Genomic DNA, 43,146 nt, shown 5'->3' on the forward strand with positions numbered 1-43,146 from the left:
CTCAATGAACTCAATGAACTCAATGAACTCAATGAACTCAATGAACTCAATGAACTCAATGAACTCAATGAACTCAAGATCATGACAGGGAACTATCGTTATGTTTTTCCGGGACGGAATAACCCAAATAAACCGATGGGCGAAGCAAGTATCAATCAGGTAATTAAGCGCATTGGATTTGGCGGGGAAGTTACAGGGCACGGGTTTAGACATATGTTATCAACGATTTTACATGAAGAAGGTTTTGATTCATCATTTATAGAAATTCAATTGGCTCATGTTGATAGAAATAGTATACGTGGGACCTACAATCATGCCCAATAATTAGAGAAAAGGCGACATATGATGCAATATTATAGCGACTATGTTATAGGTAAGGACTTTTAATGATTTTTGAAAAAGAAATTAATGCAAAGTATTTTCTGGGAAGGGTTAAACAAGCTCATTATAACACTTCCGTTGTAATTCTTGGTCAAAATGGAGAAGGAAAAAGTAGGTTACTCGTTGACATAATAGGATATGCAAAAGATAACAATTATACCAATGTTATAGCTGTATCTACGAGCCCTTTTGATAAATTTCCTATAAGGAAAAAGTTTAATGGTATAGATTACAGTTACGTCGGTGTGAAAGGAGGCACGACAGGTAACTCTATATTGTCTTTGATCGGTTCAGCATCATTGGGATTATTGAATCAAAATAAATTCAATAGTGCTTATGTAGAACGAATTCTGTCGTTTTTAGGCGCTTCATCTGAAGTTGAATATGTATTCAAAGTTAATCAGAAAATATTTCAAAAGCAAAATTACTCAGATGATAAAAATGGTCAAGATATTCATGATTATCATCAGAATGTATTTTTCGGAAAGGATTTTCACTTTTCCGACGATGAACTTTATAATATTAACAAAGCTATAGATTTATTAATGTATTTAGTTGATAGCAACAAAAACTTCAAGGTTCGATTGAAGATTGGTAGTGAAGGCTACATAAAAACTAAAGATTTTTACATTGATAATCTTAATAGTAAGCTTTTAACATTACTGGATAATGATCTCATAAGGTTAATTGACTTTAGAATAGAAAAAAAAGAGTTTGGTTGGATGTCGTTGAGGCTTGCGAGTTCGGGGGAGCAATGTATTCTATTGTCGATGCTAGGTATTGCCACAAACATCACTGACAACTCTTTAATACTTATAGATGAGCCTGAGATCAGTCTCCATCCTGAGTGGCAAGAGAGGTATATATCACTCCTGATTAGGGTTTTTGAGAGATATAACTCATGTCTTTTTATCATTGCTACTCATTCTCCACAAATAGTTTCGAAGCTTGATGCCTATAGATCATATATTTACACTATTAAAAATGATGAACTAGTAAGTGCTTCTGAGTATGTTAAAAGATCGTCAGACTTCCAATTAGCCAATCTATTTCTAGCCCCAGGTTATAAGAACGAATATTTAACAAGGGAGCTAATAACATTTCTCACGTCCCCACAAGAATACTATGCCGATAAAGGTGACGCAGAAATAATGAAAATCATCTCTTTGAGAGATAATCTTGATAAAGATGACCCCGTATTTAAGTTGATTGAATTGGCTCGTAAAGTAATTACGGAGATACAATAATGCCTCTGAATTGCATTGTGTATGAAGGAGAGGATCTTGAAACATATCAATATTATAATGCACTACCTGACGATAATAAAAATGGAAGTATATGGGATTCGGAAGAACGTAGCATCTGTAGAATTAAAAAATCAATTAAAGACTATTATATTATTGCTCAGGACTATACATGTCCTTATTGTAAGCAAAGGATTGAGGTTGATCATAATGGAGCTTGGGATGCCGAACATATAATCCCTAAAAGCAGCCATCCAGGTTTTGTTTTTGAACCTTTAAATTTATGTGTCTCATGCAAGGATTGTAATAATGAAAAAAGAAATAAACCTGTATTAGAGAATAACAACAGGAGAAGACTGCCTATTAGAAGTGAAGACTACATTATTGTCCACCCACATATTGACGATTATGAAGAGCATATTAAAGTAATTGAGATTGCGGGTTATTATATACCACGAACAGATAAGGGTAGAAAAACAATAGAAAAATGCGGTTTATTAAGATTTGCATATAAATATGCAAACTATGGGGGCACTTCTCAGGAAAACAAAGAGACAATTCTTACTTTAGCTAATGGTCTGTTAGATGCTAATACTCCTGCTGATGAACATGCCTTTTTAGGTGTGATTTCAGATGCAGTTGAAACTGGAAAGAAAATATCAAAGACAGCATTCCTAGAGAAATTTAGCGCAAGGGAGTAATTCAACTTTATTAAGAAGTTAAATATATTAAAAGAATTCTGGGGGATGTTGCTCCCCCAATTATCTTTAATTGTTAATTAGATTTATACTTGGCTTGTTTATCTTTCTATTTATTTCGGTTTTTCTTTGATAGTCTCTTCATTTTCTTTTAGCTTAGATTCTTCCTGTATATTTCGTAATGTCATATCACTGAGTTCCTTGATATCCATATCACCATAATTATTGCATTTGCATCAATGATCTTGAGTGTTCATTAACGATAATATGCAAAGCGCAGAACCATTGAAAAGGAAATTTATATGGCTAATTATGCATACATGACTATCGAAGGTAAATCACAGGGATTGATTTCTGAGGGTTGCTCCACATTAGAATCTATCGGTAACCGATATCAGGCAGGGCATACCGATGAAATCATGATTTTGGCTTTTAACCATATGATGAGCAATGACGGTCATGCCGTTCATAATCCTATCACTCTGGTAAAACCTATCGATAAGTCAACGCCGTTACTGGCAATGGCACTGAACGAACAAGAGAAGGTCAAAGTGTTGCTCGATTTTTACCGGACGACGCAACATGCCAAGCAAGAGAAATTTTTCTCCATTCAGATCAATGATGGACTCATATCAGATATCAACCTCGTCATGCCGAATATCATTGATGATGGTGCCGGTCTGATATTGGAGCATATTTCTATCAGATATAAAGATGTGACATGGACGCACCACAAAGCCGGAACGTCTGGTTATGCATTGTGGGAAATGACGAAGTTCATGAACTAAACGAGATGCGGGGGAGACCCTGCATTCATTTTTCATCCAGCCACGTGAAGAACTTCCCTAATCCGAAGCAGCCTGCAATGGCGATGATGAGATGAATGGTCTTTTCATTCCACGGAGCATATCCAACCAATAAAATATAGATGATACAAAGAAATGATATGCTGAAAAGAGCAAATATGATGTTTTTGAATAAAAGATACACCGATTTTTTTAAGAGTTTAAGCATGTTATAGACTCATGTTTATTTCTTATCGAACCAGTCAGACAATTTCCCTAGCCCAATGAAAATGGAAATAGCAATGATTAAATGGACTGTTTTTTCACTCCAGGGAGCATACCCAACAAATAGAATATAACAAATCCAAAAGAAGCATATGCTGAAAATAAACATGGTTATGTTGTTTAATATGAAAATAAATGCCTTTTTTAGAAAGGTAGTCATATCACTTGATCCTATATTCTATTTTATCAATTAATTGGTTAAACATTCCATTACCATACACTCTCCTCATCTTTATCGCTTCGGTTAGTGGTTCAACATTTTCTTCAAACAGGAAGAACAGAAAATCTAAATCATCTCTTCTCAACTCTGAATATACTTCAGGGTTATGGCTCCTCAAATACATTGATCGATATATTGACCGTTTCGCCATCCCACCAAGCAACAAAATATAATATACCGTGCCAGTAGATACTTTTGGTGCATTGCCGATTCTCTTTGCTATTTGAAAGACAGCTTGTGAAACAAGCATACTACCTGCTACGGAGCCTACTGCTTTATGATAAATTGCTTCTTTTTGAGATTCAGAGGCATTCCGGTTAAAGACCTTAAATATTCTTTGTATTGCCTCAATGATTTTTTCTCTTGATACAATTCCTCTATGAATCGCTTTTATCAATCTTTCCATTTCTCGTGATTTGGCATACCGTGTATCCGTATCAATAAAATCATAGGCCAGATAGCCAAAATTCTTACCTATCTCTGATATGCCAGAACCCATCCCTTCATAAAAATCCGTAGTGGTTAGCATCTTTACTATACGGTCAGCCAGTTCATCCAGATCTGCTTCGGTCATTGTTATTCCATCCGTGAATGACAAGATTACTCAGCGTAGATTGTAGTGTAATCGACTAAGGAGTGAAATACATTCCAGTGTAATTAATACCGTGATAATTATTTCCTAATTAATTTGTTGCGATGTTGTTAATTTCAATCTGGGGCTACACTTCCTGCACGCTAATCAGGCGTCATTTATCGATATGTGGTGAAAACGTCTCTTGAGCCGGAAAGCAATGTTGAGTCCTGACTAAAACCCTATAAATAATCTGGATACTCTCGCAATCGCGGGAACTGTTTGGGCAAGGGCGAGGTGCGCAGCACGATGTGTCCGCAGGTCATTCGTATCGATGAACTTCTCCTGACATGCTGTTTTGATCGCGTCGTATCTGTCCTCTCATTTCGTCTTTCCATCGGACACAGAGAATCACATTCAGTCTGGAATCGTCTTCTATCGAATAGCTGCCATTTTTTAGCCTGAAAATGACGTTAAAAAGATCATTTCACTACCTTATGCGGTAGTTTTTGTTATGAAATAACGTAAAAACACCACGGTAAGTCATTAATCCTTGGTTTGTGTTTTTTGATAGTATAAAAATCCAATAATTTTCATTAAAAAATCAATGATTGCTAAACTATCTAATATTTATTTCTTAACAGGGAAATAGTTTATTAAGGTAATGGAGATATTTGTTCTGCCAAAAGTAAAAAATAGAGGGTAAATATTTTCACTAAATTAAAATTAATGAGCTTTTTGTTATTTCTGATTTTTATTAGCGCATTAAGTATTTCGTTTTTAACGAAATTAAAAGGCACGAAATATATGCCTTTTCCGCTAATTGAAAATCAGATATATATCCTTTTTCTTTCTATTCATTTTTACTTAGGGTTAATTTAATTAATTGTTTTTGTTGTCATTTGTGTTTTAGTGGTTCGATTTAGTTGCTCTGCTATATAAGCATTGACCGTGTGTTTGTGTTGTGTGTATGATCTAAACTCAAAATATAAATGTATTTAATTCCTTCTTGGTGTGATTCTTTTTACGCCGATATAAGCCGTAACATTACGGTTTTATTATGCTTTTTAATTCGGTTTTTAATTTATTTCATCTCGCTGGTCGAAAAACAAATGCGTTATTTGTTTGCCGAATCGCTGCCGTTCTTATGGATTATGGCGGGCTTTTGGTAGGAATCGACTTTACTTCTCCGGGCCCGAGTGCCCTTACGTTGGTATAGACACATGGCAAAAGGAACTGATGGTGCATCTGTCGCACCAAAGGAACGTATTAATATCAAATATGTTCCGGCCACTGGTGGTCAGCAGGCGGAAATAGAATTGCCGTTGACGCTGATGATCGTGGGAAATATGAAAGGGCGCACAGAGGAAACGCCGATCGAAGAACGTCAGACCGTATCGATCGATAAGAACAACTTTACCTCGGTGATGAAAGAAGCAAATCTGGAATTGAATTTCAGTGTGCCAAACCGCCTTGAAGAAGAAAGTCAGGACGACCTGCCAGTGAAACTGAGCATCGGCGGTCTGAATGATTTCTCCCCTGACCGCATTGCCCAGCAGGTGCCTGAATTACGTAAGTTGCTTGATTTACGTGAAGCACTGGTCGCCCTGAAAGGCCCCCTCGGCAATATTCCCTCATTCCGTAATCGTTTGCAGGATCTGTTGTCCAGCGAAGAAGCCAGAGAGCAGCTTTTGAAAGAGCTCGATCTGGTAAAACCCGCCGAATAATTGACGAAATAGGGAAATAAATATGTCAATAATTGAAGAACAGGTTCAGGCAGGAGCCGCCAGTGCTTCTGGATCGCTGCTTGATGACATCATGGCTCAAGCGCGTATCAGCCCGGTTGATGAAGGCTACAGCGTTGCTAAACAGGGCATTGCCGCGCTGGTCGCTAACATTCTTGATAGCGGTAACGCAGCAGAACCCGTGAACAAAGCGCTGGTCGATAGCATGATCGTCGAACTGGACAAAAAGCTCAGCAAGCAGATTGACGTTATTCTGCATGCGAAAGAATTACAGGAACTGGAATCTTCCTGGCGTTCGATGAAACTGCTTATCGATCGCACCGATTTCCGTGAAAACATCAAACTGTTAGTGTTGCATGCGACGAAAGAAGAGCTGTTGGAAGATTTCGAATTCGCCCCTGAAATCTCACAGTCTGGCTTCTATAAGCACGTGTATTCCAGCGGCTACGGCCAGTTTGGTGGTCAGCCTATCGGTGGCGTGATCGGTGACTATGCACTGACGCAAAGTTCACCAGATATCAAACTGATGCAGTATGTCAGCGCCGTTGGTGCGATGGCGCATGCGCCGTTCATCTCTTCTGTTGCACCGACCTTCTTTGGCGTGGATCGCTTCACCGATCTGCCTTCCATCAAAGATCTGAAATCCGTTTTCGAAGGCCCGGCCTACACGAAATGGCGTTCGCTGCGTGAGTCCGAAGATGGTCGCTATCTGGGGCTGACGGCACCGCGCTTCCTGGCTCGCCTGCCTTATGACCCGGTAGAAAACCCGATTAAGGGCTTCAACTACAAGGAAGATATCAGCACCGATCACGAACACTATCTGTGGGGCAATACCGCCTATTTGATGGGAACAGCGTTGACGGACAGCTTCGCGAAATACCGCTGGTGTCCGAACATTATTGGCCCGCAGAGCGGCGGTGCGATTACCGACCTGCCAGTGCATGTTTATGAAGCTATGGGCCAACTTCAAGCCAAGATCCCGACTGAAGTCCTGATCACCGATCGTCGCGAATATGAAATGGCCGAAGAAGGCTTTATCACTCTGACGATGCGTAAAGACAGCGACAACGCGGCGTTCTTCTCGGCTAACTCGGTGCAGAAACCGAAGGTGTTCCCGAACACAAAAGAAGGCAAAGAAGCGGAAACCAACTACAAGCTGGGTACGCAACTGCCGTACATGTTCATCATCAACCGTCTGGCGCACTACATCAAAGTGCTGCAGCGTGAACAGATTGGTTCATGGAAAGAGCGTCAGGATCTGGAACGTGAGTTGAATACCTGGATTAAACAGTACATCGCCGATCAGGAAAACCCGCCGGCAGATGTTCGTAGCCGTCGTCCTCTGCGTGCCGCACAAATCAAAGTGCTGGATGTAGAAGGAGAACCAGGTTGGTATCAGGTCACCATGTCTGTGCGCCCGCACTTCAAGTACATGGGGGCGAACTTTGAGCTGTCGCTGGTAGGGCGTTTGGATAAGGAATAAGACTTATGCCGTCTCTTTCTGCCTGGGAAAGGGGAAACGCGGCAAGTCTGTTTGATCGTATCCGTGGGGAGGAGCGTCGCTCCTCCCCTGAAACGGAAGTTGAAGCACTGATCGAGTCCGTTAAGCGTCAATTGGACAATGTGCTCAACACCCGGCCCGGAAATTGCCGCAGCGCACCTGAGCTTGGCGTGATTGATTTTAATGACGCAACGCAGGGTGGTGCGGACATTCGAGGGAAAATCCGGGAGGCGATCCGACAGTGTATCTGTCGCTTTGAACCTCGAATTGTTCATGTGGATGTCAACACGTCGGACTATTTATCGAATCCGATGGAGATGTCGTTTCAGGTTACCGCTCGGGTCAGATTGGAAGATCTGGAGCAGGTTGCCTCTTTCAATATCCATATGGATAGCCACCGCCACTACAGAATGATCTGATTATGTCACTGGAACATTTTTTCAGGGATGAGCTGACCTACTTGCGCCTGCAAGGGCGTGAATTCGCCAAGGCGCACCCTGAGCTTACCCGATTTTTGTCAGAACAAACCACGGATCCAGACGTCGAGCGTCTGCTGGAAGGGTTCGCCTTTTTGACAGGGAGCCTGCGGGCGAAGATCGAGGATGAGTTTCCGGAACTGACACACGGTCTGCTGGGCATGCTGTGGCCGAATTACCTGCGCCCCGTACCGAGCATGACGATTATGCAGTTTTCGGTACTCCCCGGCGCGATTGCCCAGCCCGCGTTTGTTGAACGTGGCTGTGAGCTTGATAGCCTGCCGATTGATGATGTGGTTTGCCATTTTCAGACCTGCCACGATGCCTGGATTTATCCAGCCGATATCCGTGAAATCAAGGTACAGAGCGGCAACGATCTTTCCACCATTACGCTGGATATTGGGCTGCATGGCCCGCTATCGCTAAGCGATCTACAACTCGACAAGCTGCGCTTTTATCTGGGCGGTGATACCTATACGGCCTACGAACTCTATTTCTGGATTGCCAGCCAACTGTCGCACATTGAGCTGGAAGTCGATGGTCAACGCTTCCGTCAGGAAGCCAGCGTGCTGAAGACGGTCGGCTTTGAGCGGGAAGATGCGCTATTGCCGTACCCCGGCAACGTCTATTCTGGCTATCGCATCCTGCAGGAATACTTTTGTTTTCCTGAAAGTTTTCTCTTTTTCCAACTCGCGGGCGCGGTATGGCCGGAGCTCCCGCTGACGGTAACGGAATTCCGTCTGCATTTTTGCTTTGACCGCCCGCTGCCAGCGGAACTGAAGATCCGCCCTGACTCGTTCATGCTCAACTGCGTGCCAGCAATCAATCTCTTCCAGCATGATAGCGAACCGATCAATCTCAGCGGACGCCAGACGGATTACCCGCTTAAAGCCAGCTACCGCAACGCCGATAGCTTTGAAATCTTCTCTGTGGATAAGGTTGAAGGCTGGGTTGAAGGGAACTCAGGCCGTGCGCGGGGGATTCCACGCACCTATCAGCCTTTTGAGAGCTTTCAGCACCAGATCGAACGTGCCAAAGGACGGCTCGCACTCTATTACCGTATTCGGGTAAGAGAAGCGGTCAACGGCAACGGGTTTGATCACATGCTTTCTTTTGTCCGTGGTGATGAGCAGGAAGTGATTGATTTGGATGAATCCATCTCGGTTACGCTGACCTGTACCAACCGATCGCGTGCGGCGAAATTGCCCGTTGGGTCGATCTGCGTACCTACCGGCAATTCTCCGTCTTTCGCGACGTTTCGCAATCTGGTACGGCCGACGCGACCGCTGCGGCCTGCCATGGATGGCAGCTTGCACTGGACGCTGATCTCCAACCTATCTCTGAACTATGTGTCGCTGCTGCGGCGCGATGCGCTGGTGCAGATCCTGCGTACTTACGACTTCCCGGCGCTGCACGACAAGCAGGCGGAACAAGCCTCGCGTAAGCGTCTGGCAGGGATCGAATCTATCGAAACCACACCGATCGACCGTCTGGTTCAGGGGATGCCGGTTCGCGGCTTGAAATCCATCCTGTCAGTACGGCAATCCGCGTTTTCCAGTGAAGGAGAACTCTATCTGTTTAGTACGGTGCTGGCGCACTTCTTCTCGCTATACGCCAGCGTCAACGCTTTCCACCTGTTGGAAGTGGTCAACATCGATAACAAGGAGCGCTACCGATGGCCGGTACAGATAGGTCAACACTCAATGATGTGACGTTCCGTCAGGATGTCTCACGCTTTAATTTTTTCCAATTGGTGGAGTTACTTAACCAACTGGAAGGCGTGGATCTGGAACAAGAGCTGGATTTCCGCCCTGAACAGGAACGCCTGCGCTTTCGCTCTACGGCCTCCATCGGTTTTCACCCCAGCGATATCTTGCAGGTGGGGCGTGATGAAGATGGCCGTCAGGAGTTGGAAGTCGCGTTTCTTGGCCTGCACGGCAGCCAGTCACCGATGCCCGGTTATTACCTCGAAGAGCTGGCCTGGGAATACGCGCAGGGCGAACAGAAGTTAGGCGTGTTTCTCGACTTCTTTCATCACCGCTTACTCACGCTGCTGCACCGCGCCTGGCGCAAATACCGCTATCACGTCCGCTTCCAAAATGAGGGGGAGGATGGATTCTCCCGCCTGATGTTTGCGCTGGTGGGGTTAGGGAATGACGCCGTACGCGACAGCCTGCCGGTTAACCGCGCCAAGATGCTTTCCTACGCCGGGGTGCTCGCCAGCCCCAGCCGCTCTCCGGAAGTGGTCGCGGGCTTGGTTATTCACTGTTTTGACCTGGATGACGTGGCTGTTCTGGCCTGGCAGCACCGTCGCGTGCCCATTCACGAAGGGCAGCAGAACCGCCTGGGTAAAGGAAACATGATGTTGGGCGGTGATTTTGTTATCGGCGACAAAGTGAATGACTGCGCCGGCAAGTTTTTGCTCAAGGTCGGCAATCTCAGCTTTAGCCGCTTTCTCAGCTTCTTGCCCAACGGCGAGCATTTTCAGCCGCTGGTGCGTTTTGTCTCTTTCATTCTCCGCGATCAGTTGGCTTGGGATCTGCGTCTGGGTTTTGCGGAAGGCGAAGCCAAGGGCTTAAGCCTGGGCAGTGAGCAAAGCAGCCGGTTGGGATGGAGCAGCTTTCTCGGGCAGCCGCCCGCGGATCCCTATGTGACGATTTGTGTGCAGGAGTAAATGTGAACGTAACCCATCCACTCACGTTGGTTGTGCTCAACAGTGAGCAGCTCGATATCAATTCTCAGGTGCAGCACCAGTTCGATCATCGTGGTGGCACGCTGGGCGCGTCGGAAAAAGACCAGTGGCAACTGCGGGATCGGCTGGGCTCCGTGGTGCCGGAGCATGCCCGTATCGAAATGACCGATGGCTATTTCAGCCTGTGCGATCTGAGCGGTCAGTCTTTTATTAACGGATCGCTGTCGCCGATTGGGCGCGATCGCAAAGTCATTTTGTCGCACGGCGATGAGCTGGTTATCGGGCCTTTCCGGCTGGGCGTTTACATCGGCGATCCCACCACGGAACAGGATATCGATCAGGTATTAGGGCAGGGCACGGTCGATGTGCTGGGCGGCTGGTTAACGGAAGATAAAAAAAAGCGCTCAACGGATCTGGCCGATCCCACGGCCGTGCTGAATGACCCGCTGTGGGCACTACAGAAAGAGCAGAGCCAGCCACTCTTGCCATCAGACAGTGAGACGGCCGGAGCATCGCTCACGGCCTCTCTTTCTTCTTTTTCTTCTGCTGAGGACACCATGGATCAGAAATTTGTGGAATTACCGACCATCAACACACCGTACGCGGGAGAAGGGCTGGAGGGCTACAGCGATGGCACCTCACTGGCACCGCTGATGCGCGGGCTGGGGCTGTCGCTTCAGCCGGGTGATGATGCACGACTGCGTGAAATGCTGGAAGAAATGGGGAAAAGCCTGCGTGCGATGGTTGAAGGCCTGCTGACACTGCAGAAGGAACAGGCGGCAATGGCGGACACGCATTTGCGCCCGATTGAAGATAACCCGCTGCGTCTGGGGCTGGGCTATGCGGATACGCTGTCGGTGCTGTTTGCCGAAGGAAAAAGCCCGGTGCACCTGTCTGCGCCCGCTGCCGTGGAAGAGGTGTTGAACAATGTGCGGGTGCATCACATCGCGAACCAGCAAGCGATTGCCGTGGCGTTGGAAAATATTCTCCAGGCCTTCTCGCCTGCCGCGCTGCTCAGCCGCTTTGAGCACTATCGTCGCAGTGGCGAACCACTGGCAGTGGATGACGGCTGGGCGTGGCAGATGTATCAGCACTACTACCGTGAATTAACGTCGCCGCGCCAGCAGGGCTTCCAGAAGCTGTTCCATCAGGTGTATGCGCAGGCCTATGACCGCTCCGTGCGTCAACAGCAGGAGCAAAAATAATGCTGCGGGCTCTGTGCTTATGTTCCCTGATGTTCCTGCTGTCGGGGTGTACCACGCTGGGCAAGATGGCGCAGGTGGCGGCGAATCCCGATATTCAGGTGGGCAGTAACAATCATCAGCCTTCTACCGTGGGTTTCAGCCTGCTGGCGGAACCGGATGTTAACCCGAACGACAGCGGTGAAGCCGCGCCTATCGAATTCCAACTGGTTCTGTTAGCGGAAGATTCACGTCTGTTAGCCACCGATTACGACCAGATCACGACGGATATCGAAAAGGCATTAGCCAAGAATTACCTCAGTCATCAGGACTACACGCTGCTGCCGGGACAGTTCAAATATCTGCCGCCCGAAGCGCTGGATGAAAAGGTGCACTACCTCGGCGTAGTGGCGCGCTATGCGGATTCGGAAAGCGCGGAGTGGCGCAAAGTCATCAAGCTAAAGAATACCGGGCAGACGTATCAGATCCTCGTGCACCTGCGCAGGGATGAAGTCGAAATCAAAAAAGACCAAGAAGAAGAATAACTATGTCGAGTCGCAATCGCATTATCTGGCGGGAAGGTCTGTTCATTAAACCGCAGCATTTTCAACAACAGCAAAGACACACCGATTACGCACTGCACGCGCGTCTCAGCGCTCTCAGTGACTATTTCTATGGCTTGCAGTCGCTGGCGATTAATGAGGAATACCTCAATTTTGGCCGCATCGCGCTGGTGAACGCCAGCGGGGTGATGCCTGACGGCACCGTGTTCAATATTCCGGGCGACGACGCCCTGCCGCTGCCGTTGGAGATTACCGACGTCGCGCTGGCAAACCAGAAAGTGTATCTGGCGCTGCCGCTGGCGGTAAATGGCGTCAGTGAAGTTGGTCAGCCGGGGCAGGGGATCGCCAGCCGTCTGCAATCGCACCGGCATGACGTGCGCGATCTGCACAGCGACGGCGGCGATATCGTTTCTCTGGAAGTCGGCAAGGTCAGCCTGCGCCTGATGCTCGATCGTGACGATCGCAGCGCCTATGCCTCGCTGGCGATTGCCAACATTCTGGATAAGCGCCCTGACGGCGGCTTGATTCTGGATCCGAACTTTATGCCGTGCAGCATTAGCGTCACTGCGATCCCTACCTTAAAGCGCTTTTTGGGTGAATCTGCTGGTTTAGTGGCGGAGCGTGCGCGCAGTCTGGCGCAGCGTATTGCCGCACCGGGGCAGCAGGGCGTCGCGGACGTGGCCGAATTCATGATGCTGCAATTGCTTAACCGCGCGCAGCCCAAGCTGTCGCATCTGGCGCGCCTTGGCACGTTGCACCCTGAACGTCTGCACGAAACGCTGGTTGAGCTGTGCGGCGAGCTGATGACGTTTACCGATGAATCGCGCCTGCCGCCAGAATTCCCCGCTTATCGTCACGAACACCAGCAGGCCAGCTTTGAGCCGCTGATGATGTCGCTGCGTCAGGCGCTGAGCACCGTGCTGTCGCCGCGCGCCGTTTCCATCCAACTGAAGAAACAGCCGTATGGCGTGATGGTGGCGATGGTTGGCGATGCGGAATTGATGGCCAGCGCCGAGTTTGTACTGGCGGTGCGTGCGCGTATGCCGCAGGAGCATCTGCGTAAACAGCTGCTGCAACAAACGAAGATCGCCTCCAGCGAGAAGATCCGCGAACTGATCAGCCTGCAATTGCCGGGTATCCCGCTGCTGCCGCTGCCGGTTGCGCCGCGCCAGCTGCCTTATCACGCGGGCTACAGCTATTTCCAACTGGATAGACAAAGCCCCGCCTGGCAGGTGCTGGTGTCTGGCAACACGCTGGCGTTCCACATTGCTGGCGAATTCCCAGAACTGGATATGCAGCTTTGGGCCATCCGTGGGCAGTAGTTAAGGAGAGGAAGAGATGAGCATCGAGGTTATTAAAAACGATCAACTGGGCGATCTGCTTTTTGACCATGCCCGCCAGCTGGATATGGACTCCGACTACTGGTTCCGCCTGCGTGGACAAAGCATTAATCCGATGGTGGATGCGGTCACGCCGCTGCTGGGCATGGTAGAGCGGGTGCGCCAGCTCTCTGCCTATGAGGGCGTGGAAGATCTGTATCAGCGTGTGGTATCTGAAATTCAGGCTATCGAGCAGGAATTACATTCTCATGGCTACGAAAACGGCGTGATCTTGTCGTTCCGCTACATCCTCTGCACCTTCATTGATGAAGCGGTGATGGGGCGGGAGTGGGGCGGCCAAAGCATGTGGTCGGCCCATTCTCTGCTGACCCGTTTTCACAATGAAACCTGGGGAGGCGAAAAGGTGTTTGTCCTGCTGGAAAAGCTGCTGGACGACCCAACCCGCTATCGCGACATTCTGGAGTTTATCTACCTCTGCCTCTGTCTGGGTTTTGAAGGGCGCTATCGGGTGATGACGCAGGGGCGTGAAGAACTGAACCGCGTCGTGAACAAGCTGCATGACACCCTGCGCCCAGAGCCTGCGAATTCGCCGACGGTCTTCCACCTGAATCTGGGGCAGCAGGCCTCGCGCTACCAGCTGCGCAGACAGGTGTCATTACGCACGCTGTTTGTCGGCGTGTGTGTGGTCTTGGTGGCCGCCTTCGGCCTGTACCGCTATCAGCTAACTCATCAAACCCAGGACGTACTGCGTCAGCTGGGAGAATTATTACAATAACAGGAGCTACACCGTGATTCGAATTGAACTGCCGACACTGGTTGAACGACTCAACCCCGTGTGCCGTCATATGCTGGAAGAAGCGGCGGCACTCTGTATTCAACATCAGGGTGCGGAAATCCGTATTGAGCACCTGTTGCTGAAAATGCTGGAAACGCCGCTGTGCGATGTGCGCCAGATCCTCAAGCGTGCGGGCGTGGATGCGGATGAGCTGTCTTCGCTGCTGTTGCCTTCCTCCATGGATAAAGAATTTGATGCGGGCTATCCCTCATTCTCCCCTCTGCTGGTGGAGTGGTTGCAGGATAGCTGGCTGCTGGCCTCGGCCGAATTCCAACATGCACGCCTGCGCAGCGGCATCTTGCTACTGGTCTTGCTGCTGACGCCCAATCGCTATGTGGCAGGCGCGGTATCTCGCCCGCTGGCGCAGATTAACCGTGAGCTTTTACGCCAGCAGTTTGATGAGTGGGTGAAGGATTCGGTGGAAACGGAGGTCGCGGTGCAGTCCGCCACGGCCGAGCAGGCCGCTGCGGCGAACACGCAGCTCTCTCGCTATACCCAAAACGTGACGGAATCCGCCCGACAGGGGCAACTGGATCCGGTGCTGTGCCGCGATCATGAAATCGATCTGATGATCGATATTCTCTCCCGCCGTCGTAAAAATAACCCGATTGTGGTCGGGGAAGCGGGCGTCGGTAAAAGTGCGCTGATCGAAGGGCTGGCGCTGCGTATTGTGGCGGGTGCCGTGCCGGAAAGATTACGGGATGTAGAACTGCTGACGCTCGACCTGGGAGCGATGCAGGCCGGTGCCTCGGTGAAAGGCGAATTTGAGAAACGCTTCAAAGGCGTGATGCAGGAAGTGAAGGATTCACCGCGCCCTATCATTTTGTTTATCGATGAAGCGCATACGCTCATCGGGGCAGGCAATCAGGCCGGTGGGCTGGACGTTTCCAACCTGCTCAAGCCTGCACTGGCGCGCGGTGAACTGCGCACCATCGCGGCCACGACCTGGAGCGAATACAAAAAATACGTCGAGAAAGATGCGGCGCTTTCCCGCCGTTTCCAGCTCGTCAAAGTCGGTGAACCGAATGCGGAAGAAGCCACGGTTATCCTGCGCGGGCTGCGCGGCATCTATGAAAAAGCGCACGGCGTCCTGATTGATGAAGATGCGCTTCAGGCGGCGGCACAGCTGTCGGCACGTTATATCTCCGGTCGCCAACTGCCCGATAAGGCCATCGATGTGCTGGATACTGCCAGCGCACGCGTGGCGATTAACCTGACGACGCCACCGCGTGCGGTCAGCCAGCTACAGACCCGACTGCATCAGCAGGAGATGGAAATCACCCAGCTTGAGCGTCAGGCGCGTATTGGTCTGGGCAATACCGAAGAACGGTTAGCCGAACTGCGTGACGCCCGCGAAGCTGGTGCGGTACAGCTGGCACAGCTGGAAGCCGACTGGCAGCAGCAGAAAACACAGGTTCAGCGCGTGATTGAACTGCGTACGGCGCTGCTGGATGACGAGCAGTCTGTCGATTTTGATGTGGTGTCGGCAGCAGCGGAACTGGCGGCCTGCGAACAGGCGCTGGAAGCGCTGCAACAGTCCTCGGTACTGGTCTCTCCTCACGTTGATAAAACGCAGATTGCGGCCGTTATTGCCGAGTGGACGGGCGTGCCGCTGAACCGCATCTCACAGAGTGAAATGGATGTCGTCACGCGCCTGCCTGAATTCCTGGGGGATTTAATTAAAGGGCAGCAGTTGGCGATTGCTCAATTGCATAAACACCTGCTGACCGCGCGTGCAGATCTTCGTCGTCCGGGGCGTCCGCTGGGGGCTTTCCTGCTGGTTGGGCCGAGCGGCGTGGGTAAAACGGAAACCGTGCTCCAGATTGCCGACCTGATGTTTGGCGGACGCAACTATCTGACCACCATCAATATGTCCGAGTATCAGGAAAAACATACGGTTTCACGCCTGATCGGTTCGCCGCCGGGCTACGTCGGGTTTGGTGAAGGCGGCGTGTTGACCGAAGCCATCCGCCAGAAACCGTACTCTGTGGTGCTGTTGGATGAGGTGGAGAAGGCGCACCCGGATGTCCTGAACCTGTTCTATCAGGCGTTTGATAAAGGTGAACTCGCCGATGGTGAAGGTCGGGTGATCGACTGCCGCAATGTGGTGTTCTTCCTGACCTCCAACCTCGGGTTCCAGACGATCGTGAACTACGCCGAGCAGTCGGATGTGTTGCTGGATGCGCTCTACCCTGAGCTGGCAGCCTTCTTCAAACCTGCACTCTTGGCGCGTATGGAAGTCATTCCTTACCTGCCGCTGGCGCATGACACCATGGTTGAGATCGTACAGGGCAAACTGTCGCGTCTGGTGTCCCTGCTGCAACAGCGCTTTGGGGCGGAAGTCATCATTGAAGATGAGGTGCCGGAAGAGATTCTGCGGTTGGCGAATCGCAGCGAAAACGGCGCGCGTATGCTCGAGTCGGTGATTGATGGTGCCTTGCTGCCACCGGTCTCGCTACAGCTGCTGCAACGCATGTCTGCGGGTGAACCTGTCAGCCGTATTCATTTCCGCGTCGAAGCCGGCCAGTTCCAGACTGAGGTTGAGGGCTGAGTATGCAACGAGCCCTCGAACTGACGCTTGCACTGACCCAACAGCATGATGAGGCCGGTCTGTGCGACTGGCTGCTGGAGACGATGCAGGCCGCCTGGCAGCCTCAAGGGATGTTACTGGGTATGGTGGATGTCAGCGGCAGGCAACTGACCTGTCAGGGGCGAGTGCATGAAACGCCGGTGGCGCTGAGTCTGGGCGTGGATGACTTTAGCCACCCGCTGGCTTATGCGTTGCATAAGAATCAGGCGCGCACTTGGGATTCTCTCTATGGCGGTGCCCGCATTGAGCACCGTGAATTTCGGCAGATGCTGGTTTCTGTCGGAACTAACTGCGGGCTGCATGCGCTACCGCTGCTGTCGGAGAGCGGTAAACCGCTGGCGGTGCTGGCGCTGCTGGATACGCCGATGCGCCTGCAAACGCTGCATCAGCGCGGCGAGTGCGAACGGCTGGCGCAGGTGTTTTGCCGTCAGCTTATGCTGCTGCGTGAGCTGGCGCATACCCGACGGGAGCAGGTCGCGCTGAGAGATTCACTTCGCCAGATTAAGGATGAAGGGCAGAGCCGTCGCGAGCAGGAAACGCGGGTGGAAGCCACGCTGATTGGCCGATCTGTCGTCATTAAAGAGCTACATCAGCAGATTTATCAGGCGGCAAAGCACCGTCTTTCGGTGCTGATTCAGGGCGAAACCGGTTCAGGGAAGGATGTGGTGGCGCGCCTGCTGCATCAGTGTTCCGAGCGTGCCGACAAGCCTTTTATCGCTATCAACTGCGCGGCGATCCCGGAAAATCTGATTGAAAGCGAGCTGTTTGGCTATCAGAAAGGCGCGTTCTCCGGCGCACAGAGCAACAAGATTGGTCTGGTCGAGCAGGCCAACGGCGGAACCCTGTTTTTGGATGAAGTCGGCGATATGCCGCAGTCCATGCAGGCCAAACTGTTAAGGGTGCTGGAAACGCACAGCTTTCGTCCCCTCGGTGCGGAGAAAGAAGTGCATTCCGATTTCCGCCTGATTGCCGCGACCCATCAGCCGCTGGAACAGCAGGTGTCTGACGGCGTGTTTCGGCAGGATCTCTATCATCGCCTTTGCCAGTGCTTGTTGCAGGTCGCCCCGCTGCGCGAGCGGCCGGACGATATTCGTCTGCTGTGCGAGCACTTCATCGGTCAATTTGCAGACAAACAGCAAAAGCACGTTGGGCCATTGAACCGCGCTTTCCTGCGCCAGTTGGTGGCGTATGACTTTCCCGGCAATGTACGGGAACTGCGCAACCTGCTGGAAGTTGCCTGCGCGCATACGCCGGACGGTGAGGCGCTGTCTCTGGCATCGCTGCCGCCGGAGCTGCGTGAGCGGCTGACGAGCAGCCCGCCTGAAGAACAGGATCGCTATCAGCACATCCACGATTTGCGTATTGCCACACAGCTGTATGAAGCGGCTGTCATTGAGGCACGCCTGCGCCAGTTTCAGGGCAACCGCCTGCTGGTGGCCGATAGCCTCAATATTCCTAAACGCACTCTCGACCACAAATGCCAGAAGCTGGAGGTAAATTGATGTTTCTGACGATGGCACCCCTACTGTTGGCAACTGCCGCGACGCCCGATCCCGCCTGGCAGTCATTGTGGGAACAGTGCCGCAATGAGACGGCTTCAGAACTCCGACTGGCCTGTTATGACGCGCTGGGTCGTGAAGCGGAACGCAGCGGCACGCTGTCCCCACAACGTGATAACGCCGTGACGGGCGCAACGTTTCAACTGGGACGTGAAGCAGACAGCGGCGATATGACGCTCACCCGCGTGCTGGCCGATGGCAATACGCTGGTGATTAGCTGCGCCAGCAATATTACGCACCTGCGCTTAACACTCAGCGAACCCTGGAAAGGGGAGTCCGTCACGTCGCAGTTGGATGGCGTAACGGTGTCCGACAGCTGGTTTATCCGCAATCGCGGGCTGTTGCTGGAGTCGGGGCGCGGCCTGCCGGCGATTGATGCGTTAAAGCGCTGGATTGGGCATCGCGAACTGGTGCTTAACGGCGCGGACGGTCACGCGCTGCGTATCGAACTCGCCGGGCTGGGCGAAGCATTAGCGCCGCTGCGTCAGCAGTGTCACTGGTAAAGGAGGCGTTCATGCATGCACATCCCTGGTGTAAACGCCTGCAAACCTCGTTGCCGGATGAGATGTTGCGCGCGGCGGTATTGCCGGACGATCCGCTCTGGGAAAAGGTCGAGACAGAGCTGGTCAAGCTCGGGTCGCTGGCGCATAACCAGGTCGATCTTAACGTGGTGGCAGGCTACTGCCTGACCTTGCTGGAAAGCAAAACCAAAGACATGCGGGTACTGGTACAGCTATTGCGCTGCTTACAGCACCCGGCCAAAGCGACACCGTTTTCTACTGCGCTGATTCTGCTGGACAGTTGGCTGGAAAGTTACTGGGTGCCCGCGTGGCCTGCCAGTCCGGTTCAGAAACAGAAGTTGATGATCCAGATTGTTCGGCGTTTTGAGAGCGCGCTGCCCCGTATTGCAGAGAGTGCATCCAGCGCAGAGCTGGAGCAATTGCAGCAGTTAACGGAGAAGGTGGCGACCCGCTGGAGCGAGCTGGCGAGCGACAAAGCGGCGCTGATGGATGAACTGGTGCAGGGCGTTAAGCGAGCCAGACAGCGACAGCAGGCGCAGGAACAGGCGAATCAGACGGCAAAACCGACCCCGGCAGCGAGCGGCAGTGGAGGCGCAGGTGGAAGTGAAACCAGCGCCAGTGCGGCCTCGACACCCGTCAGTTCGGTGGAGATTAATTCATCCGACGAACGCGGCTGGCGGCAAACGCAACTGAACGTCGCGGCGCTGCTGGTTGAGCGTCATCCCGATTCACAGATTGGCTATCGTCTGCGCCGCCATGCTATCTGGTCCGGTATTGCCACACCGCCGATGTCGTCCAAAGGGAATAAAACCCAACTGGCTCCCGTCTCGTCAGACCGCGTGGATGAATACCAAAGTGCGCTGGCGCAGGCCGACTTGGCGCTATGGGAACGTATAGAACAAAGTCTGGTGCTAGCTCCTTACTGGTTTGATGGCCACATGCTGTCCGCTTCGGTGGCCTCACGGTTGGGGCATGCTTCTGTCGCGACGGCGATTGCTGAGGAGCTGTCTGCGTTTCTTCTGCGTGTGCCGGAGCTGCGTGAGCTGGCGTTCAGCGATGGGGCGCCCTTTTTGAGCGGGAAATGCAGCCAGTGGTTGCAGTCTAGCCAGCCCGTTCGCGGCGGCGGTGGGGCGCGGCAGGACGATCTGGCAACGGAGGCAGCGGCCTGTCGGGACGAGAAAGGCATTGGGGCGGCGATGCAGCTATTGGATGAGCGTATGCGTCGCCTGAAAGAGCCGCGTGACCGCTTTTATGCCGAGTTGGTACTGGCGGATTTACTCGCCGAAGAAGGGATGAAATCACTGGCAGCACAGCACTATCAGCACATGTGGCAGGAAAGCCAACAATTGGGCCTGATGCAATGGGAACCGGGAATGGTCAGCCGCGTGGAGCGGTTGGCGGCATCCCGCAAAAAATAAGACATTCGGAGTGAATGGTCACTTATGTTTAAAACAATCATAACCTTTCTACGCAAGCAGTTGCCTAAACTGAAACCCTCCTGGCTACTTTTGGGTGTGCTGCTGTGGGTCGTCGTGTTGGTTCTGGCCTGGTGGCTGGGGCCGCGTTTGACGGTGGGCGAGTCGCGTCCATTACAGGGAATTTGGGGCCGCGTGGTGTTCACGCTGGTTTGGCTGTGGCTGGCGTTCTCCTACAGCGCCTGGATGGTCTGGCGTCGTGTGCAGCAGATGCGGGCGGAGCGTCATGAACAGCAGGTGATTGAACAGGATCCCTTGCAGGTGTATGTCGACAGCCAGCAAACGTTTCTCGACCGCTGGCTGGAGGCGTTTCAGACCCAGTTGGGCAAAAGAGCGCTGTATGCGATGCCCTGGTATCTGACGATTGGTCTGGCTGGCAGCGGGAAAAGTAGCCTGATCCATCGTGCTAATCCGGCAAACAAAATGAATCCGAAGCTGGATGCGGAGCTGCGAGACGTGGCAGCAGGCCAGCAGGTGAGCAGTTGGGTCGGCGAATCCGCGGTGATTTGGGACCCAAGCGGGCAGCTACTTGCGCAGCCTGAGTTGGAAGGCGATTCGCTTGGACAGCGTCATGCCCGACTGTGGCAGCACCTGCTACAGTGGCTCAGTGAAAATCGTCGCCGCCAGCCGCTCAACGGTCTGGTACTCACGCTGGATATTTCTTGGCTGGCACAGGCTGGCGTCGCCGATCGCAAAGCCTACGCGCAGGTCATGCGTGCGCGTTTGCAGGAAATTTCCGTCAACATCAATACGCGCTTACCGGTATATATCGCGCTGACCCGGCTGGATATGCTGAGCGGCTTCGATAAGGTCTATCGCCAGTTGAACCGCGAGGCGCGTCAGGCCGTATTAGGGGTGACGTTTACGCCGCAGGCGAGCAACAGTAAAGGTTGGTTAGAAGAGCTTGAGCGCTTCTGGGACGAGTGGGTCACGCACCTGAATGACAACCTGCCGGATATGCTGCTGACGCAATCCGACAGAAGCGTGCGCAATTCGCTGTTCTCGTTTGTCCGCCAACTGGCTGGCGTGAAAGATTACGTGATGGAAGTGCTGACGGAAACGTTAGCGACGGGCGAAGATCGTGCGTTCCTGATCCGCGGCGTCTACGTTAGCTCGGTTTATCAACAAGGGGTGCCGTTCGATGCTTTTGCGCAGTCGGCTTCCCGACGCTATCAACTGCCAGAGCCGATTAACCCTGCGCTGCGCGGTGAATCGAATACGTTCTTTGTGCAGCGTCTTTTCCCTGACGTCATTTTCCCAGAGGCCAGTCTGGCGGGGGAAAACCGGCTGCATAGCCTCTATCGCCGTCGTCGGTTGAGTATCGGCGTGGGTTGCATGCTGCTCGCCAGTCTGGCGCTGATTGGCAGCTGGCACCATTTCTATCGGGTCAATGAAGAAGCCGGACGTAACGTACTGACGAAAGCGCAGGCCTTTATCGGCACTAATGAGCTGGAAGGCCAGCAGGGCTACGGCTATCAGCAGTTGCCGCGTCTGAATTTGATTCGCGATGCGACCTTATCCTTTGGCAATTACCACGAGCGCACGCCGCTGCTGGCCGATCTTGGCCTGTATCAGGGCGACAAGATTGGGCCTCATGTTGAAGGTACCTATCTGCAAATGCTGAATCAGCGCTTTCTCCCGGCGGTGATGCAAGGGCTGCTGGAAGATCTGAATCAGGCACCTGCCAATAGCGAGCAAAAGCTGACGATTCTGCGCGTGATGCGGATGCTGGATGATGCGTCAGGGCGCAATAAAACGCTGGTCGAACAGTTTATGGCGCAGCGTTGGCAGAAGGCATTTCCCGGACAGGGCAACGTGCAGGAACAGCTGATGCAGCATCTGGATTACGCCCTTGAGCACACCGATTGGCACAAGGCGCGTGAGCAGAAAGACGCGGTGGCGATCAGCACGTTTGCACCCTTTAGTCAGCCGATTACGCTGGCTCAGCAGGAACTGAGCAAGCTGCCGATGTATCAGCGCGTTTACCAGAGTCTGGTGATGAAGGCGACGCAGGTGCTGCCGCCAGATTTAGCGATTCGTGATGAAGTCGGCCCGACCTTTGATCCGGTGTTTTCTCTGCGTAATGACAAAGCGGGAAGCGTGCCTCGGCTGCTGACGTATCCCGGCTTTAGCGACTATTACCTCAAGCAGGACAAAGCGCTGTTAGAGCTGACGGCGCTGGACGCCTGGGTGCTGGGACAGCGCGAGCGTGCGCAGTTCAGCGAGGCCGATCGGCGGGAAATCCTGCGTCAGGTGAATGACCGCTACATTACGGATTACATCAACCAGTGGCAGAAAGTGTTGGCGAACATTGATGTGCAGACGCTCGATACACCGGAGCAGGCGCTCGACATTCTCACGGATATTACCGGCAACGATCAGCCCTTCCAGCGCGTGCTAACCACGGTCAGTGATAACACCCGTATCCGTAAGCTGTCCGATGATGATAACGACACCGCGCAGAGTATTAACACGCGTACCGGTCGTCCGTTTATGACCATCAATGCAGCGCTGAGCGGACGCGGTGAGCAGGGGCCGCTGGTGCAAGAGGTCAATCAGAAGCTGACGGATCTCTATCACTATCTCGATCAGATCGTTAACGCGACCGATCCAGGACAGGCGGCGTTGAAAGCGGTGCAGGCGCGGCAGGGGAATAAATTTGCCGATCCGGTGTTCGCCTTACAGCAATACGCCCGCAGTCTTCCCGCACCGCTGGATCGCTGGGTAGGGCAATTAGCCGGAGAGAGCGCCAGTCTGGTGACCGGGCTGGCGATGTCGTCGCTGAATCAGGAATGGCTGGATAAGGTCGTGACGCCATTCAATGAGAAGCTGGCGGATCGTTATCCCTTTGATCCGTCATCGAACAAAGATGTGCCGCTATCGGAAATGGAAATGTTCTTCATGACTGGCGGGACGCTGGACAACTTCTATCAGACCAACCTCAAGGCGATGATGGAAAGCGGCATGCTGGAAGAAGGCATGGCATCGCCTCTGCAAGCAGAGCTGGTGAAACAGCTTGAACGCGCGACCCGCATCCGCCAGACCCTGTTTAATGCGCAGGGCAGCCTGGAAGTGCATTTTGTTCTGGAACCGCTGGAACTGACGGCGAACAAACGCCGCAGCGTGCTGAATCTGGACGGACAGTTGCTGGAATACAGCCACGGTCGTCGCCAGAAAACGCCGCTGGTGTGGCCAAACAGTATGCGCGATGGTGCCGAAAGCAAGCTGACGCTGGTGCCGGACGATCGTGAGCGTTCACCGCGCAGCCTGAGCTTTAGCGGTCCGTGGGCGATGTTCCGGTTAATCAATAGCGATCAACTGACTCAGGTGAATGAGAACACCTTTGACGTGCGCTTCTCGCTGGAGAACGGGGCGATGACCTATCGCGTTTATACCGATGCCAGCCATAACCCGTTTGCCGGTGGTCTGTTCAGCCAGTTCACGCTGCCTGACTCGCTTTATTAACTTAACTCTCGGGAGCCTGCTCAGGCTCCCTATTGCTGGATGATGTGATATGCAAGATGCACAACAGGCCCTGAAAGTAGGCCGCGATCCACGGATGCTGCCGGAGTTTGACGCACTTCGGGCGGAAATTAACAAGTTGAGTCACGCGTCTCGTCCTGATGTGGATTGGATGCTGGTGCACGATATGGCCACCACCATCTTTGAAAAGCAGGGCGTGGATCTCCAGACCGCGATCTACTTTACGCTGGCGCGTTCACGGCTGGCGGGATTGACCGGTTTCACGGAAAGCTGTGAGTTTCTGGCGAATTTGATCGTGACGCAGTGGGATAACTTCTGGCCACCGGTTCATCAGGAACGAGCGCGTATCGAGATGCTGGACTGGTTTATTGCTCGCATCAGTGAAGTGGTGCGGCAGTACGCCATCAGTCATGAACACAAGCGGCTGGTTTACCGTTGCGAACGCGCGCTGCAATTGATGAGTGAAAAGCTGCACAACTCGGGGCTGAGCCGCATTCCTCGCGTCGAGAATCTGCTGCACTTCGTCGAAGGCTATACCCATTTGTTTGATGAAACCGAGATTGTCATTGTGTCGGACGATCAGGAACTGAAAAAGCAGGATATGCAGATTCCACCCATGGTGTTCTTTCATTCAGACATGGAACCCGGCGCGACGGTGCAAAGCAGTGGTTCATCGGGCTCGGGTCAGGCTGCTCTGCCTGCGGGCAGCATTCTCATTGGACGGGAGAAAGGGCAAATGAAACCGACGGTATTGAAAATTGAGGCGCATAAAAAGCAGAAGCCTGCCTGGTTCTGGTTTGTCTCCGGGCTGCTGACCTGCGCGCTGCCTGTTGCGGCCATTACAGGCTGGCAGTATTGGCAGGAACAGAAAGCCGATGCACTGGCGTTACTGCAACAGCCTGCGTACGCGTTGCCTGCCGCCCCCGATCAGAATGACATTCGTCGGGTGCGTATTGCGCTGGGCGAGCAGAAATTGCAAGGCATGGAAGGTGAGCTGATTAACCGCTATCAGGCACAGCTGGAACAGGTAAAAAATGCGTCGCCGTTCTACCTGTATCAATACGGCAACGGCTTGAAAAACGTGATGCAGCAGCTCTATCCCGACTCGCTGGCGGTGAAGGAGATGGAACGCCAGTGGCAGATTGCGCTTGAACGTCAGCAGGGCGATGAACCGAAAACACGCGGGTACGAACAGGCCCGTGCCAGAGTCAACGACACGTTGCAGCAACTGCTGGAACTGGAACGGCAGCGCCGGACGGTGACGATTTCCTACCTGAAATCAAAGCTCTACGATATGCAAAAAGACCTGATATCGGACGTTCCCTTTGGGATACGGCTGCGGGAGCTTGAGGCGCGTAAAACCAAGAGCCAGTCGCTGACGCCATCGGAGCTACGTGCGATGGAAGACGAACTGCGCTCCTTCAACGTTCGCTTGTACCGTTTGCAGCAGGGTAATTCTGCCAGCTGATTATCGTGAAGGGAAAAACGCTGAGCACATGATGAAATACAAAAAATTAGTGATAGTCCTGTCGGCCTGTTGGCTGGCGTCATGTCAGGCACCGGTCACGTCGCTGTCTGAAACAGAACTGGCGGCGTCAGCGAATCGGGGAAACGGCGAAGCGCAATATCAGTTGGCAAAGACGCTAGCCTCGCGCTCGCAGTACACCGAGGCGATGCAGTGGATGCAGAAGGCATCTGGCCTGTCTGAGCTGCCGGGCAATCAGGAAATGCGCGCTGCTGCCGCACTTCAGGTTGGTGACTGGTATCAGGCTGGGCTGGGCGCGCCCAAGAACAGCCCGTCTGCTCGCCAGTGGTGGACAACATCTTCACGTCTGGGAAATGGCGAAGCGGGGCATCGACTGGGCATGGACTGTCAGGTTCAGCATCAGGGAAAGCTGGTAGCGGCCTGCCTGAATGCTTTTGAATCCTCTGCGGCAAATGGCTATCCGCCCGCGCAACTGATCGTTGCCCAGTGGCACGCGACGCATGCGGGCGGCGAAAAAGAGGCTGTGTCGTGGCTGCTGAAAGCCGCTGAGCTCGGCAATCGGGATGCGCAGTATCAACTGGCGCAGCGCTACGAGCAGGGTAAAGGTGTGGTTATCCGTCGCGATCTGGCTGAGCGCTGGTATTTCCGTGCGGCGACGCTGGGTCAGGCACAGGCACAGCTGTGGATGGCGCGACACGAAGACGGCGAAAATGCGTTGAACTGGTATCAAAAATCCGCGTCATCAGGTGATGCTGAAGCACAGCTTTGGCTGGGCAAGGCATACCGCGAAGGTAAGCGCTTACCTTGGGATGAGCAAAAGGCGCGTTATTGGCTGGAGCGCGCCGCGTCTGGCGGATCGGGTGAGGCCGATTACTTGCTCAGCCAGATCCAGACAACCCATGAAAAGCGCGAACAGTATCTGGTTCAGGCTTCCTCTGCGGGCTATATCCGTGCGCAACGTGAACTGGGTGAGCGGTTATTTACAGCGGGCGAGTTCGCGCGTGCGCGTGAAGAATATGCCAAAGCAGCATCAGCCGGAGACACCGAATCCCAACTGGCCTATGGCGAGATGCTGCGTTTGGGGCAAGGTGGCAAAGAGGATTATGTTGAAGCGATGAAGCAGTACCGTCTGGCGGCGAATGACGGTAACCGCATGGCTCAGTACCGTATGGGCATGATGCGTCAGGACGGGCTGGGTGCCTCCCGCAATCGTATTCATGCTTATGCCTGGTATGCGATGGCAGCGACGGAGGGAATGAGCGAAGCCATTCATGCGCGTAACGATCTGGAAGCGACAATGCAGCCGGATGAAATCAAAGCCGGGCAGCGGTTGGCGATGCACTGGTCATCGGGGAAAACAGAGTAATCCGTGGTGGTGGCTCGCCGTGGAATAAGCCGGATTGTTGTTGAATAAAGAGTGGTAATAAACAGGCGGGTGTTGCGTGATAGCAGCACTCGCTTTTTTGTTTTTATGACTCTTTTCATTACTCTCTTCATTACGGGATGTCCTGACTTTGCCGTTCCTATTTTTCATAAAAAACGTAAGTGACCGCTTACTCTTATTGTTATAAACATGAGCGATTTATCGCCAAATATAGTTTTTTGCTATTAATAAGCACGATTTCTATCGGTTATTTATTTCATTAATTCATCGCTAACTCAAACTTTCAGCATAACTGCGCATTCTGCGCAACTTATTGCTCACTTTCTGGTGTAAATCACTTTTTGCGCAATGTCTGCAAACGATTCGCGAGGTCTGCGCAACTTCTTGCTCAAATTTTACTTAGAGGGAGTTTGGGTTAGGTAAATTCCTTTATAAAACATAACGATAGGTTTTGGCATGTGAATTGCTATACAGACGGTGAAGTTACTCATTCTGTTCAATAACTCATTCCGTTCAACAACAAGGAGCAAGACTATGCCAACTCCATGCTATATCAGCATCGAAGGTAAAACTCAGGGCAACATCACCGCGGGTGCTTTCACGTCTGATTCTGTCGGCAACATCTATGTGGAAGGCCACGAAGACGAAATGCTGGTACAGGAATTCAAACATATCGTCACCGTACCAACTGACCCACAGTCTGGTCAGCCGTCTGGCCAACGTGTGCACAAGCCGTTCAAATTCACCGTCGCGCTGAACAAAGCCGTTCCGCTGATGTACAACTCTCTGGCATCCGGCGAAATGCTGCCGACCGTCACGCTGAAGTGGTACCGCACGTCGGTTGAAGGTAAGCAAGAGCACTTCTTCTCTACCGTACTGACCGATGCCACCATCGTTGACATCGACTGCAAAATGCCACACTGCCAAGACCCGTCAAAACTGGACTACACCCAGCTGATCGAAGTGTCACTGGCCTACCGCAAAATCGATTGGGAGCACACGGTTGCCGGGACTTCTGGTTCCGATGACTGGCGTGCACCGGTCGAAGCGTAATTCCTACCGAGCCCGGGCTTGTCCCGGGTTTTCTGCGTTTTTCTCAACGTGATGCTTTATCAACATGAACTGTGGCGTGAGCAGACTCAGACCACAGCTCAGGTTTTTATTTTAATCAGGATAGCGACGTGCCGCTCCGGGAAAACCCGAGGCGTGCGGTAGCCATGGCAACGGCGAAGGAAGAAGGAGAGGACGGGTGGCAAACAGTACAGGATTACAGTTCACCGTAAAGGTCGGTGCCCTGGAAGCAGGCACTTTCGCGGTGGTGGATTTCAGGCTGGATGAAGGGCTGAACCGGCCTTTCAGCCTGTCGCTGAGTCTGGCGAGCGCGTTGCCGGATGTTGACTTCGGCGCGGTGCTGGACCAGCCGTGCGAGCTGATGATTTGGTATGAAGGCGAACTGAAACGTCGCGTCAGCGGGATTGTCAGTGGCTTCACGCAGGGTGACACCGGATTCCGCCGCACGCGCTATCAGGTGGAAGTCCGTCCTGCCCTGTGGCGGCTGGGATTACGCACCAACGCCCGTATCTTTCAGGCGCAAAAGCCGGAGGCGATTATCGGGGCGCTGCTGGAAGAGGCGGGCATCACCGACTACGCCTTTGCGCTGCGTAACGAGCACGCAGTGCGCGAATATTGCGTGCAGTATCGGGAAAGCGATTTAGCCTTTATCACCCGGCTGGCCGCTGAGGAGGGAATGTATTTCTTCCACGAATACGAAGAGGGTAAACACCGGGTGGTGTTTGCCGACGATGCGGGCGCACTGACCAAAGGCCCTGAGCTGTTCTTCAATCTGGCGACGCAGGGGCTGAGTGAGGGCGAATATGTCCGGCGCTTCCACTACGCGGAGCGGGTGAGTACGGCCGAAGTCGAGCTGAAAGACTACAGTTTCAAAACGCCGGCTTACGGGCTATTGCACAAGAAAATGAGCGGTGAGTTGGAGCATCAGCGCGAAAGCTATCAGCATTACGACTATCCAGGTCGCTATAAGCAAGACCCGAGCGGCAAGGCGTTCAGTGGTTACCGGCTGGATGCACTACGTTCAGGGGCGGTGACGAGCGAAGGGGAATCCAACTGCGCGGGGCTGATGCCGGGCAACACCTTCACCCTGACGGAGCACCCGAATGCGGCGCTGAACGCGGTGTGGCAGACGGTGAGCGTGACGCACGTCGGGCAGCAGCCGCAGGCGCTGGAAGAGGAAAGCGGCGGCGAACCGACGACCATGAGCAACAGTTTTGCCGTGGTGAAAGGCACGACGACATGGCGTGCCGCGATGCCATACAAACCGATGGTGGACGGTCCGCAAATCGCTACCGTCGTCGGCCCGACGGGGGAAGAAATCTACTGCGACCAGTATGGTCGGGTAAAACTGCAATTCCCGTGGGATCGCTACGGTGCGAGCAATGACCAGAGCTCCTGCTGGGTACGTGTTAGTCAGGGCTGGGCAGGCGGCCAGTACGGCATGATTGCCATCCCGCGTATCGGCCATGAAGTGATCGTCAGCTTCCTTGAAGGCGATCCGGATCAGCCGATTGTGACCGGGCGTACTTTCCACGCGACCAACCCGACGCCGTACGTTTTACCGGCACATAAAACGCGCACGACGCTGCGTACCGATACCCATAAAGGTAGTGGCTTCAATGAACTGCGTTTTGAGGATGAGGCGACGCGTGAACAAATTTATTACCACGCTCAGAAAGATATGGATGGTGTTATCAACAACATCCAGCGACAGAGCGTAGGGCGCGATCAGCACCTCAGCGTGGATCAGGATCAGTTCCAACGGGTTACGCGTCACCGCCATCGAACGATAGGCAAGGATGATTTTGAAAACATCGGTCAGGACCATCATCAGGAAATTGGCCGGAGTTTTATTCAGAAGATTGGTGCTTCGTTTAAACGTTTCATCGGCGGGGGAGAGATTACCCGTATCGAAGGGAGTCGTCAGACCACGATGTCTGGCTCTGAAGAGACGCTGATCGGTGCGCACCAGCGTGTTCTGGTGAATACGGACAGCTACCTGAAAGCTGCGGATATCGTGCTGGAAGCGGGGCAAGCTCTGACCATCAAAGCGCCTGGTGGCTTCATCAAGATTGATAGCGCAGGCGTCACGATTTCCGGGACGATTGTGAAGATCAACGATGGCGGTGCGGCTGGCGTAGGGACTGCGCCAGTATCAATTACGCCAGAAGACCCGACGAAGCCTACGCTGCCCGATGCGCCAGACAGACGTTAAGGAGGAACTATGCCAGGTGCTGCACGTTTAGGTGACAGCTGCGCGGGGCACGGCTGTTTCCCCGCCACCCCGATTATTGAAGGCAGCGGTGATGTCATTATCAATGGTAAACCGGCCGCCCGTAAAAGCGATGCGGTTTTACTCCACGCTTGCCCCTGCCCGAATGTGCCCCACGGCGTGCACAATCGTGCGATATCCGCGGGCTCCGGTACAGTCATCATCAATGGGAAGCTGGCGGCGCGTATCGGTGATGCGATCGGCTGCGGCGGCTCGGTTGCTGCTGGCAGCGGGAACGTCATCATTGGCGATTCGCCCTATCAATCCCCGGTGAAACCGTGCGCTGAGCAATCGGCAAAAAGCCGTGCGCCTCTGCTGGCATTGACGCCAATGCTGTTACCGACGTTAATGGAATGGGCGTCGGTCGCCGAGCTGCCCATTCTTGATGACCTGCTCTCCGTTGCCCAGCGTAAAGATCGCTATCTGGCGCGTGCCAAGTTGGCGACTGAGGCGGCGACGCTGCCGGGATTAGCCGATGCGGCAAAGCGGCTGGCGTTTAACAACGATAGTATCTTACGTGCCGAAGCGGCTCAGTATGTTTATTCGGTCGATGAATTCCGACGAGGCGTGCTGGATAAACTGCCTAAGGCGCCAGTTGGGCTGGATATTCTGGATACGAGTAAGCTTCCTGGCCTGACAGACAATGATTTTATGGACAAGAAAACAGGGTTTGGTTCTGCTCTGTTCAAATCAGCAATTAATGGCGAAACGATGTTGACCTACCGGGGCACCAATAATGCGGTGACAGGCGTTAAAGACTGGTTGACTAACGCTGGGCAAGGTATGGGGTTGGAGACAGATCAATACAATCAGGCCATGTATTTGGCAAAGCGGGTAAAAAACGTTCTTTCTCCGCCACCTGTCATCGTGGGGCATTCATTAGGTGGTGGTTTGGCATCGGCTGGGGTTGGCGTAACGGGGTTACCCGGCTATACATTTAATGCTGCGGGTTTGCATAACAATACCGTGTCGCGTGCAGGTGGTGCCGATTTGGCGAAAACGGCCTCGCTGATAACGACGCAGGCTGTCGATGGTGAGGTATTAACCATGGCACAAACCTATGGCAAGGCTTTGATTCCTGGTTTGCTATCCGGTGCGGGCGCATTGATTGGCGGAGCCGCCGGTGCGGCGCTTGGGGGTATCATTGGTGTAGCAAAACTGTTGGAAGGGGGCCTGCCGAAAGCAAGCGGTGATATGATGGCACTTCCCGCAGTCGGCGGCTCGCCGATTGCTCGCCACGGTATGGATCAGGTGATTGCGGGTATTGAAAGCCAGAAAAAGGAAGATATCGGGAAGATAACCAATACATTCAGGGGAATATAATGCAATGGTTGGCACGTATAAAATGGGTAGGCGTCATTATTCTGGGGTTATTAACCGCTTGTCAGGCAGGAGGACACAGTATGCGGGCGAGTGAACTGTTTGAGCCGCCCGTGGTGGCGGTACTGGAAAGTATTCAAAAAGGTGACGAGTCAGCAGCTCGTCATCAGCTGTCGCAGGGCGTTAACCTGAATATTCATGGAAAAGAAGGCATCACGCCACTGCTGTGGCTGATTTATGAAACGAAGGATAAAAAGGCTGTCACGCTGGCGCTTAAACTGGGTGTCGATCCGAACTATAAAGACGGCTTTGGCGATAGCGCCGTCAATTCCGTGGCGGGCGCGAAAGACCCTGACTGGCTGCGTATTATTCTGGATGCGGGAGGCGACCCGAATGCGATTGGGCGTCGTGGCCAGCCAGCAATATTTAGTGCTATTGGTGAGGAGCGCTGGGCCGATATCAAATTACTCGTAGAGCGGGGCGCTGATTTGAACCTCGTTGATGGTTCCAAAGTAAACAGCGCCCACTATGCTGCTTATCTAAATAAATATGAAGTTGCATATTGGCTGATAGAACACGGCGCAGATAGTAATATTTATGATGATACAGGTAGTAATCTCGCTTTTACCGTGGATGACAGCTTATCCATTATGTCTCCTAAATCGCCTCACTACCCTTGGGCATTAAAGGTAAAACAGCTGTTACTGGATCGCGGCGTTAAATTCCCACCGCTGTCACCTGCTGAAGTTCGGGATCGTTGGGAAAAAGGATTGCCAGTCTAGTTTTATTTTGACTCTCCGTTTTATTATTCATTTTGCGTTATAAAAATAAACGGCATGTCTCGACCCGATAATCTGCGTGATTATTGGGTCGTTGCTGCTGTGATGTATACACGCTCATCGTATTAAAAATTATCTCATTTATTTACAGGCAAATAACGATGATGGCAAACGGTTATACCCTGTTTGAAATCAGCCAGTTTAATGCGCCGTTGTTCGCTATTATCTCGCCGTTGAGTTATCCCAAATTACCTGAGTATTGGCAGGCTTTTCAACCTGCGGCGTCAGATATATGGCAACCGCTGCGTTTTGGCAAGGATGCCGAAAACTGGCAGATGTGGGCGCCTATTGTGGTGAAAATAGAAGAAGGAAAACCAGGAGAAACACTGCTGCACTGGCTGACGGAGACACAGCCGGATCGGCATAGTGGCGTAATTCTCATGCATGGTGAACTGACATTGCAGCAGGTGGCTGATTTTTGGCAGCAGCGCATTTCCTGTCTCTGGCCTGATGGCACTAAAGCGCTATTTCGTAGCTATGCACCAGACGTTTTATCTGCCTGGTGGTCCACTCTGGATCTTGCTGCTCAAACGGATTTTCTCGGCCCGCTGAATAATCTGTATTTGCCCATCGTGAATAGCGAACGTGGGGAATATCAGCTATTCGCACAACCGGATGTTAATAAAGAAAACAAGAGCGACATTAATCAAACGTACCACATTACTTTAACGCACTATCAATATTACCTTCTCGCTAATGATAATCGCCTGCACCGACTAGCGAATGAGCTATTTCTTTTTGTCAGTGCACAATGTGTTTTTCCTCTGGATATTGAAATAGTAAAAGCACGCTTTATTAGCGGTATTGCGTTAGCAGGGAACTATTATCCCAAAGCCAGCGAAGCGGAGTGTGAAGCCTGGTCCGCTCATCGCTGGGTGCTCGGCAGCGAATTCTATTTACACCCGATCTTTATTCATCTGACTGAACGTTATTCAATTGCTGACAGTATTCGGATTTTTAAATCTGAGCCTGAACGTATTGAGAGTGTACAGCTTAATTACCATCGCCCCGGTTGGATGCGGGGAGAGTTACCTGACATACCGGAGGTCACGCTGTGAGTGTATCGCAACCTTTCCTTGAACTGCTGCCGGAAGATGATGCCGTCTGGCAAACGCGTATTGCTCAGGGCGGCTGTTTTGTTATCGCCGAAGCGTCGATGAACGATGCCGTGCCGTGGCTGGCCGAACGCTGGGGGGGCAGCCTGGAACAGACGCGTTTGTACTGGGGAGAAGCGGGGCGCGTTCATGCCTCGGTATCGCCCTATTGCATCCCGCTTAATGTCGCCAACTGGTCGCAGGTGAAAGAACACATCATCACTCAACCGGGCTGGGGAATGGGGCTACAGCTGGAATGGTTTATGCAGGCTTATTCGCCGCTCGATCAACTGCTTGAGGTCACGAAACATCTGCGACAGTGGAGCCTGGTGACTTCACCTTCCGGGGAGAATGCCATCCTGCGCGTGGGTGACTGGCAGGTGGTGAATCAGCTGTTATCCGCCAGTTCCGCACAAGAAGCCTGTGCACTCTATGGCCCAATAGCCAGCTTCTGCGACATTTCCCCTGATGGCGCGGTACGTGCCTTAAATCTCACCGCCCGTGAACCGCACTCCATTCCAGACATCCTGCCGCGCCAGCTGAGTGACGAACAATGGCAAGCCATCATGGTGCCTTACGGACATCACAATCTGGCGCGCTATATGGAACATCTGCGTACTTACCATGCTGACTGGCAAAACGCGCCTGATGATGAACTACAGGCGTTTACCCATCAGCAGGCGGAACAGGCGAGGAACAGCGGCTTTAACAACGACCGGGATATCGTGCGCTGGCTAGCACTGGCGACAGAACTCTCGCCGGAATTCATGCATCAGCCCTGGGCAAAAAACATTCTGGTACAGCCTGAATACATTGGCACGCAAAGCTGTATGGATCGCCTGTATCAGGCAGCGATTGACCACCTGGACGAAGCATAAAATAAAAAGGACGTCATTTCATGAGTCAGAACAAGCAGGCAACGTTGCTTTCCAGCGAGGAAGCCGCGAGTCGGGGTTTTAGCACGGATAAAAAAATATCAGGAGGATGTGCCAAGTGTGGCTATGAAGTTCTGATTTATTACCATTACGACTCTGGTGAGCCGGTTCCCAATGCGCCATTTGTCCTCATCGACAGCAATAAAACGGAAATCCACGGGCAGACGGATGCCAATGGGCTCTGTTTTATTTATGACATGGGGGGAGGCACGTTTGAGTTGATGCTTGAGGAAGGTGAGGATGAGTTTACGCCGCAGGAAACCATCCAGAATAACCCCGTATTACAGTCAACTCCAGGTTATGCCGCACTAGCGGGCGAGTATTTCACGCTGTTCCTTCTCCTGCGTAAACAGGGGTTAGTGACGTATGACGCCGATGACAGCAGTGACCGACATATTGATGTTGATGGGGCGGGAATATTCACATCAATCCCCGATGAATACACAAAAGCTTATCGTCGTTTTTGGGAACTGGACAAAAAAATTAACCGCGGTAATCGCCAACTGAAGCAGGCCATCAACAAGATCCACCATAGCCTCGCGGCAGAAACGGCAGATGCTGGTGGTGATGATAACGCTGCGCTAATGATGTTCTGCGAGATAATTCTGGGTTGTATTCCTGTCGTGGGGCAAGCGCTGGACGTGTACTCCATTGGCGAGTGGTGCTGGCAAACCCATGAAGATCCTAAACTGATGAACGATCCGCTGCATGTGGCTGGTGGTGTTCTGTGTGTGATTGGGGTGATTCCTGGGTTGGGTGACGCCATTAAGGTGAGCGGGCGAGCGATTATTAAAGCGCTGAGAAATGCCTCCTCGCCTGCGGCTGTGCAGTTTGCTATCAAAACGATCCGCAGCCTGTCCAACGGTAATCTGGTTAAAGGCGTCACTGAACTGCGTGGTCTGCTGAAAGAATACGGACAGAAAGGCAAAGCGATGCTGGCGACAATGCAGCAGGCTTTGGTGACGGCAATGAAGGCCTCGGAAAAGGATGGCTGGATTGTTGCGCTGATGAAAGATCGGTTCAGCAAGATGCTCGACTATCTGGATCAGTTAGTTAAACGTTACGATGAGGCCATTACGACCCTCGAGAAAGAATTTGATAAGTTTATTCCTCTGATTGTGACACGGGTTTCCGGTAGCCCGCGGCCTAAAGGTTCCTTTGCGAAAAAGGCCGATGCTCCACAAAGCCATACAACTGCGGAAAGCAGGGCGGCCAGTCAATCCTCTGGTTCAAAGTCAGAGCCTGCCGATTCACCAACCGCAGCTAAACAAAGTGATGCCAAGCCTGATGGTGACAAAGGAAAAGACCATCGGCCTAAAAAGCAAGCCGCAGAAGAAAACACGCCACATAAATCAGAACCGTCAAAACCGACTGATGCCATTGAAGAAAAGCCCAAACCGAAAGAGCCCGTAAAGAAAAAAAGCGAAGCCCCTCCGGAAGAGGCGAACAGCATTAATGCGGGCAGCAATACTGAAAAGCCATCGGGTAAAAAGGGGGCTGAGCAGGATGCGAATAATCAGAATGGTGCTAACAAGGCTGATTCAAAAAATAACAAAGAAAAAGGCGACCCGGTCGACATGGCAACCGGTGCCGTGGTGGAGAAGCGAACCGATATTCAACTAACGGGGACGTTGCCGCTGTCACTGCAACGCTACTATCGCTCGACGGGAGAGCGGTACGCCGGTTTGTTGGGGAGGCTGTGGCGTACCAACTGGGATATCAGCCTGACGCTCAACAACGGGGTGGCAACGCTAACGGATGGCGAGTTCAATCAGGCGTTCTTCGTCCTGCCCAATGAGGGAGACGTCAGCCGTTCACCGTCCAACTTGCAATGGCGATTGACCCGCCAGCAGGGTGAACTCGTGCTTCATCATGTTGATGGCTTGCGCTACCGGTTTGAGCATGCGCTCGGGCTCCAACTTTGTCTGACGTCGATTGAAGATACAGCAGGCAGTCGAGTGACTTTCGAATGGATGCTGGGCGAACTGTGTTGGGTGGTGCTGTCGGACGGGCGTTTGATTCACATCACAACGGAGCGCCGAAGAATCACGGCACTTACGCTATGCACCCCGCAGCGTCAGCCGTTAAAAACGCTGGCGAGCTATACCTATGACAACCATGGGCATTTACTGAGCGTACGGGCGGATGAAGGGCACAACTTTGACTATCGCTACTCGCCGGAAGGCTGGCTGCTTCGCTGGTCGGATTTAGGTTCGACCTGGGTTGAGCACGACTACGATAAAAAAGGTCGCGCCATCCGGGACAGAACCTCGGAAGGCTACTGGCCGGGTCATTTTGAATACGACGATGACACCCTGACCAGCCATTACCACAGCGGGTTTGGCGGGGTATTCAGCTACGTACGCGACGAGCGCAACAATATTCTGCTTCAGCGCACGCCTGATGGTGGGGAGACTCGCTACGAATGGGCGGACAATCAACTGGTGGCGGAGACTGACCCGCTAGGTGGTCGCACGGCATATCAGCGCAATGACTGGGGGCAGGTGACCGAGGTTACCCTGCCTGACGGCGCGACGCACCAATACGCGTATGATGATAACGGGCAACTGCTGGCTTATATCGACCCGCTGGGCAGCGAATGGCATTACCAGCGTAATGCTGCCGGGCAGATTGTCGAGGTGAACGACCCGGAAGGGCGCGAGTGGCTGTATCGCTATGGTGAAACAGGGCAGCTGTCGACGGTGATAGGCCCGGACGGCGTGCTGCAGCGTTATCAGTATAACCGCCGTGGTTTGCTGAGCAGCCTTGAACGAGATAATGCACCGCCGGTAGCGTTCCGCTATGACGACCTTGACCGCCTGACGGAGCGACATATCGGGCATGAAGCGGGCGTGCAGGTGCGGCGCTGGGAGTATGACGGCGTGCGCGAGTCACCGTCGAAAGTGGTGTATGAAGACGGCAGCGAGACGCGGTTTGGTTACGATGTGGAAGGTAACCTGACGGCGGTGACGGATGCGCTGGGGCAGCGCTACCAGTTCCGCTACGGGGCGTTCGATAACCTGCTGGAGGCGACGGACCCACTGGGGGCGACGGTACGCTACCACTACAATGCGGAAGCGGAGTTCGCCGGGGTGACGAACAGTCAGGGGCGGGACTGGACGTACGGCTTTGACACCAGCGGACGGCTGAGCGAGGAGCGGCATTACGACGGGCGGGTGTACCGCTATCAGTATGATGTGGCAGACCGCCTGGTGCAGCGCACCGCGCCGGACGGGAGTTCACTGCATTACGGGCACGATGCGGCAGGGCGGATAACGCGCATCACGGCACAGAAAGCGGACGGAGAAACCGACGGTATTACCGAACTGGCGTATGACGTGGCCGGGCGGCTGACCAAAGCTGCCAGCCCGGATGCGGTGGTGGAATACGCCTATAACCGGGCGGGTCAGGTCACATCGGAAACGGTGAACGGCGAGGCGGTGCAGAGCGGTTACGACGCGGGCGGTCAGCGTGCGGTGGTGGAAGGGATTCTGGCGCCGCTGCAGCTGGCGTGGCAGTCGGGGCGGCTGTCGTCACTGGGTATTGGTTCACACCAGCCGCTGCAATTCAGCCACACGGCGGCGGGCGAAGAGCAGCGGCGCACTAACGGCAGCGGGTTTGCATTACGCCATGAGTGGAGCCCGACGGGGCTGCTGCAGCGTCAGGCGCTGGAGGGGGCGGATGGCCGAGTGAATGACGTGCTGGAGCGGCGCTACCAGTACGATGTGCTGGACCGTCTGACGGGCATCAGCGACAGTCACTGGGGCGAGCAGGCATTCCGGTTGAACGGGGCAGGCCAGGTGACGGCGGAGCGCCGTGATGAAGGACGGCGGCGTCAGGCGCGGCTGTTTGGTTACGACAGCGAACAGAACCTGTGCGAGGTGTCTCAGATAGCGCCGGGGCTGGGTGAGACGCTGAAGGTGCAGGACGCGGTGGTGCAGGCGTCGGCGCGCTACGATGCAGCGGGTCGGGTAGTCGAGCGGGGGCATACGCAGTACCGGTATGACGACTGCGGGCGTCTGGCGATGAAGCGGGAAACGCGGCCGGGGTTCAGGCCGAAGGAAACGTACTTTGACTGGGACGTGCAGGACCGGCTGGTACGGGTGAGTCTGCCGGACGGGGCGCGGTGGCGCTATCGTTACGATGCGTTTGGGCGCAGAATTAACAAGGTGCGTGAGGGACAACTCCCCTCAGCGCAGGCGGTAGCGCGGGTAGCCTACCGATGGGACGGTGACCAGCTGATAGGTCAGCAGCAGTACCGGGCAGACGGGTCGGCGGCGCGGGAAGTGCAGTGGGTGTACGAGCCGGGGAGTTTCCGGCCGCTGGCGCAGGTGGAGGCGCAGGGCGACAGCACGCAATTGCACTACATCGTGACCGACCTGACGGGGACCGCCAGAGAGCTGTGCAGCGAGGAAGGGGAAATTCGCTGGCGCGGGGAACAGGGGCTGTGGGGCACCCACCGTGAAGAGCGACGACCTATCCCACTACGACGCTACCTGGGAGACGCGGCAAATGAGGAAGTGTACTGCGAGCTGCGCTACCAGGGACAACTGTACGATGCGGAAACGGGGCTTTACTACAACCGACATCGTTACTATGATGCGGAGAGCGGGCAGTACCTATCGCCGGACCCGATAGGGCTGGGTGGGGGGATAAGGCCACAGGGGTATGTGCATAACCCACTGGAGTGGATCGATCCGCTGGGGTTGACGGAAAAAGAGGGCGGGGAGGATTATGAGTATTCTTTTGGCTCCCTTCGGCATTCTTTAAGAAGGCATTCTCCCCATGTTGGTCCTCCTCGGCAGGAACCTTATGCCTCAATGAAGCCAAAAAGACAGAAAGGGTCTTTGTTCCCATCAGAATGGGGAAATAGGGATATTGCAAGCGCAGCTAAAGAAGTTGCGAATAATCCTTTGAATAAAATAGCCTCTAATAGAGAAGGTTTTTTTGGAAACGTATTTGAAGGTACGGCAACGAGAAATGGTGTGACTCAAAAAATACGGGTTATTACTGATCATGCTGATCCTCATATCGGTGGAACAGGATCGGGAATTATTACTTCCAGTATTCCAATAAAATAGGATTCAGCATGAAATATATTACATGTCAGAATTGTTATTCTAGTTACGAATCAGAAGAAACACGTTGCCCAGACTGTAATACGTCACAGGGAAAAAAAGATGATGGGGTGATTTTTTTCACAGATGATGTTCGGAGTGAGATATCTCGGCTTGGTGGTATTGTTTATGACATCATTCCACTTTTATTTGAAAGATATATAATTCCATGTGAATGGGGAGTGATATTTTTTGATAATAAAAATCAGTTCTCGTGGAATTATCTTTGCGGGATAATTGACTCTGTAGAAGTGAATGAATATGTTGAAGTTATTCATGGTAATGATAAAGACTATCTATCTGTTGACAAAGGTAATCTAATTAAAAGAGAGACATTAAAATAAATAAAATCCGGAAGCGATCTCCCGATCCTTCCGGCTTTTTTTTATGATCTGGTCAGTCGCTACAAATTAATCTGCGTCTCAATAATAATCCTCCTCCGCTCTACCGTGACGGTGATGGGCATCCCGGTGATAAAGCCCGACTCTTCCAGTCAGCGGCCTTTAAGGTTGATGGCGGAGGGCGGGTTGGGCTTGCCGTTATGCGAAGCGTATCCCACGGTGTAGTAACGTTCTGTTCTGGTAGGTTTATTCTCAGGACGGCAGCGAGACGCGGTTTGGTTACGATGTGGAAGGTAACCTGACGGCGGTGACGGATGCGCTGGGGCAGCGCTACCAGTTCCGCTACGGGGCGTTCGATAACCTGCTGGAGGCGACGGACCCGCTGGGGGCGACGGTACGCTACCACTACAATGCGGAAGCGGAGTTCGCCGGGGTGACGAACAGTCAGGGGAGGGACTGGACGTACGGCTTTGACGCCAGCGGTTGGCTGAGTGAGGAGCGGCATTACGACGGGCGGGTGTACCGCTATCAGTATGATGTGGCAGACCGTCTGGTGCAGCGCACCGCGCCGGACGGGAGCGCACTGCATTACGGGCACGATGCGGCAGGGTGGATAACGCGCATCACCGCACAGAAAGCGGACGGGGAAACGGACGGCATTACCGAACTGGCGTATGACGTGGCCGGCCGGCTGACTAAAGCGGCCAGCCCGGATGCGGTGGTGGAATACGCCTATAACCGGGCAGGTCAGGTCACATCGGAAACGGTGAATGGCGAGGCAGTGCAGAGCGGTTACGACGCGGGCGGTCAGCGTGCGGTGGTGGAAGGGATTCTGGCGCCGCTGCAACTGGCGTGGCAGTCGGGTCGGCTGTCATCGCTGGGTATCGGTTCACACCAGCCGCTGCAGTTCAGTCACACGGCGGCGGGCGAAGAGCAGCGACGCAGTAACGGCAGCGGATTTGCATTACGCCACGAGTGGAGCCCGACAGGGCTGCTGCAGCGTCAGGCGCTGGAAGGGGCGGATGGCCGGGTGAATGACGTGCTGGAGCGATGCTACCAGTATGATGTGCTGGACCGTCTGACGGGTATCAGCGACAGCCACTGGGGCGAACAGGCGTTCCGGCTGAACGGGGCGGGCCAGGTGACGGCGGAGCGCCGTGATGAGGGACGGCGGCGTCAGGCGCGGCTGTTTGGTTACGACAGCGAACAGAACCTGTGCGAGGTGTCGCAGATAGCGCCGGGTCTGGGTGAAACGATGAAGGTGCAGGACGCGGTGGTGCAGGCGTCGGTGCGCTACGATGCAGCGGGCCGGGTAGTCGAGCGGGGCCATACGCAATACCGGTATGACGACTGCGGGCGTCTGGCGATGAAGCGGGAAACGCGGCCGGGGTTCAGGCCGAAGGAAACGTATTTCGACTGGGATGTGCAGGACCGTCTGATACGGGTGAGTTTGCCAGACGGGGCGCGGTGGCGCTATCGTTACGATGCGTTTGGTCGCCGGGTGAGCAAGGTGCGTGAGGGACAACTCCCGTCGGCGCAGGCGGTAGCGCGGGTAGCCTACCGATGGGACGGTGACCAGCTGATTGGTCAGCAGCAGTACCGGGCAGACGGGTCGGCGGCGCGGGAAGTGCAATGGGTGTATGAACCGGGAAGCTTCCGGCCGCTGGCACAGGTGGAGGCGCAGGGCGACAGCACGCAATTGCACTACATCGTGACCGACCTGACGGGAACGGCGAGAGAGCTGTGCAGCGAGGAGGGGGAAATCCACTGGCGCGGGGAACAGGGGCTGTGGGGCGCCCACCGCGAAGAGCGTCGGCCTATCCCGCTACGACGCTACCTGGGGGATGCGGCAAACGAGGAAGTGTACTGCGAGCTGCGCTACCAGGGACAGTTGTACGATGCGGAAACGGGGCTTTACTACAACCGCCATCGTTACTATGATGCGGATAGCGGACAGTATCTGTCGCCGGACCCGATAGGGTTAGGTGGAGGGATAAGGCCGCAGGGTTACGTTCACAATCCGCTGGAGTGGTGCGATCCCTTTGGTTTACAGTTTACTAATGCCTCCCTTTCTGGCGGAACACATGCGGGAAGTTCCGCACAAGGTGCTTTATTAAAACAATTTTATCAAACAGCAGAAAGCTCGAATGGCATAGTCGATAGTCTGAAAAGTACTGGGAAATTACCAAGTAACTATGTAACTAAAGCTCAGGCTGAAGCTGCGGGATGGTCGAGAGGTAAGGCATTAGGTAACTATGTTCCAGGAGGGCAAATTGGTGGTGATATATTTGAGAACTCAACTGGTATATTGCCAAAAGCTCCGGGTAGAGTGTGGTATGAAGCTGATGTCGGTTTGAATAATAGTATGTCAAGAGCTAAGCAACCTGGCACTAGAGTTTTATATTCTAATGATGGTTTAGTTTATGTTACCTCTAATCATTATGACTCTGCGGAAGAGTTAGGTCGCTGGAAAAAATGCAAAGGTCAATAATATGAAGCTTGTCATTCTGGATGGTGAGGAGCAAAAGACACCAACTGAGATTTATGATTATTTTTCAAAGGTGTTTGATTTTGGTCCTTATTTTGGAAAAAATGCGGATGCGTTATATGATTTTATGATTCCTATAGATAATGAAGATAAACCATTAATATTGGAATGGAAAAATAGCTCTTTTTTTAAGAGTAATTACCCTGAGGAGTTTGTAAGGCTATTGTCGGTTTTTAATAGAATAGATGAGTTCTCAGGATTTAATGAAAGTGTTTTTAAATTTAATCTTTCTTAATATTAACTGACTGGTTGGTATCTTAAATTAAGCCGGAAGCGATCACGCGATCCTTCCGGTTTTTTTATTTTATAGTCAGGTCAGCCGCTATAAATTAATCTCGGTCTCAATAATAATCCTGCCTCTTTCCACCGTAACGGTAACTGGCATCTTGGTGATAAATCCCGACTCTTCCAGCCTGCAGCTTTTAAGGCTGATAGTCGAGGGCGGTTTGGGCTTGCCGTTGTGTGGTGCGTATCCCACGGTGTAGTAACGTTCTGTTTTGGTGGGTTTATTCTCACTAGGACGGCAGCGAGACGCGGTTTGGTTACGATGTGGAAGGTAACCTGACGGCGGTGACGGATGCGCTGGGGCAGCGC

The 43,146-nt window shown here is 52.9% G+C and carries 32 protein-coding genes and 2 pseudogenes; 31 read left to right on the forward strand and 3 right to left on the reverse strand.

All coding sequences use genetic code 11. The annotated features are described in order from the left end of the window. From NXT09_RS21445 to NXT09_RS21460, 4 genes are all read left to right on the forward strand, one after another. A partial coding sequence (locus NXT09_RS21445) for a tyrosine-type recombinase/integrase (protein WP_268581110.1) occupies positions 1 to 324 on the forward strand: 324 nt, incomplete at its 5' end. A 62-nt stretch (positions 325 to 386) separates the two neighbouring features. After that, complete coding sequence (locus NXT09_RS21450) at positions 387 to 1,628, forward strand: AAA family ATPase (RefSeq protein WP_268581111.1); 1,242 nt, start codon at positions 387 to 389, stop codon at positions 1,626 to 1,628. Further along, entirely contained in the window at positions 1,628 to 2,326 is a 699-nt protein-coding gene (locus NXT09_RS21455) for an HNH endonuclease (protein WP_268581112.1), read from the forward strand. The genes NXT09_RS21450 and NXT09_RS21455 overlap by 1 nt, the downstream gene beginning before the upstream one ends. A gap of 299 nt (positions 2,327 to 2,625) precedes the next feature. Next, entirely contained in the window at positions 2,626 to 3,111 is a 486-nt protein-coding gene (locus tag NXT09_RS21460; protein ID WP_014699424.1) for an Hcp family type VI secretion system effector, read from the forward strand. 443 nt (positions 3,112 to 3,554) lie between these two features. Here the strand turns inward: NXT09_RS21460 and NXT09_RS21465 are convergent, their stop codons facing one another. Continuing rightward, positions 3,555 to 4,187, reverse strand: coding sequence for an Ssp6 family T6SS pore-forming effector (locus NXT09_RS21465; protein WP_268581113.1), 633 nt, complete (start codon positions 4,185 to 4,187; stop codon positions 3,555 to 3,557). Between the two features lie 1,220 nt (positions 4,188 to 5,407). On the opposite strand from NXT09_RS21465, the gene tssB reads away from it, so the two are divergent. From tssB to NXT09_RS21585, 24 genes are all read left to right on the forward strand, one after another. Next, positions 5,408 to 5,911 (forward strand): type VI secretion system contractile sheath small subunit, encoded by a 504-nt coding sequence (gene tssB, locus NXT09_RS21470; protein ID WP_010282535.1) that lies wholly within the window; start codon positions 5,408 to 5,410, stop codon positions 5,909 to 5,911. Between the two features lie 22 nt (positions 5,912 to 5,933). Further along, positions 5,934 to 7,412: a type VI secretion system contractile sheath large subunit gene (tssC, locus tag NXT09_RS21475; RefSeq protein ID WP_116237930.1), complete on the forward strand. Its 1,479-nt coding sequence runs from the start codon at positions 5,934 to 5,936 to the stop codon at positions 7,410 to 7,412. Between the two features lie 5 nt (positions 7,413 to 7,417). Next, on the forward strand, positions 7,418 to 7,849 hold the full coding sequence (gene tssE, locus NXT09_RS21480; protein ID WP_010303156.1) for a type VI secretion system baseplate subunit TssE: 432 nt from the start codon (positions 7,418 to 7,420) through the stop codon (positions 7,847 to 7,849). Between the two features lie 2 nt (positions 7,850 to 7,851). After that, on the forward strand, positions 7,852 to 9,618 hold the full coding sequence (gene tssF / locus NXT09_RS21485; RefSeq protein ID WP_014916356.1) for a type VI secretion system baseplate subunit TssF: 1,767 nt from the start codon (positions 7,852 to 7,854) through the stop codon (positions 9,616 to 9,618). Beyond that, positions 9,582 to 10,580 (forward strand): type VI secretion system baseplate subunit TssG, encoded by a 999-nt coding sequence (gene tssG, locus NXT09_RS21490; RefSeq protein WP_014916355.1) that lies wholly within the window; start codon positions 9,582 to 9,584, stop codon positions 10,578 to 10,580. Before tssF ends, tssG begins: the two co-directional genes overlap by 37 nt. A gap of 2 nt (positions 10,581 to 10,582) precedes the next feature. Next, positions 10,583 to 11,803 carry a type VI secretion system-associated FHA domain protein TagH gene (gene tagH / locus NXT09_RS21495; RefSeq protein ID WP_268581114.1) on the forward strand — a complete coding sequence of 407 codons (1,221 nt, stop codon included), beginning with the start codon at positions 10,583 to 10,585 and terminating at the stop codon, positions 11,801 to 11,803. Next, positions 11,803 to 12,324, forward strand: a complete 522-nt coding sequence (tssJ, locus tag NXT09_RS21500; protein ID WP_010303144.1) for a type VI secretion system lipoprotein TssJ — start codon at positions 11,803 to 11,805, stop codon at positions 12,322 to 12,324. Before tagH ends, tssJ begins: the two co-directional genes overlap by 1 nt. 2 nt (positions 12,325 to 12,326) lie before the next feature. Next, positions 12,327 to 13,664, forward strand: a complete 1,338-nt coding sequence (gene tssK, locus NXT09_RS21505) for a type VI secretion system baseplate subunit TssK (RefSeq protein ID WP_014916353.1) — start codon at positions 12,327 to 12,329, stop codon at positions 13,662 to 13,664. 16 nt (positions 13,665 to 13,680) lie between these two features. Further along, on the forward strand, positions 13,681 to 14,457 hold the full coding sequence (gene icmH / locus NXT09_RS21510) for a type IVB secretion system protein IcmH/DotU (protein ID WP_010282512.1): 777 nt from the start codon (positions 13,681 to 13,683) through the stop codon (positions 14,455 to 14,457). Between the two features lie 13 nt (positions 14,458 to 14,470). Further along, positions 14,471 to 17,068 carry a type VI secretion system ATPase TssH gene (gene tssH / locus NXT09_RS21515; protein ID WP_268581115.1) on the forward strand — a complete coding sequence of 866 codons (2,598 nt, stop codon included), beginning with the start codon at positions 14,471 to 14,473 and terminating at the stop codon, positions 17,066 to 17,068. Between the two features lie 2 nt (positions 17,069 to 17,070). Continuing rightward, the gene (locus NXT09_RS21520; protein ID WP_268581116.1) at positions 17,071 to 18,609 is read left to right on the forward strand and encodes a sigma-54 interaction domain-containing protein; all 1,539 of its coding nucleotides are present in this window, start codon (positions 17,071 to 17,073) and stop codon (positions 18,607 to 18,609) included. Further along, a complete protein-coding gene (gene vasI / locus NXT09_RS21525) occupies positions 18,609 to 19,169 on the forward strand; it encodes a type VI secretion system-associated protein VasI (protein ID WP_268581117.1) in 561 nt (186 codons plus the stop codon). Before NXT09_RS21520 ends, vasI begins: the two co-directional genes overlap by 1 nt. An 11-nt stretch (positions 19,170 to 19,180) precedes the next feature. Beyond that, a complete protein-coding gene (gene tssA, locus NXT09_RS21530) occupies positions 19,181 to 20,605 on the forward strand; it encodes a type VI secretion system protein TssA (protein ID WP_268581118.1) in 1,425 nt (474 codons plus the stop codon). A gap of 24 nt (positions 20,606 to 20,629) precedes the next feature. Next, positions 20,630 to 24,127, forward strand: a complete 3,498-nt coding sequence (gene tssM / locus NXT09_RS21535; protein ID WP_249716604.1) for a type VI secretion system membrane subunit TssM — start codon at positions 20,630 to 20,632, stop codon at positions 24,125 to 24,127. A 49-nt stretch (positions 24,128 to 24,176) separates the two neighbouring features. Continuing rightward, the gene (locus tag NXT09_RS21540; RefSeq protein ID WP_268581119.1) at positions 24,177 to 25,613 is read left to right on the forward strand and encodes a VasL domain-containing protein; all 1,437 of its coding nucleotides are present in this window, start codon (positions 24,177 to 24,179) and stop codon (positions 25,611 to 25,613) included. Positions 25,614 to 25,641: 28 nt separating this feature from the next. Continuing rightward, entirely contained in the window at positions 25,642 to 26,997 is a 1,356-nt protein-coding gene (locus NXT09_RS21545; protein ID WP_240585764.1) for a tetratricopeptide repeat protein, read from the forward strand. A gap of 552 nt (positions 26,998 to 27,549) precedes the next feature. Next, on the forward strand, positions 27,550 to 28,068 hold the full coding sequence (locus tag NXT09_RS21550) for an Hcp family type VI secretion system effector (RefSeq protein ID WP_039317969.1): 519 nt from the start codon (positions 27,550 to 27,552) through the stop codon (positions 28,066 to 28,068). Positions 28,069 to 28,264: 196 nt separating this feature from the next. Continuing rightward, positions 28,265 to 30,301 carry a type VI secretion system Vgr family protein gene (locus NXT09_RS21555; RefSeq protein WP_268581120.1) on the forward strand — a complete coding sequence of 679 codons (2,037 nt, stop codon included), beginning with the start codon at positions 28,265 to 28,267 and terminating at the stop codon, positions 30,299 to 30,301. A gap of 9 nt (positions 30,302 to 30,310) precedes the next feature. Next, positions 30,311 to 31,681: a Tle-like phospholipase domain-containing protein gene (locus NXT09_RS21560; RefSeq protein WP_201964078.1), complete on the forward strand. Its 1,371-nt coding sequence runs from the start codon at positions 30,311 to 30,313 to the stop codon at positions 31,679 to 31,681. Positions 31,682 to 31,761: 80 nt separating this feature from the next. Beyond that, positions 31,762 to 32,460 (forward strand): ankyrin repeat domain-containing protein, encoded by a 699-nt coding sequence (locus NXT09_RS21565; protein WP_224073815.1) that lies wholly within the window; start codon positions 31,762 to 31,764, stop codon positions 32,458 to 32,460. Between the two features lie 158 nt (positions 32,461 to 32,618). Continuing rightward, a complete protein-coding gene (locus tag NXT09_RS21570; RefSeq protein WP_268581121.1) occupies positions 32,619 to 33,575 on the forward strand; it encodes a DUF4123 domain-containing protein in 957 nt (318 codons plus the stop codon). Beyond that, positions 33,572 to 34,489 (forward strand): DUF4123 domain-containing protein, encoded by a 918-nt coding sequence (locus tag NXT09_RS21575; protein WP_268581122.1) that lies wholly within the window; start codon positions 33,572 to 33,574, stop codon positions 34,487 to 34,489. Before NXT09_RS21570 ends, NXT09_RS21575 begins: the two co-directional genes overlap by 4 nt. A 20-nt stretch (positions 34,490 to 34,509) precedes the next feature. Further along, positions 34,510 to 39,627: an RHS repeat-associated core domain-containing protein gene (locus NXT09_RS21580; RefSeq protein WP_268581123.1), complete on the forward strand. Its 5,118-nt coding sequence runs from the start codon at positions 34,510 to 34,512 to the stop codon at positions 39,625 to 39,627. 8 nt (positions 39,628 to 39,635) lie between these two features. Beyond that, positions 39,636 to 40,007, forward strand: coding sequence for a hypothetical protein (locus NXT09_RS21585; RefSeq protein WP_268581124.1), 372 nt, complete (start codon positions 39,636 to 39,638; stop codon positions 40,005 to 40,007). A 59-nt stretch (positions 40,008 to 40,066) separates the two neighbouring features. Here the strand turns inward: NXT09_RS21585 and NXT09_RS22540 are convergent. Continuing rightward, positions 40,067 to 40,222, reverse strand: a pseudogene (locus NXT09_RS22540) (SymE family type I addiction module toxin). A 26-nt stretch (positions 40,223 to 40,248) separates the two neighbouring features. Between NXT09_RS22540 and NXT09_RS21595 the strand changes: the two are divergent. The 3 genes and pseudogenes from NXT09_RS21595 to NXT09_RS21600 form a co-directional block, all read left to right on the forward strand. After that, positions 40,249 to 42,054: pseudogene (locus NXT09_RS21595) on the forward strand (RHS repeat-associated core domain-containing protein); the annotation flags it as partial. 114 nt (positions 42,055 to 42,168) lie between these two features. Next, on the forward strand, positions 42,169 to 42,495 hold the full coding sequence (locus tag NXT09_RS22625; protein WP_502929069.1) for a ribonuclease domain-containing protein: 327 nt from the start codon (positions 42,169 to 42,171) through the stop codon (positions 42,493 to 42,495). Between the two features lies 1 nt (position 42,496). Further along, positions 42,497 to 42,787 (forward strand): barstar family protein, encoded by a 291-nt coding sequence (locus NXT09_RS21600; RefSeq protein ID WP_268581125.1) that lies wholly within the window; start codon positions 42,497 to 42,499, stop codon positions 42,785 to 42,787. 87 nt (positions 42,788 to 42,874) lie between these two features. Here the strand turns inward: NXT09_RS21600 and NXT09_RS21605 are convergent, their stop codons facing one another. Further along, on the reverse strand, positions 42,875 to 43,030 hold the full coding sequence (locus NXT09_RS21605) for a SymE family type I addiction module toxin (protein ID WP_370690986.1): 156 nt from the start codon (positions 43,028 to 43,030) through the stop codon (positions 42,875 to 42,877). Between the last annotated feature and the right edge of the window lie 116 nt (positions 43,031 to 43,146).

Source organism: Pectobacterium jejuense, assembly GCF_026800125.1.
Lineage (GTDB): Bacteria > Pseudomonadota > Gammaproteobacteria > Enterobacterales > Enterobacteriaceae > Pectobacterium > Pectobacterium jejuense.

Coding starts and splice junctions, on each gene's coding strand:
- NXT09_RS21585 (WP_268581124.1), top strand. CDS start 39,636: ATGAAATATATTACATGTCAGAATTGTTATTCTAGTTACGAATCAGAA.
- NXT09_RS21450 (WP_268581111.1), top strand. CDS start 387: ATGATTTTTGAAAAAGAAATTAATGCAAAGTATTTTCTGGGAAGGGTT.
- tssE (WP_010303156.1), top strand. CDS start 7,418: ATGCCGTCTCTTTCTGCCTGGGAAAGGGGAAACGCGGCAAGTCTGTTT.
- NXT09_RS21570 (WP_268581121.1), top strand. CDS start 32,619: ATGATGGCAAACGGTTATACCCTGTTTGAAATCAGCCAGTTTAATGCG.
- NXT09_RS21565 (WP_224073815.1), top strand. CDS start 31,762: ATGCGGGCGAGTGAACTGTTTGAGCCGCCCGTGGTGGCGGTACTGGAA.
- tssK (WP_014916353.1), top strand. CDS start 12,327: ATGTCGAGTCGCAATCGCATTATCTGGCGGGAAGGTCTGTTCATTAAA.
- tssB (WP_010282535.1), top strand. CDS start 5,408: ATGGCAAAAGGAACTGATGGTGCATCTGTCGCACCAAAGGAACGTATT.
- tssF (WP_014916356.1), top strand. CDS start 7,852: ATGTCACTGGAACATTTTTTCAGGGATGAGCTGACCTACTTGCGCCTG.
- tssC (WP_116237930.1), top strand. CDS start 5,934: ATGTCAATAATTGAAGAACAGGTTCAGGCAGGAGCCGCCAGTGCTTCT.
- NXT09_RS21520 (WP_268581116.1), top strand. CDS start 17,071: ATGCAACGAGCCCTCGAACTGACGCTTGCACTGACCCAACAGCATGAT.
- NXT09_RS21600 (WP_268581125.1), top strand. CDS start 42,497: ATGAAGCTTGTCATTCTGGATGGTGAGGAGCAAAAGACACCAACTGAG.
- icmH (WP_010282512.1), top strand. CDS start 13,681: ATGAGCATCGAGGTTATTAAAAACGATCAACTGGGCGATCTGCTTTTT.
- NXT09_RS21545 (WP_240585764.1), top strand. CDS start 25,642: ATGATGAAATACAAAAAATTAGTGATAGTCCTGTCGGCCTGTTGGCTG.
- NXT09_RS21550 (WP_039317969.1), top strand. CDS start 27,550: ATGCCAACTCCATGCTATATCAGCATCGAAGGTAAAACTCAGGGCAAC.
- NXT09_RS21460 (WP_014699424.1), top strand. CDS start 2,626: ATGGCTAATTATGCATACATGACTATCGAAGGTAAATCACAGGGATTG.
- NXT09_RS21465 (WP_268581113.1), bottom strand. CDS start 4,187: ATGACCGAAGCAGATCTGGATGAACTGGCTGACCGTATAGTAAAGATG.
- NXT09_RS21560 (WP_201964078.1), top strand. CDS start 30,311: ATGCCAGGTGCTGCACGTTTAGGTGACAGCTGCGCGGGGCACGGCTGT.
- NXT09_RS21455 (WP_268581112.1), top strand. CDS start 1,628: ATGCCTCTGAATTGCATTGTGTATGAAGGAGAGGATCTTGAAACATAT.
- tssJ (WP_010303144.1), top strand. CDS start 11,803: ATGCTGCGGGCTCTGTGCTTATGTTCCCTGATGTTCCTGCTGTCGGGG.
- tssG (WP_014916355.1), top strand. CDS start 9,582: ATGGCCGGTACAGATAGGTCAACACTCAATGATGTGACGTTCCGTCAG.
- NXT09_RS21540 (WP_268581119.1), top strand. CDS start 24,177: ATGCAAGATGCACAACAGGCCCTGAAAGTAGGCCGCGATCCACGGATG.
- tssM (WP_249716604.1), top strand. CDS start 20,630: ATGTTTAAAACAATCATAACCTTTCTACGCAAGCAGTTGCCTAAACTG.
- NXT09_RS21580 (WP_268581123.1), top strand. CDS start 34,510: ATGAGTCAGAACAAGCAGGCAACGTTGCTTTCCAGCGAGGAAGCCGCG.
- tssA (WP_268581118.1), top strand. CDS start 19,181: ATGCATGCACATCCCTGGTGTAAACGCCTGCAAACCTCGTTGCCGGAT.
- vasI (WP_268581117.1), top strand. CDS start 18,609: ATGTTTCTGACGATGGCACCCCTACTGTTGGCAACTGCCGCGACGCCC.